This window comes from Pedobacter sp. KBS0701, assembly GCF_005938645.2.
Taxonomy (GTDB): Bacteria; Bacteroidota; Bacteroidia; order Sphingobacteriales; family Sphingobacteriaceae; genus Pedobacter.
The window spans coordinates 1038085-1095755 of sequence record NZ_CP042171.1 but is presented as its reverse complement, the minus strand read 5'-3'; the positions used below and the strand labels follow the sequence as shown (position 1 = coordinate 1095755).

47 protein-coding genes and 2 tRNA genes (2 of these 49 only partly in view) are annotated in these 57671 nt (G+C 37.0%); 15 read left to right on the top strand and 34 right to left on the bottom strand.

Annotation, left to right across the window (positions count from 1 at the left end; genetic code table 11):
• The 3 genes from FFJ24_RS04270 to FFJ24_RS04260 form a co-directional block, all read right to left on the bottom strand.
• Positions 1–172, bottom strand: partial view of an HAD family hydrolase gene (locus FFJ24_RS04270; protein WP_138822870.1) — the beginning only. The gene continues 437 nt to the left of window position 1, outside the view; only the first 172 of its 609 coding nucleotides appear in the window; its start codon is at positions 170–172; the stop codon falls past the left edge of the window.
• 1 nt (position 173) lies between these two features.
• Positions 174–653 carry a hypothetical protein gene (locus FFJ24_RS04265; RefSeq protein ID WP_138822868.1) on the bottom strand — a complete coding sequence of 160 codons (480 nt, stop codon included), beginning with the start codon at positions 651–653 and terminating at the stop codon, positions 174–176.
• 73 nt (positions 654–726) lie between these two features.
• The gene (locus FFJ24_RS04260; protein ID WP_138822866.1) at positions 727–1377 is read right to left on the bottom strand and encodes an ABC transporter ATP-binding protein; all 651 of its coding nucleotides are present in this window, start codon (positions 1375–1377) and stop codon (positions 727–729) included.
• A 352-nt stretch (positions 1378–1729) separates the two neighbouring features.
• Here FFJ24_RS04260 and FFJ24_RS04255 point away from each other — a divergent pair, with 352 nt between their 5' ends.
• The 6 genes from FFJ24_RS04255 to sucC all read left to right on the top strand — a co-directional run bounded on the left by FFJ24_RS04255 (position 1730) and on the right by sucC (position 7540).
• The gene (locus FFJ24_RS04255) at positions 1730–2365 is read left to right on the top strand and encodes a hypothetical protein (protein ID WP_138822864.1); all 636 of its coding nucleotides are present in this window, start codon (positions 1730–1732) and stop codon (positions 2363–2365) included.
• Between the two features lie 2 nt (positions 2366–2367).
• Entirely contained in the window at positions 2368–2664 is a 297-nt protein-coding gene (locus FFJ24_RS04250) for a transcriptional regulator (RefSeq protein ID WP_138822862.1), read from the top strand.
• A gap of 351 nt (positions 2665–3015) precedes the next feature.
• Complete coding sequence (locus tag FFJ24_RS04245; protein ID WP_138822860.1) at positions 3016–4575, top strand: DUF4173 domain-containing protein; 1560 nt, start codon at positions 3016–3018, stop codon at positions 4573–4575.
• A gap of 138 nt (positions 4576–4713) precedes the next feature.
• Complete coding sequence (locus FFJ24_RS04240; protein ID WP_138822858.1) at positions 4714–5487, top strand: ferritin-like domain-containing protein; 774 nt, start codon at positions 4714–4716, stop codon at positions 5485–5487.
• Between the two features lie 118 nt (positions 5488–5605).
• Positions 5606–5914 carry a hypothetical protein gene (locus FFJ24_RS04235; protein ID WP_138822856.1) on the top strand — a complete coding sequence of 103 codons (309 nt, stop codon included), beginning with the start codon at positions 5606–5608 and terminating at the stop codon, positions 5912–5914.
• A gap of 426 nt (positions 5915–6340) precedes the next feature.
• Positions 6341–7540: an ADP-forming succinate--CoA ligase subunit beta gene (gene sucC, locus FFJ24_RS04230; RefSeq protein ID WP_138822854.1), complete on the top strand. Its 1200-nt coding sequence runs from the start codon at positions 6341–6343 to the stop codon at positions 7538–7540.
• 385 nt (positions 7541–7925) lie between these two features.
• On the opposite strand, the gene FFJ24_RS04225 is transcribed toward sucC, so the two are convergent.
• From FFJ24_RS04225 to FFJ24_RS04210, 4 genes are read right to left on the bottom strand one after another with little or no spacing between them, the layout of a single operon-like run.
• Positions 7926–8132, bottom strand: coding sequence for a helix-turn-helix transcriptional regulator (locus tag FFJ24_RS04225; protein ID WP_138822852.1), 207 nt, complete (start codon positions 8130–8132; stop codon positions 7926–7928).
• A 42-nt stretch (positions 8133–8174) separates the two neighbouring features.
• The gene (locus FFJ24_RS04220; protein ID WP_138822851.1) at positions 8175–8765 is read right to left on the bottom strand and encodes a hypothetical protein; all 591 of its coding nucleotides are present in this window, start codon (positions 8763–8765) and stop codon (positions 8175–8177) included.
• Between the two features lies 1 nt (position 8766).
• Positions 8767–9360, bottom strand: a complete 594-nt coding sequence (locus FFJ24_RS04215; protein ID WP_138822849.1) for a hypothetical protein — start codon at positions 9358–9360, stop codon at positions 8767–8769.
• A gap of 2 nt (positions 9361–9362) precedes the next feature.
• Entirely contained in the window at positions 9363–9950 is a 588-nt protein-coding gene (locus FFJ24_RS04210; RefSeq protein WP_138822847.1) for a hypothetical protein, read from the bottom strand.
• A gap of 391 nt (positions 9951–10341) precedes the next feature.
• Here FFJ24_RS04210 and FFJ24_RS04205 point away from each other — a divergent pair, with 391 nt between their 5' ends.
• Positions 10342–11202, top strand: a complete 861-nt coding sequence (locus tag FFJ24_RS04205; RefSeq protein WP_010601359.1) for an RNA polymerase sigma factor RpoD/SigA — start codon at positions 10342–10344, stop codon at positions 11200–11202.
• Between the two features lie 462 nt (positions 11203–11664).
• Entirely contained in the window at positions 11665–12324 is a 660-nt protein-coding gene (locus FFJ24_RS04200) for an ATP-binding cassette domain-containing protein (protein WP_138822845.1), read from the top strand.
• A 455-nt stretch (positions 12325–12779) separates the two neighbouring features.
• Here FFJ24_RS04200 and FFJ24_RS04195 read toward each other — a convergent pair whose 3' ends face one another.
• The 13 genes from FFJ24_RS04195 to FFJ24_RS04135 form a co-directional block, all read right to left on the bottom strand.
• The gene (locus FFJ24_RS04195) at positions 12780–13643 is read right to left on the bottom strand and encodes an AMP nucleosidase (RefSeq protein ID WP_210419455.1); all 864 of its coding nucleotides are present in this window, start codon (positions 13641–13643) and stop codon (positions 12780–12782) included.
• A 93-nt stretch (positions 13644–13736) separates the two neighbouring features.
• Complete coding sequence (gene clpX, locus FFJ24_RS04190) at positions 13737–15005, bottom strand: ATP-dependent Clp protease ATP-binding subunit ClpX (protein WP_371716948.1); 1269 nt, start codon at positions 15003–15005, stop codon at positions 13737–13739.
• The gene (gene clpP / locus FFJ24_RS04185) at positions 14959–15666 is read right to left on the bottom strand and encodes an ATP-dependent Clp endopeptidase proteolytic subunit ClpP (protein WP_138822840.1); all 708 of its coding nucleotides are present in this window, start codon (positions 15664–15666) and stop codon (positions 14959–14961) included. The genes clpX and clpP overlap by 47 nt, the downstream gene beginning before the upstream one ends.
• Before the next feature lie 155 nt (positions 15667–15821).
• A complete protein-coding gene (locus FFJ24_RS04180; protein WP_138822838.1) occupies positions 15822–16178 on the bottom strand; it encodes a four helix bundle protein in 357 nt (118 codons plus the stop codon).
• A 51-nt stretch (positions 16179–16229) separates the two neighbouring features.
• Positions 16230–17585 (bottom strand): trigger factor, encoded by a 1356-nt coding sequence (gene tig, locus FFJ24_RS04175; protein WP_138822836.1) that lies wholly within the window; start codon positions 17583–17585, stop codon positions 16230–16232.
• Positions 17586–17746: 161 nt separating this feature from the next.
• Positions 17747–17828, bottom strand: a tRNA-Leu gene (locus FFJ24_RS04170).
• Positions 17829–18447: 619 nt separating this feature from the next.
• Positions 18448–18529, bottom strand: a tRNA-Leu gene (locus tag FFJ24_RS04165).
• Positions 18530–18676: 147 nt separating this feature from the next.
• Positions 18677–18979, bottom strand: coding sequence for a hypothetical protein (locus FFJ24_RS04160; RefSeq protein ID WP_138822834.1), 303 nt, complete (start codon positions 18977–18979; stop codon positions 18677–18679).
• Positions 18980–19040: 61 nt separating this feature from the next.
• Positions 19041–19838: an ABC transporter substrate-binding protein gene (locus tag FFJ24_RS04155; RefSeq protein WP_138822832.1), complete on the bottom strand. Its 798-nt coding sequence runs from the start codon at positions 19836–19838 to the stop codon at positions 19041–19043.
• 54 nt (positions 19839–19892) lie between these two features.
• A complete protein-coding gene (locus FFJ24_RS04150) occupies positions 19893–20570 on the bottom strand; it encodes a response regulator transcription factor (RefSeq protein WP_246862735.1) in 678 nt (225 codons plus the stop codon).
• Complete coding sequence (locus FFJ24_RS04145; protein WP_138822830.1) at positions 20567–21331, bottom strand: sensor histidine kinase; 765 nt, start codon at positions 21329–21331, stop codon at positions 20567–20569. Before FFJ24_RS04145 ends, FFJ24_RS04150 begins: the two co-directional genes overlap by 4 nt.
• Positions 21292–21741: a hypothetical protein gene (locus tag FFJ24_RS04140; RefSeq protein WP_138822828.1), complete on the bottom strand. Its 450-nt coding sequence runs from the start codon at positions 21739–21741 to the stop codon at positions 21292–21294. The genes FFJ24_RS04145 and FFJ24_RS04140 overlap by 40 nt, the downstream gene beginning before the upstream one ends.
• Before the next feature lie 205 nt (positions 21742–21946).
• On the bottom strand, positions 21947–22408 hold the full coding sequence (locus FFJ24_RS04135; RefSeq protein WP_138822826.1) for a hypothetical protein: 462 nt from the start codon (positions 22406–22408) through the stop codon (positions 21947–21949).
• Positions 22409–22606: 198 nt separating this feature from the next.
• On the opposite strand from FFJ24_RS04135, the gene FFJ24_RS04130 reads away from it, so the two are divergent.
• The 4 genes from FFJ24_RS04130 (at position 22607) to FFJ24_RS04120 (ending at position 25347) form a co-directional block, all read left to right on the top strand.
• The gene (locus FFJ24_RS04130) at positions 22607–23047 is read left to right on the top strand and encodes a hypothetical protein (protein WP_138822824.1); all 441 of its coding nucleotides are present in this window, start codon (positions 22607–22609) and stop codon (positions 23045–23047) included.
• Positions 23048–23242: 195 nt separating this feature from the next.
• Positions 23243–23698, top strand: coding sequence for a hypothetical protein (locus tag FFJ24_RS04125; protein WP_138822822.1), 456 nt, complete (start codon positions 23243–23245; stop codon positions 23696–23698).
• Positions 23699–23783: 85 nt separating this feature from the next.
• Complete coding sequence (locus tag FFJ24_RS25965; RefSeq protein WP_168202384.1) at positions 23784–24374, top strand: hypothetical protein; 591 nt, start codon at positions 23784–23786, stop codon at positions 24372–24374.
• A complete protein-coding gene (locus FFJ24_RS04120) occupies positions 24349–25347 on the top strand; it encodes an HTTM domain-containing protein (RefSeq protein WP_168202383.1) in 999 nt (332 codons plus the stop codon). Before FFJ24_RS25965 ends, FFJ24_RS04120 begins: the two co-directional genes overlap by 26 nt.
• A 65-nt stretch (positions 25348–25412) precedes the next feature.
• On the opposite strand, the gene FFJ24_RS04115 is transcribed toward FFJ24_RS04120, so the two are convergent.
• From FFJ24_RS04115 to FFJ24_RS04065, 11 genes are all read right to left on the bottom strand, one after another.
• Complete coding sequence (locus FFJ24_RS04115) at positions 25413–26093, bottom strand: ABC transporter ATP-binding protein (RefSeq protein WP_138822818.1); 681 nt, start codon at positions 26091–26093, stop codon at positions 25413–25415.
• An 87-nt stretch (positions 26094–26180) separates the two neighbouring features.
• Complete coding sequence (locus tag FFJ24_RS04110; protein WP_138822816.1) at positions 26181–28550, bottom strand: ABC transporter permease; 2370 nt, start codon at positions 28548–28550, stop codon at positions 26181–26183.
• Between the two features lie 72 nt (positions 28551–28622).
• Positions 28623–31019 (bottom strand): ABC transporter permease, encoded by a 2397-nt coding sequence (locus FFJ24_RS04105; protein WP_138822814.1) that lies wholly within the window; start codon positions 31017–31019, stop codon positions 28623–28625.
• 81 nt (positions 31020–31100) lie between these two features.
• The gene (locus FFJ24_RS04100) at positions 31101–33476 is read right to left on the bottom strand and encodes an ABC transporter permease (RefSeq protein WP_138822812.1); all 2376 of its coding nucleotides are present in this window, start codon (positions 33474–33476) and stop codon (positions 31101–31103) included.
• Positions 33477–33578: 102 nt separating this feature from the next.
• Entirely contained in the window at positions 33579–35960 is a 2382-nt protein-coding gene (locus FFJ24_RS04095; protein WP_138822810.1) for an ABC transporter permease, read from the bottom strand.
• A 76-nt stretch (positions 35961–36036) separates the two neighbouring features.
• A complete protein-coding gene (locus tag FFJ24_RS04090; RefSeq protein ID WP_138822808.1) occupies positions 36037–38409 on the bottom strand; it encodes an ABC transporter permease in 2373 nt (790 codons plus the stop codon).
• A 76-nt stretch (positions 38410–38485) separates the two neighbouring features.
• Entirely contained in the window at positions 38486–40858 is a 2373-nt protein-coding gene (locus FFJ24_RS04085) for an ABC transporter permease (RefSeq protein WP_138822806.1), read from the bottom strand.
• Positions 40859–40932: 74 nt separating this feature from the next.
• Positions 40933–43302, bottom strand: a complete 2370-nt coding sequence (locus FFJ24_RS04080; RefSeq protein ID WP_138822805.1) for an ABC transporter permease — start codon at positions 43300–43302, stop codon at positions 40933–40935.
• 76 nt (positions 43303–43378) lie between these two features.
• Positions 43379–45751, bottom strand: coding sequence for an ABC transporter permease (locus tag FFJ24_RS04075; protein WP_138822804.1), 2373 nt, complete (start codon positions 45749–45751; stop codon positions 43379–43381).
• A 233-nt stretch (positions 45752–45984) separates the two neighbouring features.
• The gene (locus FFJ24_RS04070) at positions 45985–46683 is read right to left on the bottom strand and encodes an ABC transporter ATP-binding protein (protein ID WP_113951873.1); all 699 of its coding nucleotides are present in this window, start codon (positions 46681–46683) and stop codon (positions 45985–45987) included.
• Positions 46684–46927: 244 nt separating this feature from the next.
• Positions 46928–48172: an efflux RND transporter periplasmic adaptor subunit gene (locus tag FFJ24_RS04065; RefSeq protein WP_138822803.1), complete on the bottom strand. Its 1245-nt coding sequence runs from the start codon at positions 48170–48172 to the stop codon at positions 46928–46930.
• Between the two features lie 179 nt (positions 48173–48351).
• Between FFJ24_RS04065 and FFJ24_RS04060 the strand changes: the two genes are divergently transcribed.
• The 3 genes from FFJ24_RS04060 to FFJ24_RS04050 all read left to right on the top strand — a co-directional run bounded on the left by FFJ24_RS04060 (position 48352) and on the right by FFJ24_RS04050 (position 53449).
• A complete protein-coding gene (locus tag FFJ24_RS04060) occupies positions 48352–49722 on the top strand; it encodes a sigma-54 dependent transcriptional regulator (protein ID WP_138822802.1) in 1371 nt (456 codons plus the stop codon).
• Positions 49723–49819: 97 nt separating this feature from the next.
• Positions 49820–51175: a PAS domain-containing sensor histidine kinase gene (locus FFJ24_RS04055; RefSeq protein ID WP_138822801.1), complete on the top strand. Its 1356-nt coding sequence runs from the start codon at positions 49820–49822 to the stop codon at positions 51173–51175.
• Between the two features lie 84 nt (positions 51176–51259).
• Positions 51260–53449 (top strand): bifunctional alpha,alpha-trehalose-phosphate synthase (UDP-forming)/trehalose-phosphatase, encoded by a 2190-nt coding sequence (locus tag FFJ24_RS04050; RefSeq protein ID WP_168202382.1) that lies wholly within the window; start codon positions 51260–51262, stop codon positions 53447–53449.
• A 428-nt stretch (positions 53450–53877) separates the two neighbouring features.
• Here the strand turns inward: FFJ24_RS04050 and FFJ24_RS04045 are convergent, their stop codons facing one another.
• From FFJ24_RS04045 to FFJ24_RS04035, 3 genes are all read right to left on the bottom strand, one after another.
• Positions 53878–55662, bottom strand: a complete 1785-nt coding sequence (locus FFJ24_RS04045; RefSeq protein ID WP_138822798.1) for a glycoside hydrolase family 15 protein — start codon at positions 55660–55662, stop codon at positions 53878–53880.
• A gap of 566 nt (positions 55663–56228) precedes the next feature.
• The gene (locus tag FFJ24_RS04040; protein WP_138822796.1) at positions 56229–57497 is read right to left on the bottom strand and encodes a glucose-1-phosphate adenylyltransferase; all 1269 of its coding nucleotides are present in this window, start codon (positions 57495–57497) and stop codon (positions 56229–56231) included.
• Between the two features lie 8 nt (positions 57498–57505).
• On the bottom strand, positions 57506–57671 hold the end of the coding sequence (locus FFJ24_RS04035; protein ID WP_138822794.1) for a glycogen synthase. 1247 nt of this gene lie beyond the right edge of the window; only the last 166 of its 1413 coding nucleotides appear in the window; its start codon lies off the right edge, out of view; its stop codon occupies positions 57506–57508.

The following is a 57671-nucleotide window of genomic DNA, read 5'->3' as shown; positions in this document are numbered from 1 at the left end:
ATTCAGCCTGCATAAAATTGATGATGGGCTGCGCATTTTTTTGTTCCGTATATTCTATAAACTGTGCAAAAAGGTAATAAACCTGTAATAAATAGTCTTTTTCAGGAAAAAGTACATTATCTAACTCAAAAATGACAGCTTGTTTGTCTGTAACATATTGATATACATCCATATTAAATTGTAAAAAGTTTTAGGTCATTAGTATGGTTATAGCTAAAAACGCCATTCAGGTTTGAAGATCCATTTTTAGGAACAAAATGCTCTTCGGTTGAAAAAATCCGTTCGCCATGAACAAACACGGCAAAATTTTGACGAGTAACCTTTTCTGTAGTCAAATAGTCAGCAATTACATCAGCATCGGGCAAAAGCACCTGGATTCCATACTCCCCAAAAAGCACTGCAGATTTAGCCAGAGGCACAACTTCATACTCGTGCAGAGGAATGATACAATCTATGGCTTCTGTGATGCAAAAATTTAATAGCATATGAGCAATACTATCTTTATTGAGCAGCCCCAGCGATGAAAAGGCATAGCTTTCAGTAACTATCGCCGGCACATCACCATAATCGGCCAACAGCACAAAATGGCTGGGGAATGCTTTCATCAGCTTCAAAGCTTTGGCATTGTTCCCTCCTGTTATCAGTATTTTCAAGGTATAATGATTGAATGAGTAAATTAGTAATTAATGAGTGATTAAGTGAGTGAATTAGGGAATGATCATGACCTTAGACAATTAAACCGTCTTTCATGCTCACTACACGGTCGCTGGTTTTTGCAAGGTGTTCGTTGTGCGTAACAATTACAAATGTTTGCTGGAAATTATCGCGCAAAGTCACAAACAGCTGGTGTAATCCTGCTGCATTTTCGGAGTCCAAATTCCCTGAAGGCTCATCTGCCAATATAATCGAAGGATTATTGATCAGTGCTCTGGCAATGGCCACCCTTTGTTGTTCACCCCCAGACAGCTGATTGGGCTTATGCTGCCCCCTATCTTTAAGCCCAAACAGATCTAGTAGCTCAAGCGCCCTATTTTCAGCCTGTTTTTTATTGGTTTTGGCAATAAATGCAGGAATGCAGATATTTTCAATGGCACTAAATTCTGGCAACAAATGGTGAAACTGAAATACAAAACCGATGTTCTGATTTCGGAAAATACTCAACAAATCGCCATTCAATTTATTTATAACTGTACCTTTTAATTCTACAAATCCTTCATCAGGTTTATCTAATGTTCCTAAAATATGTAATAAAGTACTTTTACCTGCACCAGATGGTCCAATAATACTTACAATCTCCCCTTTTTGTACTTCAAAATTTACCCCTTTTAAAATTTGTAGATTTCCGTACGATTTTCTTATTCCAGTGGCTTTTAGCATGGTTCAAATTTAGCAAAATGGTTTGTTAGTTCAATAGTTCATTGGCCAATGGTTATTGGTTCATAGTTGATGGTTTATTAGTTCATGATTACTGATGCAATAGTTTTATCGTTTATTGATTCATAAATAATCGCCTAATAGTTGATTAGCTTAAACCGGCAATAATTTTACACATATAACTCATTGATTATCATATAATTATTAATAAATATATCTCTTGAATATTCAGACTATTAACCATGAACTTTTTGGCCATTAACCAACTACCAACCTCACATTAACCAATAAAAAATAAAAAAGATTTGCAATTATCATTTTCTTATTTAACTTTGAAAAACAAAGCACTTTTAAAATGAATAGTCCGGAAGAACAATTGAATACCCTAAAAGATATCAGACAGATAATGGACAGATCATCAAGATTTATTTCTTTGAGCGGATTATCTGGTGTTTTTGCAGGCGTGATTGCTTTAATCGGGGCTTATTTTGCAAACGATGAAATTAACAAATTCATTAATAAACGGGGTTATGGCTATGGTATAGATGGAGAAATGGACCTGGAGTTTAACCTGATAAAACTGGGCATCTTTGTTTTAGTGATTGCCTTAGCCGGCGGCCTTCTATTTACCTACAGGAAAAGTCAGAAAAACAATCTTCCCATCTGGGACAAGACCTCTAAATCACTTTTAATTAACTTATTTATTCCATTGGTTGCAGGAGGTTTGTTCATTATTGCTTTATTGATTAACCATCCTAACACCTATACCATTATTGCCCCGAGTTGTTTAATTTTTTATGGTTTAGCACTTATTAATGCCAGTAAATATACTTATAGCGACATTCGCTACCTGGGACTTTGCGAGGTAATACTTGGATTGATATGTATGTTTTACGTGGGTTACGGGTTAATTTTTTGGGCTTTTGGCTTTGGGATACTACACATTGTTTATGGTCTTTTAATGTATTTTAAATATGAGAGAGGTCAGTAAGGATGAAAAACCCGATAGCAGATTTAAATAAAATATTCGATAGCCGGATCAGGTTAGGCGTCATGTCTGTCCTGGTGGTAAACAACGAAATTGGTTTTAACGACCTGAAACAAATGCTTGAGCTGACTGATGGCAACCTGGCCTCCCACCTGAATACTTTGGAACAGGCTGATTTTATTAAAGTACACAAAGGTTTTATTGGTCGCAAAACCAGCACCACCTACTCCATTACCGCTTTGGGCAAACAAGCTTTTAAGGCACATTTAGATGCACTTGAAAAAATGATTAAAAAGCTATAACTATTTTTTTTGACCATACACTTTGAAATACAAAGCACTTTTAAAGAATGAAATCACTAGAATTTTTAATTATTAAAATTGGAAAGAAAACCACACTGGTTTCTTTTATTGGGGGAACTGCCCTATTTATTAGCTTTTGTATTTTCAGGACCCAATTTCTGATTTCTTTTGGCATGATATACATTTCTATTGCCATTTTGATTAATCTATTTGTAATGCTTGCCCTGATTATTTCATGTTTCCTCTACACATCAAACAGGACATCCTCCATATCGACCATATTACTTCAACTTATTAATATTCCTATTGCCATTATGTACTTTTTAATTATAACCACAATCACATTGTAAAATGAAAAATAAATCCAACCTCTTGCTGCTATCTGTCCTACTAGGCGGCCTGTTATTTACTTTTCTCTTTTGGAAAGAACGCTTAGCTGTTAATTTACTCATCTATAGCATTTATCTTTTGATTATTACTTTTATCAACCCAGACGTAGTAAAAAGCACCAAATTTAAAATTTATGGCTTAGCACATTTACTGGCCGCAGTGCTGGTGGTAATCAACAACTCCGATTTATCAGTAGCAACTTATTACATCAGTCTTTTACTGTTTATTGGTTTTAGTCATAATCAACAGATCAGAACAATTTTCACTGCTTTTCTTGCAGCAATTTTACAGATGGTAACCGTTCCTTTCAATGCAATTCAAAATTTAAGTAAAATCAGCATCGGTAATTTTAAACTGAAGCCTGTTTTCACCTTAATCAAATACATTTTTATCCCGGTAATCATTGTAACCATTTTTGCCTGCTTATATGCCGCAGCCAGCAATGTTTTTGCTCATTATGCAGAGGCGCTGCTCACCAGCATTGGTAATTTCTTCGAAAATATGCTTCATTTCTTTTTCAAGGATTTAAGTATCGGACGCATTATGCACTTCTTTTTTGGCCTGATTTTAACCAGTGGTTTATTGCTGGCATTTTTTAATAAAAGCCTGGAGAAAGCAGAACTGAAATGTAAAGAGCAATTGGTACGGATCAGAAGAAGCTTAGCTCAGAAAACAATATGGTACAATATTGTACAAACGTTTACCGGCAACCTGTTAACGCGAAAAATGGCACTAAAAACGGAATACATCGTAGGCATTATTTCTTTCGCCGCACTTAACCTGTTGTTGCTAATGTTAAATGCTATTGATATTACTACACTTTGGTTTGGCTATGAACCTTCAGGCAATTTTTCGGGAGAATTACACCAGGGCACAAATTCATTAATCTTCAGCATTGTAATGGCCATGGCAATAATTCTCTATTATTTTAGGGGGAACTTAAACTTTTACCACAAAAGCAGAACATTAAGGTTATTAGCCTATACCTGGATGGTTCAGAATTTTATCCTGATCATATCAGTATTTATCCGTGATGGCTATTATATTGAATTTCATGGCTTAACGCATAAACGGATAGGCGTACTGGTATTTGCCACCCTTTGTATCATTGGCCTGGCAACGGTTTATTTTAAAGTAGCCAAACAGAAAACCATATTCTATCTTTTCAAGGTAAATGGAAATATCTGGTTTGCGCTGTTGTTGACTTTTACCTTTATTAACTGGGATGTTTTAATTGTGAAGTATAACCTAAACCATGTTGATGTCGTTTCTATCGACCCTTACTATTTAACCTCCTTATCAGAAAAAACACTTCCATTTTTGGATAAAAACCGTTCAAAAATCCATCCTTCAACTAATAACGATTCGGAAGTTGCCAAAGTAGGTCAACCAGAAGAAGTACTGATGAGAAAATTAGACCAAAGGATTGGTTACTTTAAAGCGCGTTACGAAAAATCGAGCTGGTTATCGTGGAATTTACAGGACTGGAATACGGCAGAATATTTTGGTTTGAACAAATAAAAACAAAATGGATAGAAGATATAAAATAATGGCCATGGCTTCGGCATTAATGGCATTAGCGTGGTTCGTTTTGAACCGTACTGTTCACCAAATTTTCAGCCTACAACCGACGAAGAATAAAAATTAATCAGCAATATCATGAAAATACATATCTCAGCATATTGGACGAATCATTTCTCAAATAACACCAAAATTAATAGGATAGATTGGACACTAAAACCGGAAATTTTGGATTCAGAAAAACAAAATATTCTAAAGTCGCTGCAGGCCTGGCAGCTTGGTGAAACGTCAGAAGGCAAACATTTGATCAACGCTTCAAAAAAATATGCGAAAACTATAAATGATGAAGAATACCTGGAGGCTGTTAAACTTTTCATTAAAGAAGAGCAAAAACATGGCAACAACTTAGGTAAATACCTCGATTTAATTGGAGAACAGAGAATTACGAAAGATTGGGGCGATACCTTATTCAGGAAAATAAGGTATTTCAACACCAACATGGAGCTTTGGACAATCGCTGTAATTACCGTAGAAAGCGCTGCACAAATATTTTACCAGGCACTTAAAGATGCCTCAAACTGCACATTGCTCAAACAGATCTGTACCGATATCCTGATTGATGAGGCGACTCACATTACTTTTCAAAGAGAACGCCTCTACATTATTTTCAGCCAAAAAAATGCCGTTTCAAAGTGGATTGCTTACCATGCCTATTCGTGCTTCTTTCTCTGTACAAGTTTAGTGGTTTGGCTGGCACATAAAACATTATTTAAAGCAGGTAAGCTTAACTTTTATCGCTATTTCAACAAGATGAAATATAAATTAGGTAAGGTTGCGGGTAAATCTGTCCTTTATGAAAAAGAAGAGCAACTGACACTTTCATTTAAAGAATTAAATCAAAATCTTTTGTAATTAACCTCTCGCCTTTGCTGAACTTTTGTTGGATTTAGTTTTCCCGGTGCAATTTCGCACCGGGAAGCAAAGGTTTAATTATTAACGATTTAAATCAGATATTACAATTATAAAAATCATGAAAAATCAAGAAACACTTAGCTCAGGCAAACTAAGAATGATCATCTTTTTAAGCGTAATGGCATGCATATTGGCCATTCCACTAGTTGCTATGCAATTTACAAATGAAGTGAATTGGACGCTATCTGATTTTGTAACCGCAGGAATTTTATTGCTCAGCACGTGTTTGACTATAGAACTGGTGATCAGAAACTTAAAAACCGGCAAGTTAAGAACAATAACTCTTGTTGTCATTTTGCTGGCGCTATTTCTCATCTGGGCAGAATTGGCGGTTGGTATCTTTGGAACACCGTTTGCCGGAAGTTAAAGAACACTATTAACCATTTGTTTCTGCAAATTCAAGATGATTAGCGCAGAGGAAATATTCTTTTTTGCATTTACAGGAACCAACTTTGTTTTTAAGCCTGATTGCAGCGATAAGCCCGGAGCGTAGTGAGGACTTATAGCGAAAAGCAGGGCCACTAGCCGCCACGAAGAACCAGGCCCTCACTTTCAAATGAAAAATCTCTGCGAAATCAGCCGGACACCATAAACTACTGCACATTACCGGCACTAATTTCCCGATTAACATAAAACGTTCATTTTCTTAAAAAATCGGCAATTGCTATTTGTTTAAAGGGTTTGAAATTGTAGCTTTGGGCAAATTTTGTAGCAAATGAACCCGATACTATTAAAATAATTATTTCAATAGTAATAGGCTCCATCTGACAGATAAAGACAAAAATATAAACAGATGAATATTCACGAATACCAGGGTAAACAGATATTAAAAAGTTTCGGTGTTAACGTTCAAGAAGGAATTGTTGCCGATACTCCTGAGCAAGCTGTTGAGGCTGCTAAACAACTGAAAGTAGATTACAATTCTGACTGGGTTGTAATTAAAGCGCAAATCCACGCTGGTGGTCGCGGTAAAGGTGGTGGTGTAAAATTAGCCAAAAACCTTGATGAAGTTAAACAACGTGCAACCGACATTATCGGCATGCAGTTGATTACTCCTCAAACCGGTCCTGAAGGTAAAAAAGTGAACAAAATTTTAGTGGCTCAGGATGTTTATTATCCAGGTGCTTCTGAAACCAAAGAATTCTACATTTCTGTATTGTTAGATCGTGCAAAAGGTCGCAATATCATCATGTACAGCACCGAAGGTGGTATGGATATCGAAGAAGTTGCAGAGCATACGCCACACTTAATTTTTAAAGAAGAAATTGATCCTAAAGTTGGTTTACAAGGTTTCCAGGCACGTAAAATTGCTTTCAACTTAGGTGTTAGCGGTAACGCTTTCAAAGAAATGGTAAAATTCGTTACTGCTTTATACAAAGCTTACGAAGCAACCGATTCTTCAATGTTCGAAATTAACCCGGTATTAAAAACTTCTGATGATAAAGTAATTGCTGTTGATGCTAAAGTGAATTTAGATGAAAACGCATTATTCCGTCACCCTGATTATGCAGCAATGCGCGACGTTACGGAAGAAGATCCAATGGAAGTTGAAGCAAGTGCCTCGAACCTAAACTTCGTTAACCTTGATGGTAACGTAGGTTGTATGGTTAACGGTGCTGGTTTAGCAATGGCTACCATGGATATCATCAAACTGGCTGGTGGTGAGCCTGCTAACTTTTTAGATGTTGGTGGAACTGCAAATGCGCAAACGGTTAAAGCGGCTTTCAACATTATTTTGAAAGACCCTAACGTTAAAGCAATTTTGATCAATATTTTCGGCGGTATCGTTCGTTGCGACCGTGTTGCTCAAGGTGTAATCGATGCTTATAAAGAAATCGGTAATATCCCTGTGCCAATTATCTGCCGTTTACAAGGTACAAATGCTGAAGAAGCTAAAAAATTAATCGATGAGTCTGGCTTACAGGTTTATTCAGCAATCGCTTTAAAAGAAGCTGCTGATTTAGTAACTAAAGTATTGGCTGAACAAGCGTAATAAGCTTAAAGCATTATCATATCGTATAAACCTTTCAGTGAAAACTGGAAGGTTTTTTTATTCCCCTCTTTTAGAGGGGTGTCCGCAGGATGGAGTGTTCTTTAAACTATCATGACCAGAAACCCCCGGTAGATCTAAATCTAATAGCAATTTGACCTAAATGTACTAAGATGCCTTAGGTGGTCAATTTTTCTGGAAATTTAAGGTTCAGTGTTAATGGCAGACGATAGTCCTGCTATCTCTTCAAGTCCTCACTCATGCTTCGCTCCGGGCTTTCCGTTCTATCAGGTTTATTTAACTTGGGTTCGTCGTACTTCGCCAAAAAAAAATCATCGCTAAACTTACGAAGTCCTTCCCAGGCTTCAGCCTTTTTAGACTTCGTAAGTTACTCTCCCCGAAACTCCAAAATATCGCCCGGCTGGCACTCTAAAACTGCACAGATAGACTCCAAAGTCTCCAAACGGATCGCCTTCGCCTTACCGGTTTTTAATATCGATAAATTAGACATCGTAATCCCTACCCGCTCACTCAATTCGGTAAGCGACATTTTGCGACGGGCAAGCATTACATCTAAGTTGATTATTATTGGCATTGTAAGATCCGTAAAATTAGGAATGTTTAAGCTGAAATCTACTTATATCGTCAAATCATTTTCTTCCTGAAGTTTACTTACTTGTATTAAAAGTTGAAAAACTGCATTTCCTAATATCAAAAGGCCCAATAAAGTTAAATTTGAGAAACATCCTCTGTCATAATAGGTAAATGTATTATGAGTAATCCCCTTAACATAAAACCTTAAAAAGATGGCAAAAGCAAACTGACAGCTTATGTACAATAATATACCCGAAGCAATGTAGTTATAGATATTTTTCTGAGTTATCTCCCCTAACAAATTTTGGCTTTTATTAGAAATAACCAAAAGAAATATTCCAGATAGCAAATAAAAAAAAGCAGTTGCACCAGAATCTTTAAAAATTTCATTTTCTAAAATAATAGCCTGTTCAAACGTAGGCTTAATCTCAATGCATCCGAAATTGAAGTTCTTAAATTTCATGCTGTTTATCACTGAATCTTTTTCGACTGAAACACGGTCCTCTACGGCCACAAACAATTTACCCTGCTTATAATCTCGAAACGCAAAAATAAAATGAAAGACAAATGAGATCAGAACAGATGTGACCAACACAAATCCTGAAATTTTAATTAATCTAGATATTTTCCACATATTATATGGTTAAATCATTTTCTTGTTTTAGCTTTCTAGAATAAGAAAGCAGTTCATAAATGATGGTGAGTATAGCTATCAATGAGAGCATACTGAAATTAATGGATTCCTGATGAAAACGTGGGATACCAAATTGGTTACCGGTTAAGTGCAATACATATTTATCAATTAACAGCAACACAGCACCTTTTAAAACCATGAACAAAATACCTCCTGCACATACAAATTGCCATAATGTACTTTCAGTTAACTTTTCAATAGAATTTGGCCAGGTGTATGCAATAATTAAGATCGTAACTCCAAGAATTAAATAAAATACAATACCAGCGCCAATATTGCTAACAGCATTATCTGACAAAAGGATAGCCTGCACAAAAGTGGGTTTAAATTGATAGGTACCCACATACTTATTTGTAAATTTTGCTCCACCAATAATCTTGGCTTCCGGCTTCACATTTTTCTCTACTACATTAAAAGATATCGCTCCATCTTTATAATCACTGTACGCTGAAAATAAATGGCTAATAATAGATACTAATGCAATAAAAACGAGGCTAAAACCTGCATATCTAAAAACTTTTAAAATTTTATTCATCGCTATATCGTTAAATCATTTTCTCGTTTAAGTTTTTTCGTATATCGAATAAGGCCATAAATAGCATTAAAAATGACAGTACCAAGAACGGCAAAACCCAGATAAGCCCGCAAATTATCATCATGCTTAAATTGCCCCATGGTTAAGGAATCAACATATTCATTAAGAAGTATTCTGATCAAAAAATAGAGTGCAAAGAAGAGTCCTGCTGCTACCCATACAATTTTGACGATGTTCTTTTCCGTTAAACTTTCTAAAGTAATTACCTTATTTTTAATTTTTTTAAGCACTATAAGGCATGAAATCAGGTAAAAAAACATGGCGGCGCCTCCGTCATTGAACATACCATCCTCAAGTATTATAGCCTGGATTATTGTGGGTTTAATTTCCAGCTCACCAATTTGTTTATTTTTGAATTTTAAACCATTAAAATTTTCGACCTGAACTTCTGCAGTTTTCTTTACATGGAAACTGAGCGACTGGTTATTATAATCTATAAAAGCATATACAAAATGTACCGTTGCTGTAATTATACAAAGTGCAATTAAGGTAATAGCAGAATTCCTGATGGTCAAAGTAAGCGTATTCATTGATAATTCTTAAAATAATTTCTCTTTTGATTTTAATTTTTTTGCCTGAAAAAACTACCAGGACATTATGGCTTTTGTTATCTGCACTAAATAACTGAATTTAATGAAACGTCATATTTATTTAATTATTTACAGGGCAAACATAAAAATTTAATTATTATAAATCAAAATATATTTATTGATTTACAATAAATAATAATCGAAAAGCAGCTACAAGCCTTGGTATAGGTGAAAATATGTCAAAAACTTTCTTGGAATGATTTTTGTTGTAAGTAAAAGTATAAAAAACATGTGCAAACAGTAACATTTTCAGCATTTTATCCTTTCGGATTGCCATACAATTTCGTAACTTTGCACACTTCAATAATTAAAGAGCACACAAAACGTATAAATGAGACAACTCAAGATAACGCAATCCATAACCAACCGTGAAAGTCAGTCATTAGATAAATACCTACACGAAATTGGTAAAGTAGATTTAATAACAGCAGAAGAGGAAGTAATTTTAGCAAGGAAGATTCGTGAGGGCGATCAGGCTGCATTAGAGCGCTTAACTAAAACCAACTTACGTTTCGTTGTGTCTGTTGCAAAACAATATCAAAATCAGGGTTTAACTTTAGGAGACTTGATTAATGAGGGGAACTTAGGTTTAATTAAAGCGGCAAAACGTTTTGATGAAACCAAAGGTTTCAAGTTCATTTCTTATGCAGTTTGGTGGATCCGTCAATCTATTTTACAGGCAATTGCCGAGCAAAGCCGTATTGTGCGTTTGCCTTTAAACCAGGTTGGTTCCTTAAGTAAAATCAGTAAAGCTTTTTCTAAGCTAGAGCAGGAATACGAGCGTGAGCCTTCTCCGGAAGAATTAGCAGATATCTTAGAGACAACTGTAGATAAAATCTCAGATACTTTAAGCAACTCTGGCCGTCACGTATCCATGGATGCTCCTTTCGTTCAAGGTGAAGAAAACACATTATTGGATGTATTGGAAAACCATGAACCAAATACGGATAGTTCATTGATCAACGAATCATTGTCAGAAGAGATTAAACGTTCTTTATCTACTCTAACTGAAAGAGAAAGAGAAATTATTGTTTTATTCTTCGGCTTAGGTTCTAACCACCCACTTTCGTTAGAGGAGATTGGTGAGAAATTTAATTTAACACGCGAGCGCGTTCGTCAGATTAAAGATAAAGCATTACAACGCTTACGTCATACTTCAAGAAGCAAAATCTTAAAATCTTATTTAGGATAAGAGATTAGATGTATATCAATATTAAAAGATCGGCTAAGGCTGGTCTTTTTTTGTTTATTACATTTCTCCGATACGGTAGAAATGACGATTACACGCTAGCTATCTTTTTTATTTACAGACAACTAAATTTATCGTTATGATTTTATATCTTTAAATCATGTCGATTGGTTTACTCAAAAAATCCTTAACTATATACAAGCCCATTTTTTTATGGAATGTATTGGTTAGCTTACTCACATCGGTATTTTTCATTTTAAATGGTTTTAAGGAGCCAGGGATTTACACCTTTGCGCTATTTATCAAATTTATCGGCTGGTTATTTTCTATAGCCATATACTTCATGTTTTATCAATCTACTGCATATTATTTCAAAAATCAGGGCATAGGATTTAGAAAAATTATGATAAACCTGGTTTTATATGATTTAATAGTTTTTGTCGGAATTTTAATTTTATCATCAATATGCAGGAACTTTCTATCGACAGTGTTAACCAATCTTTTGCAGACCGCGAAGTATTAAGCAGTGTTTACCTAAACTGTAAAACTGGCGAAGTAGTTGGTTTATTGGGCAGGAATGGATCAGGTAAATCAACCTTATTAAAAATCATTTTTGGAAGCGTAAAAGCGAACTTCAAGTACCTTAATATAAATAATAAAGTATATAAAAAAGGTTACCTATCTAAGAACCTGTCCTATTTGCCTCAAGATAATTTCATCCCAGGCAAGATCACTGTTTTGCAGGCCATCGATACCTTTTGCAAAAAACAGCGTGCTGAATTACAACAATTCGAATTTGTAAAAAAATATTTAAACACTAAATTCTATAACCTATCTGGTGGAGAACGCAGGTTTATCGAATGTTTATTAATAATTTACAGCGACGCGCAATATATACTTCTTGATGAGCCATTCTCGCAATTATCACCTTTATGGATAGAAGAGTTAAAAAAGCATATTAATAAATCAAAAGCAGATAAAGGCTTTATTATTACTGATCATTACTACAAGTCTATTTTAGATGTTTCTGACCGCATTGTACTGCTGCATAACAGATGCAACTATACCATCCATAATCAAGATGACCTGGTGACCTATGGTTACCTCCCAGGCTCTACAGCTTAAATTTAAAGACTACGTCATGCTGATCTGATGGTTATCGGATTTATTTCAGCATCTATTTTTCTTTTAACAACTCAGATTAAAAGATCCTGAAACAAGTTCAGGATGACGATCGCCCGAACCTAATGCGTGATACTGATCCGATGGTTATCGGACTTATTTCAGCATCTATTCTTCTTTTAACAACTCAGATTAAAAGATCCTGAAACAAGTTCAGGATAACGATCGCCCGAACCTAATGCGTGATACTGATCTGATGGCTATCGGATTTATTCAGCATCTATCTTTTTCCAACAACCCAAATTAAAAGATCTGAAACAAGTTCAGGATGACGACCGCCCTAACCCAATGCGTGATGCTGAACCGATGGATATCGGATTTGTCCAGCATCTATCTTTTCTTTCAACAGCTTAAATTAAAAGATCCTGAAACAAGTTCAGGACAACGATTTTATCATCCTAAAACAACAAGTGTTTAACTGTTAATCCATTATTGATTAACTGTTTTAAAGAATCAATGCCAATACGCAAATGTGTTTCTACATATTTTTCGGTAACAGTGCTATCGCTCTCTGCCGTTTTAACCCCTTCAGGGATCATCGGTTGATCGGAGACCAAAAGTAATGCGCCAGCTGGGATTTTATTGGCAAAGGCCGTGGTGAAAATTGTCGCTGTTTCCATATCTACCGCCATTGCCCTCAAAGTTTTCAAGTATTTTTTGAACTCTTTGTCGTGTTCCCAAACCCTACGGTTGGTGGTGTAACAGGTTCCGGTCCAGTAATCCCTACCATGATCGCGAATGGTGGTAGAAATCGCTTTCTGCAAGGCGAAGGCAGGCAATGCAGGTACTTCTGCCGGCAGGTAATCATTTGAGGTACCTTCTCCCCTAATGGCCGCAATTGGCAGGATTAAATCACCTAATTGGTTTTTCTTTTTTAAACCGCCACATTTACCCAAAAACAAAACTGCTTTAGGCTTAATCGCCGTTAATAAATCCATCATGGTGGCTGCCAGTGGACTTCCCATACCAAAGTTGATAATCGTAATACCATTAGCGGTAACGCTCTGCATAGGTTTATCTAAACCCATAATCGGCGCATTATCGTTCCATTCCGAAAACATGCTTACATATTTACTGAAATTGGTTAACAGGATGTAATCACCAAATTGATCTAAAGGGCGGCCGGTATAACGCGGTAGCCAGTTTTTAACAATTTCATCTTTGGATTTTAATCCAGATTTAACGGGACTTTCTACTTCTTTTACTTTTTTAGATTTTTCTACTATTTCTTGGGCTTTTTTTATGTCTTTTTCTTCGTTCATACTTTTTGGTTTAGAGCCTGGCGCATGGCGCATAGCGTTAACAATACTATATTACAAAAAATCCCTCCCGAATTACGGGAAGGATTTGATTTTTTAAGCGGCCTGCAACTTTTTAAAATCGGCCTTTTCAAATTTCTCTATCGCGTAATCGAGATTGATGTGCAACTCCTTGACATCCGTCTGCGTTGGTGTATCAAACATCGCATCCAACATAATCGCTTCGCAGATTGATCTTAAACCACGTGCACCAAGTTTGTATTCCATTGCTTTATCTACAATAAAATTTAAAACATCCTCATCAAAAACAAGCTTCACGTCTTCGTAAGCAAAAAGCTTAACATACTGCTTGATCAATGAATTTTTAGGTGCGGTTAAAATGTTTCTTAAAGATTCTTTATCTAATGGATTTAAGTGAGAAAGAACTGGTATACGGCCAATTAATTCCGGAATTAACCCGAATGATTTCAGATCCTGAGGTGTAATATACTTATAAAGATTTTTAAGATCCAATACAGTCTCATCTTTCTTTACTTTATATCCTACAGCCTGGGTACGTAAACGGTTGGCAATTTTGCGTTCGATACCATCAAAAGCTCCACCGCAAATAAATAAGATGTTATTTGTATTTACCGGGATCATTTTCTGATCGGGATGCTTACGTCCGCCCTGGGGTGGAACGTTAACAACCGTACCTTCTAAAATCTTCAATAAGGCCTGTTGAACACCTTCACCTGATACATCACGGGTAATGGATGGATTATCGCTTTTACGTGCCACTTTATCTACCTCATCGATATATACAATACCACGTTCTGCAGCCGTTACATCATAATCTGCAGCCTGAAGCAAACGTGTTAAGATACTCTCCACATCTTCACCTACATAACCTGCTTCTGTTAAAACAGTTGCATCGCAAATACAGAAAGGCACGTGCAGAATTTTCGCAATGGTTTTAGCCAAAAGCGTTTTACCCGTTCCGGTTTCGCCCACCAACATGATATTCGATTTTTCAATCTCAATCTCGTCTTTATCAATTTTTTGATTTAAGCGCTTGTAGTGATTGTAAACGGCAACAGAAAGCACCTTTTTAGCATCATCCTGACCAATTACATATTGATCAAGGTGTTGTTTAATTTCAAGAGGCTTTAATAAGTTTATCGCCTCCTGAATATTTTTTGTCCCTTTGGTTCCTAATTCCTGCGCAAGCAACTGATTGGCCTGGGTAACACATTTATCACAGATAAATGCATCCATGCCTTCAATCAGCATTAAAGTTTCATGCTTGCCAGAATGGCAGAATGAGCAACGGGATTCTTTATTTTGTTTCGCCATCTTTCTTTGCGTTTCTCGATAATACTTCATCAACCATACCAAAACCTTTTGCCTCATCGGCAGTCATCCAGTAATCGCGATCTGAAGCTTTCTCTACCCAATCATAAGTTTGACCAGAGTGCTCTGAAATAATATCGTATAATTCTTTTTTTAATTTCAACATTTCTCTCAGGTTGATCTCCATATCAGATGCCACACCTTGTGCACCACCTGATGGCTGGTGGATCATTACTCTTGAGTGAGGCAATGCAGCACGTTTTCCTTTTGCTCCTGCCACTAATAAAACGGCACCCATTGATGCTGCCATACCGGTACAAATTGTAGCTACATCAGGCTGGATATACTGCATGGTATCGTAAATACCTAAACCTGCATAAACCGAACCACCTGGCGAGTTAATATAGATCTGAATGTCTCTATCGGCATCTGCAGATTGTAAAAACAACAACTGCGCCTGGATAATGTTGGCATTCTGATCGTAAATGGCATCACCTAAAAAGATAATACGGTCCATCATTAATCTTGAGAAAACATCCATCTGTGCTACATTCAACTGGCGTTCTTCAATAATGTATGGCGTCATGCTCTTAGGATTCAAATTAGCCTGAGCAATAAATTTATCTACGTGTAAACCGCCAATTCCCTGATGTTTAACGGCAAATTTCCTGAATTCTTGTGAATCTATGTTCATGAGTTATGAGTTTTTAGCAGAGGGCATAGAGTTTTGAGCTCCTGTTCCCCATCGTTTCGTGAATAATAAAAAACCAAAATATAAATAATATTTTAATTATGTTGGTTTAGACAAAGAGTATACCACATCGAAATCTATGACAATATAGCACTCCGTTACTTCAAACTTTTAGAAAAGCTGGAAACCATTCTCGCTAAAATATCTAAATCTTCCAATAAATCTGCCAAATCCTTGTCAGAAACTAGTAATCTTAAATTTAACACCAAAAGAATATTCGCATTTTCGAAAATAGACCGATGTGCATAGTTTAAAAAACGTTTGAAATCGGCAGCGGAATTGGAACCAGACCCTTCTGCTATATTATTAGATACGCTAAGAGCAGCTCCTCGAAGCTGCTCTGCGTATCTAAACTTTTTTATTTCTTCTAATTTTTCAGAAATATCAATTAATTTATTGCCTACTATAATAGCTCTCTGCCAAATTAGCAAGTCTTGAAATCTAAATTTTGCCATATAGCAAAATAAGATTTTATATATAATATTTAAAGCTCCTGGCGCTATGCCCTATGCTTTTTTCTCCACGAGCGCCACAAACTTATCGTAATCAATATCTTTTTGCTCTAAAGTGACAACAGATTTGATTTGTTCGAAAGTTTTTAATGCTTTTACCTCTTCGAAAACACGGTTTGCATTTTCTTTTTCCTGTAAAAACTGAACAGCATATTGAGCCAGTTGATCTTCAGGAAGCGGGCTTGGGCTGTACATCCTGAACTGCGCATCTAATTTAGCTTTAGCCGCCTGAACTACATCCTCATATTTAATTTCAATGCTGTTATCTTTAATGATTTTATTTTCGATTAAAGTCCATTTAAGGTTTTTAGCGAAATCATCATAACCTTCAGCTAATTCTTCGTCAGTTAATTTTTCGTTTGTAGCTTTCAACCAACGACGTAAAAATTCATCAGGCAATTCAAAAGTGTGTTTAGCTAAAAGTGCTTCATAAATATCGTTTGATAATTTACGTTCAGCATCCTGTTTAAACATACCTTCTACTTCTTCGGTAATTCTAGCTTTGAAACCAGCTTCGTCGGTTACTGTACCCTCACCAAATAATTTATCAAAAAACTCCTGGTTTAAGTCAGATTCTTCTAAACGGTTAACGTTTTTAACGTGAAGTTTGAAGTTTGCCTTTAAAGCAGCTGCTTCTTCTTCTGAAATATTTAAAGCTTTTGCAATTACGGCAGCATCTTCAAATGCTTTCTGGATGTCGATGGTTACTTCGTCATCTTTCTTTAAACCAATTAGTGATTTAAGAATCTTTTTATCTTTAATTTGATCTAAACGAACACTTGCAGTACTGGTAATACCACCTTCAACAGCAGTACCATCTTCAGTTACCTGGTTTAATTCGGCGTAAAGTACATCATCATCAGCCGAAACCTCTGGATTAGTCATTTTACCATAACTACGGCGGATATTTTTGATACGGCTTTCTAAAGTTTCCTGATCCGCTTTAATTACGTATTCAGTAAATTTATCTTTAGATGAAAGATTTACATCAAAAGCCGGCGCTAAACCTAACTCATAATCAAATTCGAAATCATCTGTATTGTCCCATTTAAATTCGCGTTCATCGTCCATTTTAGGAAGCGGTTGACCTAAAATTTCTATTTTTTGCTCAGCGATATAGTTAGATAAGGTATCGTTTAACAAGTTGTTAACCTCTTCTACCAGGATACTTTTGCCATACATTTTTTTAATGTGGGCAGCAGGAACCATTCCTTTACGGAAACCAGGTAATTGTGCTTTTTTAGCTTGATCTTTAATGGCTTTCTCTACTTTTCCAGTGTAATCAGCAGGTGCGATCTTGATTTTTACAACAGCATTTAAGTTGCCGGTTTTTTCCTGTGTAATATTCATTTTTCTGAGATATATTAAGATGTGCTTTAGATCGGAGAATTGAGATATGAGATAAACCATATATCGACACAACCGAAACAGTACATCAATTTTTATTAATCAATGTTTTTTAAAAACAAAACCGTTCCGATGTTTAAATCGGAACGGCCTTTATCTTGTTGTGCGGAAGAAGGGACTCGAACCCCCACGCCGTGAAGCGCCAGATCCTAAGTCTGGTGCGGCTACCAATTACGCCACTTCCGCAGTTAGGATGTTGTAAGGACTGCAAAGATAGAAACAAGATTGAATAATCAAAAGGCATTAAAGATATTTTGTTGATTATTTTAATCAAAAAGGGCTAACTAATTAGTTTTTAAGGAGAAAAAAATTATTCAATAGATTTACTAAACACTTTCGCGATGGTCTGTGGAGACACAGACCATGGGGACTTGTAATTTAAAGCAGGGCTATTGCTGAAATAAAATATTGGTATTGTTTAAAGTCTTTATTCTTTTTGGAAAGCAGGTTTAGTGGCAGTTAGGATAGTGTAGCCCTGCTCTCCGTTCTTTCCGATGAAAAATCGGAACCACTTTGATCAGGTCTAGTTGGCAAGGGTAGGTGAAGTATTAATGTTTAAAACACCTAATACCCCTACCAAACGAAAAACGCAAATTGGCGAATTGGCTTTCCGATGGGACGTGTGGGATTTTTTCTATTTTTTTTACAGCGTGTAAAAAAGTCAACCTGTTACAAATTGATGGATATCTAACAAATACACCATCTGTGGTTAAAAATAGCTCGGGTAATAATGATTACAAAAATTGATGGGCTGTGCCGTAAAAAAACCGCTCTGATTTTTAAATCGGAACGGTTGATCTTATCGTGCGGAAGAAGGGACTCGAACCCCCACGCCGTGAAGCGCCAGATCCTAAGTCTGGTGCGGCTACCAATTACGCCACTTCCGCAGTTAGGATACTTTAAGGATTGCAAAGATAGAAACTAAATCGAAAAATCAAATTTTTATGAATTATAAAAATTTGATTAGTGATGGTTTGTGAGACACATACTATGGAGTGAACTCACTCGTTATCCGTCTTACATTTCCATCTGACCTAAAATTTTACCAGTGTTACATCAACCAGCTCAGGTCCGCCATCAATCGGATAGCCTTTAACTTTTCTTCCTTTTATGGTCACTTTTCTATCTAAATAAGTATCAAGATTGATAGAGCCACTTTTTATAGCGTAAGTTTTATTGTCGGCTTTTAACAGGTGTGTGCCATATTGAAAGGTTGTCATTCCTAGTTTTTGGATAGTTCCGCTTGCGGTAACAGAACTGGTATGGTTTGCATCTTTCAAAGGGCTACAGCCCGAAATCACAGCAACAAACAGAGATAATATTAAGATTTTTTTCATGGTGGTGTAAACGGGGTAATTTTATTTTATGCTACAATTTACAAAAATTAAAACGGTATGATTAATAAACTTGTTTTTGGAATTCGAAAAAATACTGAACGGCTTTAACCAACCTGCTTCCATACCAACTGAACATTTCGCCATCAACCAGCATAATTTTAGCACCGGGTATGGCCGCCTGTATTTCTTCGATATGTTTTTCTCCAAAAGGATAAGGCTCTGATGAAAGTAAAATCAGTTCACAATTTGTCGTTTTCAATTTTTCCAACGTTACTGTAGGATAACGCTCCTCTTTAATCACATTCGTCATACCGTTAATCAGCAGAACATCATCAATAAATGTATTTTTTCCTGCGGCCATATATGGCTTTCGCCAGATAAGGTAAGCCACTTTTTTATCGATATGATGTTGTAATGCGAGTGTTTTCAGATCGTTAAATCCGGCAGAAATCAGGTGGTTCAGGTAACTGGCTTCAGGTTCACGATCTACCAGCGCCCCTATTGCGGCAATGGTTTTCGTGGCATCATCAAGGGTAAAAATATCGCTCATCCAAACAGGAAAATATTCTGCAAGTTCTTCTATATCACCCTGAGTATTTTCTTCTTTGTTGCCGATAATCAGATCTGGTTTTAAATCTTTAATTAAATCGATATTAAGCTTTTTCGTCCCTCCTACTTTGGTTCGCGTTGCAAACTTTTCTATCGGATGGATGCAAAACTTGGTTAATCCGATAATTTCCTGATCAAGCCCCAGATCAAACAGCAGCTCTGTTTGGGAAGGAACAACAGAAATAATCCGTTTGGGTGGAAAATTAATTTTAATTTCTCTTCCGAGCTGATCGGTAAAGTTTTTTTGCATTTATTTTTATTTGTGAAACACAAATTTAATGAAAACATCCTGTCAAATGCTTTTTCACCCATTTTCTTCTATGCCACTGATGATTCCCAGCTGAAAAGCATGAATGGCCAGCCCAATTGAATTTTTAACCTGCATTTTTTCCAATAATTTAGCCCGGTATCCTTCAACTGTCCTGACACTAAGATAAAGCTGGTCGGCAATTTTTTTGTTAGTAAATTCCTTGCAGATAAGCTTAATGATTTCAATTTCACGTTCAGAAAAATTAGCATCACTGGGCCTGTTATCCTTTTTTGCCCTGCTTTTGGCAATCACGGTAGCCAATTTGGCAGAGGTGGTTTTGCAATAAAAATTATTGCCTGTTGCTACTGCAGTAATGGCATCGTAAATATCATTTTTATCGGCATTTTTAAGCAGGTATCCTCTTGCGCCTGCTTCTAACATTTCTACAATCAGATCTTCTTCATCAAACATGGAAAGTGCAATAATACCCGGATCCGGATTAAGTTTAACCATTTGTTTTACAGCCTCAATGCCATCCATAACCGGCATTTTGATATCGGTTATTACGACATGGGGTTTCAGATTTATGGCCAGTTTTACCAATTGCTCACCGTTACCGGCAGCTCCTACGAGTTCTATGTTATCTTTATTGCTGAGCACCATGGCCAGTCCTTCCCTGAAAACCACATGATCATCGGCAATAATAATTCTGATTTTTTCTTCATTCATCATTTTTTATCAGCTTTAACCGGAATTTCAAAAGTGTACGTTACTCCTTTCCCATTATTTGGTGAAGGTATTCTAACCGTACCTTTCATTACCTCTATACGACTTTGCAGGTTGAGCAGACCAAGTCCGGAATTCTGCTTTATAATTTCCTGAAAATCAAAACCGATACCATCGTCGGTTGTCTGCAAACGTAGTACCTCATCATTTTCTTCCAAAACAATCATCAGTAGATTTGCTTTTGCATGTTTGATGGTATTGTGCAAAATTTCCTGTACAATGCGGTACACGTTCAGTTCTATATCGGCTGTTAAACGTTTATTGAGGTGATGTTTAAACACAATCTTAAGGGCTCCGTTCTGTTGCACACGGTTAATAAAATCCTGAATGGCCCATACCAACCCCTTTCTTTCCAACATATAGGGCATTAAATTGGTCGAAATTTCGCGCATCCGTTGAATAATGGTATCAATATGCTTTCCTGATGAGCGGATCAAATGTTGCATTTCATCAGTATCTGCATCCAGATGGGCGATCTGGAATTTAACAGTAGAGAGCAATGGTCCTATTTCATCATGCAGATCAGATGCAATCCTCCGCCTTTCGTTTTCCAGTGTTTTGATTTCTGCCAATATCCTGTCTTTTGATAACCGCCGGCTTTTTCGGTGCTGCATAATCATGGATACAATAAAATAAAGCATAATGAATCCAATAATTGCAGCAGCAATTAATACGGCATTATAAAATTCTTTTTCTTCGGTATCCATAACACGGCTAAAGCAAAAACCAGATTGGCAAAAACATTGATAACCCGCTTAATATCAAATACATTTTCCTTAAAGATAATACTAGAACTCGAATTAAAATAAATGATTTCGATAAAAATATTAAAGGTAAAAAATACGATCAGGGCTACGCAGATCAAAAATCTCGAGTCTTTTAGGATATTCCCATCAACCAGGGTGATCAATTTATTTAAGCAGGTGATAGACAGCATTACTAATATAAACGAGTACACGATACGGAAAAAGCCACTGTTATCCGACAGCTGGTGGAGGATAAAATAATCTACTCCCCAAACAATCAAAAGGATAATGGCTAATCCCTGCAATATCTTTGATTTTTTGCTAACGATAAACCAGTTGCCAAATTGCCACAGCAGCAATAAAGCAGACAAAAGCAGGTAAATATTAATTATTAAGCAAGGATTAATGTGCTTCACAATCAAAACAAATACGGTAATTTCAGTAAGGCAATCTAAAAAACAATAAAACAGAAAAGGCCTAAAGGTAGTGCCAATATTGTTCCACCTGAACAGACCTATTACACAGGCCAGCAGAATAGACTGGGATAATATAAAATTCTGGACTTGCTGCATTTACTTATATGGATACAACTGGCCAGGGTGGTACACGCTGAGAATCATCTAAACTATAAGTATCCAAATTATCTTCATTGCCGTGATGGGTATTGGCAGATAAGACCATTAATTTAAGTTCCTTCTTACCAGGTCCGGAAACCGGGCCTACAATATCATTCCCAAAACCATCAACGGCTCTTAACACCAGTACAACCTGCGAATGATCGTTGAGTCCAAAATGTATCCTGAGCCCTTCGCAACCCCTCCTACTTAACAACTTTGAAACGCTTTTGATGTTAAAGGTTTCTGAAAATGGCAAAATGGCTACCCTTCTGTCTTCTTCCTCCAAATTTTTAGGAATAAGTGCGGTGCGGTTTTTATGAAAATTCTCAATGTACCGGTTTGCCGTTTCGAGCGGGATAAAATGTGTGCGGCTCCGGAGGTCTTCGGCCACAAATTCTTTTGCATAACGCTTTCTTTCCATTTTTTATTTGATTTAGGGTGCTGATTTCATGCTAAGTTAACAGGCAGGGCGAGTTGAGGCAATAGGTATAAATACTGTTTATTACAGGTAATTATACCTCATCCTTCGCGTAATAACACATTGAATAATATCAAAAGAGCCATTATAATTTTGATTTCAATTCTAGAAAATTTATTCACCAATTAATTTTAAATCAAAATGAAAACATTAATTCAGTTCAGTTTATGGTGCAGCCTTATTGTTGGCGCGCAAGTTTCGAAAGCACAGGTCAGCATTAAAGAGAATGGGATCTCCATTGCTCCGGGAACAAAAATATCAGCCCGGGATAAGGAGGCAGTAAACAATATTTTAAAACATTACGATGCATCGCTTTACCAGATCAGAAGCTACGATGCAGGCGGAAAAATGATCAGTAAAAAAGGCAATCTGGCCAGAATCCAAATTACGGATAAAATATCATCCGACCTGGTTAACGGAAAAGCGAACATGGTTGCGGCCGACATGACCGTACAGGCTATACTCGACAATACTACCGATCCTACCAGAGTTATCAAGGATATCAATTCGATGCCAGTTACGGAAAAAACCAGGCAACGTTTAATCTCTCAATTGAAAGCTGTGCTCTCCAAGTATCAATAATGGTCATTTTTCCTAAACAATAAGCAGCAGCTTTACCAGAATCAACAGGTATAAATACGGTTAAGAAAAGTAGTTCCACGCAATTAAATGCGTAATAATACACTAAAAGCCGGAACAGTTACCTCCATAACTTTGGTATCTGATTCTAGAACAATCTAATAAACAATTTAATTTTTCACCTAAATCTTAATCAAAATGAAAACTTCTTTAAAAATTATCGCATTATTCGCATTCATCTTTTGCGCACAGCTTTCACAAGCTCAGGTAGCCATTGAAAAAAATGGAATTTCTATTGCTCCGGGTACAAAAATCTCTTCCAGAGATAAAAGAGCCATGAACAACATTTTAAAACAGTATGATTCATCATTGTACAATGTAAAAAGTTATGGTTCACGCGGAACGGTTCTTGCCTCTACCGGTAAGCTCACCAACATTCAAACATCAGGAAAATTAACCGCCGCAGTAATTTCTGGCAGGGCCGGTAAAGCCAGTATGGTAGCAGCCGATTGTACTTTACAGATTTCTGTTTGTCATGGTGATAATGGTTCTGTTGCAACACAGGGAAGTGTGGCTACAAAAACCAATCAAGCAGGTGCTATAAATCAGAGATTAATTGCCCAACTCAGCACCGTACTTTCGAAGTACCAGTAAGTTATTCAGTTTCTGGCTTATTTGATTCTAGATAATGATAAGCCAGAAACTTCTTCAATTTTCAGCTTTTAATCATAAAACCGCCATGAAAACACCTGTAAAAATTATTCTGGTCGCTGGAATGCTGATACATTACCTGCTGCTTTCTTTTGTCAATATAGACACTACGCTTGATTGCATTGTGAATAATAAGGGTATTTTATTGGTTGAAATGGAACAATCTACCTATCAGCCAATCAAAAAGAAACTCGATTTTGTATTGGGAAAAACGGATTACAAATTTAACGATTACCTTAATTACTACCTCGCCTATACCGGCACAGAAACAGGGTACGGTTTTTTTGCTCCAAATGTACCAACGAGTTACAAACTCGTTTTTGAATACACGCTTAAAAACAAACAGAAAATAACCATGATACCGCAGATAAACAGCCATGAACTTGGGCTCAGGCTTTGCAATTATTATGAAACCATTGGCAAAACTGATGTGGAGCTCCTGAGAAATTCGCTGATCAGGTTTATGATGCAAGAGCAGATGACGGGGCTGGAAAATGTGGTTTCTGCCAAAGCTATTTTCGGGCTGGTACTTACCCCTTCATTACGCAATTACACCCAATCAAAAAATACTGTTTATCAATTTATGTATGCTTATGAATATCATATCGAAAACAAATAAGATTTTAGATCATTTCTTATTTAAACCTATACAAACCAATGTCTTTGCTTTTTTCAGGATAGCTGTTAGCATACATTGCATTATTTTTATACTGAGTATTTATGCTGAAATGCATCAGTTTTTCGGGTTATCGGGTTTTTCGAACCGCGAGGTTACTGAAACTTTTATCCGGTTGAAATTTATTCCACGGCTGAGTTGGTTTAACGATATTTTGGGCGGTTTGTTTAGTTCTGATAACCAAATGCTTCATTTCATTTTATTGATCCACCTGCTTTTTATCATCACGATGTTGTTTGGCCTCTTCACCAGGCTTTCTGCCCTTATCACTTTATTTATCCACCTCTGTATCATACAATCGAATACGTTCTTTTTATATGGAATGGACTATTTTACTACCATTTCCCTGTTCTTCTGCACCTTTATGCCGGTTACTGATTTTTCTTTGGACGAATTTCTGCTCAAGCTTAAAACTGCCTCTCCGGAGTTCAGAAGATTCTGCTTACGTTTTATACAGATCCAGATGTGTTTTATTTATTTTTTTGGCGGCTTTCATAAAGCCATCGGCATAAACTGGTGGAATGGCGAAAGCATGTGGAAAGCTTTAACCCGTCCGCCATTTAATAATTTTGACTTTTCATTTATGGCACAATACCCAAAAATATTTATGTTGATGGGCTGGGCTACAGTAGTGCACGAAATCCTTTATCCTTTTATGGCCTTTACCAGGTTTTTCAGAAAATACTGGATACTGGCCATTATCACCATGCATCTCTGTATTGGTATTTTTATGGGGCTTTACCTATTTGCATCGATCATGATCATTTTAAACATTACTGCATTTTTAAGCAAGGAACTTGATGCAGTTTCGAGCAGCTCAAAGCTATTCACGGCAAGCGTATTCCATAAAGTAAAGCAACTGCATTATCCACACTTTAAATTCGCATTGCGGATATTTAAACATATCAAAAATTGATTAGCACGGTTTATCAGGTAAATAACTGTGGTAATATTTACCTGATAAACCAATTTTATGCCAATTTAACTGACCTGTACATCTTCTTTTACAAGGCCATCAGCAATGTGTAATATCCGGCTACCATACTGCGCATTTTTTTCTGAATGGGTAACCTGGATAATGGTAATGCCATCTTCTTCATTGAGCTTTTTAAAAAGGCCCATAATTTCTTCGGCCTGTGCAGATTGCAGATTTCCTGTTGGCTCATCGGCCAAAATAATAGAAGGTTGTGCAGCTAGTGCCCGGGCAATACCCACCAATTGTTGCTGACCTCCTGATAATTGGTTCGGGAATAAATCTTTTTTGGCTACGATATTAAAGCGGTCTAAAAGATCTGCAATCCTACTGGCTCGTTCAGAACTACCAATTTTTTTGTACAATAAAGGAGCTTCAATGTTTTCGTACACCGTCATCTCATCAATTAAATGGTAAGCCTGAAATACAAAACCGATGTGATTGCGGTAAAGTTCAATGCGTTTGCGTTCGTTAAGCGAGGTTACATTTTCTCCCAAAAATTCGTAAGTACCGTAGGTTGGTTCTTCGAGCATGCCAATAATGTTGAGCAAGGTAGATTTTCCGGCTCCTGATGGTCCCATAATGGAAACAAATTCTCCTTGTTTAATGGTTGTGGTTACCAAACGGAGTACATAATTTTTAACGCCTTTGTTTGCGTAGTATTTTTCGATGTTGGTTAATTGTATCATATTTTTAAGGTTGAGGGTCGAAAGGTTAAGGGTTGGAAGGTTTGGGCGCTTTAGCCTTCAACCTTAAAACCCTCGGCCTTCCCGCCTTTATTCGTATTTTAAAGCATCAACTGCATTTGTTTTTGCGGCGCGATAGGTTTGCCAGGTAATTGTTAAAATTGAAATTAACAGTGTAAGTGTTGCTGTTGCCATAAACACCCACAAATTTAAGCTTGTTCTGAGTTCGAAATGCATTAACCAGTTATTCATAATATAATAGGCAACTGGCAGTGCAATTACGACTGCAATAAATATTAATTTCAAAAAACTTGAAGAAAGCAAAGTCATCAACTCCGTAATTGAAGCGCCTAAGATTTTTCGGATACTTACTTCCTTGATTCTTTGTGCAGTACTAAAAGATGAAAGGCCGAACAAACCTAAACAAGATATGAAAACGGCCAAACATCCAAATAGATTTGCCAAGGTGCCCAAAATCTTTTCATTTTTAAGTTTAATTTCGTTTAAACCATCAATAAATTTGATTTCGACAGGAAAATTTGGGTTTACTTCTTTTAACAACTTATTAATAATACTGATGCTTTCACTTAAGCTTTTGTCGGGATTTAAGCGCATGGTAATTACATCACTGATATCTGCATAAGCAATAACCATAGGTGCGGCAACTTTACTTGGGTCGCCCCAGACAATATTATCAAAAACCCCTACCACATTCCTTTTTATTCCCTGGTATACAATGCTGGTACCAACCGGACTTTTCAGGTGCATTACTTCAATCGCTTTTTTGCTCAAAAGTATTGCCGCTGTATCTGAAGCAAATTTCCGATCAAAATCCCTCCCGGCCAACAACCTGACGTTTACCGTTTTAGTAAAATCATAAGTGGTGTAGATCTGATCAAAATCGATCATTTTATCACTTTCGGACATCCCAACCCAGCCCAGACCTCTTATACTGCTGTTTTTGTTAGAAATACTGCCAGATGATTGTGTTACGCCTACAACAGCGCCACTGGAGAGTAATCTTGTTTTTAACAGGTTGAATTTTTCATAAAGCAATCCTTCGTGAGCTACTTCCAGCAGTCCATTTGATCTGTAACCTAAAGGTATGTTTTTAATAAACTGGATTTGTTTATAAATGGTTATGGTTGCTGCAATCAATATTACCGAAAAGCCAAATTGTATGACAACCAAAACCTGCCTGAAAGTTAAGGCATATCCTTTTTTAAAATTTAAGGATTTTTTGAGTGATTGTATCACGTTAAAACCAGAAAGGTAAAATGAAGGATAGCTCCCTGCTATGAAGCCGGTTATAACCAAAACACTAAGCATCAATATCCAGTTGGTTGGATTGAGGTAATCAAACACAATTTCAATCCCTAATAACCGGTTAAACATTGGCAAACTGAATTCGAGTAGCATAATGCTTAATAATATGCTTATCAGGGTTAAAATAAATGATTCCAGCATAAACTGAAAAACAAGATCTGTCCTGGATGCACCCATTGTTTTTTTAACGCCAATTTCTTTTGCCCTGCCTTGTGTGCTGGCGGTTGCCAAATTCATAAAATTAATACAGGCAATAAATAGAATGCCTATCGACAAACCAACAAACAGTTGCACCTGCCTAATATTGCCCCCAGTGCTTTTACCATTTAAAAATGCTCCGTATAAGTGTAATTTTGTTAAAGGATAAATAAATACATCTTCTTTAGCTGCAGAAAAGTGTTTGCCTACAAAACCTTTTAATTTTACATTAAAGGCTTCTATATCTATATTTTCATTTAATTTTACTAAGGTGTAATAATCATGACTACCCCAATTTGGCTTTTTTGGCCACTGGTTTAAATTTTCATATAAGGTAAATGTAGTTAAGGACTCGAAACCATAGGTAACATTGGCAGGAAGGTCTTTTATTACCGCTGTAACTTTTATATCAACCTGATTTTCGAATCTTACTTTTCGATTAAGCACATCTGTTGTACCGAATATCCTTTTTGCTGCTGTTTCAGTTAAAACGATAGAATTAGGATCATTTAATGCCTTTGTAGGATTTCCACTGATAAAATGATAATCAAATAATTTTAAAAAATCCGGATCAACGTACCTGCTATCTAATTTTAAACTTTCTTCTCCATTGGCCACCAATCTTTTATAAACATCAGTAATCCTGGCGCCATATAATACATCAGGAAATTCTTCTTTAAGCGCAGCCAACATCACATTCTGCGATTGGTTTATTGTTCTGATCACCTCTCCTTTCTGATCATTTAAATTGATCATGACCTGATAGATATGAGGTGAGTTTTTAAACTGTTTATCATAGCCCCACTCATAACCGGCATATAATAACAGTAATAAGCAAGAGGTTAAGCCAATAGCCAAGCCACCAATGTTTATAGCTGCATAAACTTTGTTTTTAAATAAGTTTCGCAGTGCGATTTTGAGGTTGAGTTTGAACATTTTTTAGTATCAAGTATTTAGTATCAGGTATCAAGACATAAGTTTTAACCTTTGGTCTTTTAGCTTTCGGCTTTATTCATATTTAAGTGCATCAATAGTATTTGCATTCGCGGCTTTATAAGATCGAAAGCTTACTGTTATTAACGTTATTGCCATTGATATTACCATAGCCAAAGCGAACGGCCAGATGCTGATGTCAATCCGATAGGCAAAACCTGAAAGCCATTTATTCACAAAAACATAGGCTAATGGCCATGCCACTACATTTGCAATAAACACCATCAATAAAAACGAGCCGTTCAGCATTTTAACCAGCTGTAAGGTAGATGCACCCAAAACTTTCCGGATGGCTACTTCCCTGGTGCGTTGCATGGCCACAAATGAAATCAGGCCGAACAAACCTATAAACGAGATGAAAATAATTACGCTGGCAAACACCTTAAATAATACCCCCATGATGTGTTCACTTTCATAATAGCCCTTTATCCGGTCATCAACAAAATCTGCATGATAAATATTATTCGGGAATGTACTGTTCCATAAGGTTTCTACCTGGTTCATGGAAGATACGAGCTGTTTGCCCTCTAACTTTATTGCAGCTTGCCAATATTGATTTTTATCGGCAGAAATAGCCAGACCGGATATTTTCTCTTTTAATGATTTATCATTGTAGTCCTTTACCACTCCTACAATCGGGATATTAATACCCGTGGCATTGATCATTTTACCAAGGGCATTTTCGGGCTTTGTTATGCCTACTTTTTTCAAAAATGTTTCGTTAACCACATAACCATTGGCCGTATCGCTCTTCATAAAAACTTTGCCGGCAATAATCTTTAAATCGAAAAGTTTAAAATAATTTTCATCGACCTTACAGGTCCTTACCTCGAAATCTTTATTTTTAACTCCATTAAAAGTAAAATTGGTCGAATTTATATCCTGGGATAAGGGGGGCGACTGGCAATAGCTCAACAATTGTACACCAGGTATTTTTAAAATCCTTTCTTTAAAAACACTCCGTTTCTCCTTACTCACCTGATCTCCTGGCATCCCCACCATTACCACTGTGGATGAATTAAAACCCAACGGTTTCTGCTGCAGGTAGTCCATTTGATTTACAATTACAATGGTACCGATAATGAGTATAACAGTAATTGCAAACTGCACCACCACCAAAATTTTACGCAGGCTTAAACCGTTGTTGTTAAGGGTAACTTTATTTTTTATAGCCAACGCCGGATTAAAACCTGATATGACCATAGCCGGATAAAAGCCGGCCATAAAGCCAACAAATACAACCAGTAAAATCATAAACACAAAAATAACCGGGTGCCCGAACAAACTAAAGCTGATCTGATTTTTAAATAGGTTCTGCATAGCGGGTATAGCCAACTCACTGATGATACAGGCAATTAAAAGTGCAATTAAGACCAGTACAATGGTTTCGGTTAAAAACTGTACAATAAGTTGCCTGCGCTTGCCCCCCATTACTTTACGCACGCCAACTTCTTTTGACCTGTTAACAGCCTGTGCCGTATTTAAATTGATAAAGTTGATACATGCAGTACAGATCAAAAACAATCCGATAATAACAAGGCCGAAAATCTGGCTCCTGGCAATTGTTGCATTTGCAAAATTATCGTAACGTTGATCAAAATGAATCTCTTTTAACGGCTGAAGCCTGTTTACCTGGTTCCCTTCAATCTTTTTGTCTGCATAATATTTCTTATTGAATTTGGCCATAGCCCAATCTAAGTCAGATTTGTTCAGTCCTTCTTTAAGCAACACATAACTACTTAAACTCGAATTGATACAATCCCAACAGTCGCGGTTACCGTAATAATTGTATAAATTTTGGTAAGCGATCACTATTTTTAAAGGAAAGCTGCTGTTCTGCGGCATATCCTGAAATACCCCAGTAACGCTTAGCTGTGTTTTGGTACCCATGGTAATACTTTTACCAATGGCATTTTGTATGCTGCCAAAATACTTAACGGCCATCGCCTCGGATAGGGCAACGTTATTAGGGGCTTTTAAAGCTTCTGCCGGTTTGCCGTACTTCCAGTTGATATGAATTACATCAAAAAAATCGGGTTCAGCAAAATACACGTTTTCCTGACTTTTTAAAATTTCCCTGCCTGTATTATCCTTAATATGTATAATATCATCTAATTTGGCAATTGCACCTATCTTTTCTACTCCAGCGATCTCATTTCTGGCTGCTGCTGTAAAAGGTATGGGTACTCCTGCAGAAAAATCATCGAAAGCATTGTACCTCCAATCCGTAACTACCCTATAAATCCGATCTGCATTTTTATAACCTTCATCAAAACTGAGCTGAAAACGGATAAAAATAAAGATCAAAATACAGCTTGCCATCCCGATTGACAGTCCAAGAATATTAATAAAAGTATAACCTTTGTTTTTCCAGAGGTTTCGCCAGGCGATTTTGAGGTTAAGTTTGAACATTTTTGTAGTATCAAGTATTTAGTATCAGATATCAAGACACCAGCAAGTTACCTCAGTCTTTGATCTTTAAGTTTTCAGCTATTATTCGTATTTCAACGCATCAACAGGATTAGCTTTAACAGCTTTTTTCGCCTGAATGCTTACGGTTATTACAGCTAATAAAATGGTAATTGTTGCACTGCTAACAAAGGGTAGCACAGGTAAATCAATTCGGTAGGCAAAAGTTTCGAGCCATTTTTTAGTAAGGATATAAGCTACCGGCCAGGAAATTACGTTAGCGACGAGGACCATGATAAAAAATGAACTATTAATTAATTTGAAGATTTGAATATCACTTGCACCCAAAATTTTGCGCACTGCAATCTCTTTGATGCGTCCATTGGTGATGTATTTTGCAAAGGCAAACAAACCTAAAATAGCAATGAAGATGGTGAGCAATGCCGCTGCGAAAAACACGGATTGTAACTGTTCCTGTTTTTTGAAAAGTTTGCCGTAAAGTTCATCTAAAAATTCATATCGAAAGTCCTCGCCGTCCTGAGGATTTATTTGAGGCCATTGTGCTTTCAAAGCAGCCAAAGCATCAGCCATTTTATTTTCCTCAATTTTCACCATAATTTGCGTTTTTGAATTTCCGCAAGGATTTTTAATTGCATAAATAGTAGGCTGAACGGCACTTTCAAATCCTTGTGCTTTAAAATCTTTTGCTACCCCTACAATCTTATAATCTATATTACAGCCTCTTATTGTTTGTCCGACTGGATTTTTAATTCCATATTTCGCAACAGCACTTTCATTTATCACAACAGAATTCGCAGTATCGGTACTGAATGACTTTGAGAAAAACCGTCCCTCTTTTAATTTAATATCAAGTGTTTCAAAGTAATCAAAATCCACATCGACAAAATCAATGCTTTTCTGCACACCATTTACGGTATAACCGTTACCTCCATTTTCGCTCCCATCAGGAACACCAGTAGCTACAGTTACTGATTTTACTCCCTGGATTTTTAAGATTTTATCTCTAACCGGAGCAAATTTTTCAGGTTTATTGAAAAGACTTATGTTTTTAATGTAAACAACCTGATTTGCTGTAAAACCCAGATCCTGAGTCCGCATATATTTCAATTGTGCGTTGATGATGAACAAACCGATTATAAAAATCACCGCAATGCTAAACTGAAAAATCAACAGGCCATTTCGCAGCCATGAACTTTGTTTACTTGTAGAAAAATTACCTTTTAGTACTAAAGCAGGTTTGAAACCTGATAAAACCAAAGCTGGATAAGTGCCCGCAACAAATGTAATCAGGCATAAAATTAAGGGTAATTGCCAGAATAAGTTATTTTCAATATTCCAGATGGATAAATTAACCTGAAAAAGGTTGTTGAAATATGGCAGGGCTAATTCTGCTATTGTTAAGGCAAGAATTGTAGCAACAAAACATTGAATAAATATTTCGGTAAGAAATTGTGTGGTAAGCTGGAAACGATAAGCACCCATTACTTTTTTTACGCCAACTTCTTTAGCCCTTTTTGTGGCCTGAGCAATGCTTAGATTGGTGAAATTGATACAGGCAATAACCAAGATCAGAATTCCAAGTACAGAAAGGGCGATTAGTATTTTATAAGGCGCATCATTACCGGCCTTTGGCCTGAGGTGCAAGTTTGCAAGCGGGTCTAAAAATGTGGAAACACCCTTTATTTCTTCTATTGTTTTTTGGTCAGTTTCGCCTTTTAATAATTCTTTTCGGTATAAGTCTGTAATTTTTTGTTCCAGGTTTGCAACGTCAGTTCCGGGTTTTACCTGAATATAGGTCGTGTAATTGTTATATCCATAATTCTCTCCCTGTCCAATTTCGTTACCGATTGAAATCCCGTCGAAAGTAATATTTGAATGCAAATTATTTGTAATTGAACCATTGATTTTACTGGTAATGCCCGAATTGCTTGCTCCCATTCCTACCATTTCAGGCTTGTTATCTGTTTTATTTGGAAAAAGCACTTTCATGCTTTCCTCACTCAGGTAAGAAAGTCTGTCAGCTTCACCTGCGGGTTTTTCTAAGCCTCCTGTAGGTTTCAAATCAAGAATTTTAGCGGCATTGTAATCAGCCTGCATAAAGTTTTTGGCAAATAATGTGTTCTTGCCATTCTTTATGGTAAATTCAAAAAAACCACGTTTGGTAATTCCCGCATTTTCTACCTCCGGGAAATTCTGTTTAATTGCTTTTGCAAATGGTGGCGAAGTGTAGTTTGTTTTAAAATCAGGATAAATCCGTCCAACTACATAAATATTGTTGTAGTTTGGATTGGTTTTATCAAAGCTGGTTTCGTAAGTAAAATAAAGCACAACTAAAATAAAAGCAGCCAAAGCAATGGCTAAACCACCAACATTAATTGAAGTAATACCTCTATTTCTCCAAAGGTTTCGCAATGCGATTTTTAAGTTTAATTTGAACATATTTTAGTATCAAGTATTTAGTATCGGGTATCAAGACTCTAGGTATTTAGTATCGGGTATCAAGACTCTAGCAATTTGCTTTAGTCTTTTATCTTTCAGCTTTTATTCATATTTAAGTGCATCAACAGCATTTGCTTTGGCCACTTTAAAGGTTTGCAGGCTCACTGTTAAAATGGCAATAATTACCGAGGTTAAAAGCGCAAGCAAAAAAGGCCATGGATTAATCGTAATCTTATAATCATATTTTTCCAGCCATTTGGCAACAAGAATATAGGCTACCGGGATAGCGATCACATTGGATATGATTACCAGTTTCATAAAATCTTTGTTTAAAAGGACCAGGATATCAGAAAGATTGGCGCCTAATACTTTACGGATACTGATTTCTTTACTGCGCTGCTCGGCAGTGTATAACGCTAAACCCAATAAACCCAAGCAGGAAATAAAAATGGCAAATCCTCCAAAAATATTGGAAAGTACACTGAGTAACCTTTCACTCCGGAGTTTTTCGGCCATGCCCTGACTAACCATTTTCACTTCAATTGGATAAGCAGGATTTAAATGTTGACTTATCGATTTTATCGCTTCGATTGAATTAGAAAGCGATTGCTTAGGATTGAGCTTAATCAGCAAAACCCGGCTCGTTTTAACATTGTAATAATAAACTGTAGGCTGTATTTTAGAAGCAAGCGATTCGCTGGAATAATCTTGAACAACGCCCACCACTTTAAGTGGCGGGTTATTGCCCCAATGGATAACTGTACCGACAGGATTTTTTAACCCCATTATTTTAACAGCACTTTGATTGAGGAGCAGAGATGTAGAGGTATCTGCTGAAAATTTAGACTCAAAATCTCTCCCTGCAAGAATCTTTACACCAGTTGTTTTGGCAAAATCAAAACCTGTACTTCTATAGTTGATAATAGAGACATCATTTTTAGGCTTGCCGGGCCATTGAATATCGCTGGTAATAGAACCGCTACTGGTAAAAGAGTTGGCATATTCAGTCGCGGAAACAATGGCTCCTTCTCTTTCCAGTTCGTTTTTAAAGGTTTTGAGTTTTTCGGGTTTTGTCCATTCCCCTTCCAGGTCGATCTGTGCCAATGCCGTCTCATCAAAACCCAAAGGTTTATTTTTAAGGTGCTGGATCTGGCTGTAAATTACAATAGCCGAAATAATCATACAGATAGAAAGACTAAACTGTACCACCACCAAGGTTTTGCGGATGGATAATGAACCTGTTGAGCCTTTAAATCCCTTAAGTACTTTTACCGGAATAAAAGAGGAGAGGTAAAATGCAGGATAACTGCCGGCAAGCAGACCGGTAATCAAAACCATAGCAAGTAAGACCGCCCAAAAGCCGGTTGCGCCATAATTGATTTTGATTGAAATATCGAGCAGGTTGTTAAAGTAAGGCAGTGAAACCTCGAGTAGCGTAAAAGCAATTAACATGGCTAAAAACGACAACAGTAATGATTCTACCATAAATTGCCCCATAATGGTGTTGCGGGTAGATCCTAAAGCTTTCCGCACCCCTACTTCTCTCGCCCGTTTTTCAGATTTAGCGGTAGAAAGGTTCATATAATTGATGCAGGCAATAAACAGTACGCAGATAGCCAGAAAAACAAATAACCTTAACTGGTCAATTTTACCACCGACTACTTTTCCGTTATCAAAATCATCATACAGGTGAAGTTTGCTCAAAGGAAAAAGAAAAGGTTCATAAGTCATCTCTTTTAAATCAGGTTCTTTATCTACAATAAAATGTTTTAGAGCCGCATTTGTTGCCTCCAGGGAAGCATTATCCTTAAGCTGAAATAAGGTTAGACAGGTAATGGCGCCCCAACTATTTTCTTTTTCAGAAGGATTTTCCTGTTCAAAAAAAGCCCATGGCTGCAACACATCGTATTGCATACTCTGGTTTTTGGGAAGGTCTTCTATAACAGCAGTCACTTTTAAACTGATCCTGTTATCATATTTAATGCTTTGTCCGATCGGGTTCTCCACGCCAAATAGTTTTTTGGAAGTAGATTGACTAATCAATACATTATTCGGTTCGCTTAAAGCCGTATTTGGATCTCCATAGATGAATTTGTGATCAAGGATCTTTAAAAAATCCGGATCAACATTCATCCCTGAAAGTTTAAAATTGTGCAGATTATGGCTGAACAGCTTCTCCCCGTTATTCATCGACATGCGCGCTGCACTTTTAATGCCCGGCAGTTCTGAAGCGCCAGCTTTGGCTAGTTTATTCGGAACCGCCATGGTAGTAGCTAGTTTGCCGTTAAACTTTAGATTTAATGCAGCAATATATACCTTATCGGCATTTTTATACTGTTTATCGAAGCTCCATTCGTAATAAACGTACAATAGCAACATCAAGCAACAGACCATGCCAATTGCCAATCCACCAACATTGATTAAAGTAAAGCCTTTGTTCTTCCAAAGGTTACGCAAGGCTATTTTAAAGTTGAGTCTAAACATATTTTTGAGGTTTAGCGTAAAGCGTTTGGGGGTTAGCGGTAAATCCACGCTGATCGCCAGACGCTAAGCGCATGGTTTATTCGTATTTAAGTGCATCAACAGGGTTTGCATGAGCTGTTTTATAAGCTTGGAAACTTACCGTAATCAATGCCATTAGTAAAGTACCAAACCCGGCTATCGGCATAATCCACCATGATATTTCGGTGTGAAATTCGAATTTCATCAACCATTTATTCATTAAATAATAACTCAAAGGAATAGCGATAACGATCGCAACTACAATCATTTTTACAAAAGAAAATGACAGTAATTGCATTAAATGAAGTAAAGATGCACCTAGCACCTTACGTACCCCAAATTCTTTTGTTCTTTGCTCGGCGCTATAGGCTACCAAACCAAATAATCCCAAACAGGAAACAAAGATCGCAAGTCCACCGAAAAGGTTAGACAGGATGCCCAAAGTTTTTTCGGCATTGTATTTTTCAGCGTACACGTTATTTAAAAAATTAATCTCCAGTGGATAGGCTGGATTTAAAGCCTTTGTAATTCTGCTGATGGTTTCAACATTACTTTGAAGACTATTATCTTCATTTAGACGCATCGTGATGTTTCCCGTTTGTTTCTTATCAAAAAACACCACCATCGGGTTATTCGATTTATAAGGCGAATCCCAAACATAATCGTCGAAAACACCTATGATGTTAAATTTGTCACCAAAAATGGTAATTGTTTTGCCTACCGGATTTTTATAGTCAAAAATTTTAACTGCAGAAGCACTTACCATCACAGCGCTTGTATCTGAAGCGAAGTTTTCTGAAAAATCTCTCCCTTTAGTTAATTTGATGCCATTGGTTTTGATAAAATCGTAAGTGGTAATTACCTGGTTAAACATTTGATTGTTTGTCGCTTTCAACATTCCTTCCCATTCGATACCTGCAAAATTCCGACCATGATGCGATAAGCTAACTGATGACTGGAACATGGAGGTAACCGCCCCAGATTTTAGCAGCTCAGTACGCAGCAGTTCATATTTTGTTTTCAGTTCCCCATCCTGTGGCATTTCTGCCAAAGCGTTCATATCAAAGCCTACCGGCCTGTTTTTAATATATTGGATCTGTTTGTAGATAACCAAAGTAGAAATAATGAGGATAATAGCGAAGCAAAATTGCCCCACCACCAATACCTGCCTTAAACTCACTGAAAAGAAACTTTTCGATTTAATTTTTCTTTTTAAGGTTTGTATGGGGTTAAAAGACGAAAGGTAAAATGCAGGGTAACTACCTGCAATTAATCCTGTAGTTAAAACAATCCCAAGAATGCCCATCCAACTGGTGCTGTTAAAATAAGATATATTCAATTTTCTATTCAACAGGTTGTTAAAGGTGGGCAAAAAAATCTCGAGGATAGTAATAGAAAAAATTACCGCAATAAAAGTTAGCATCATCGATTCGGTTAAAAACTGTACAATTAGCGAACTGCGGTTGGCGCCAATAGTCTTTTTTATGCCTACTTCTTTTGCACGTTTTTCTGATTTGGCTGTAGCCATGTTCATAAAATTAATGCAGGCAATTAAAAGAATTCCGAAAGCGAGTCCAACAAACAGATAAATTTGTTCTATTGCTCCACCAATGCTTTTGCCATCTTCGAACTTGCCATATAGATGTAACCTGGCCAATGGGAACAATACCTGCGATTGCTGATTATTTATATTATTTTTTTTCTCTATCTGATTGATTTTTTGGTTAACCAAATCTAAGTTTGCGCCATTTTTTAACATCACCAGTGTCACAAAACTAAAATTGCTCCAGTTTAAATCTTTAGCGCCTTGATCAATTGTTTCATAAAAAGCCCAGGGCATTAAATAATCAAATTTGTTTGAGCTGTTGTCGGCCTGGTCTTTAATTACTCCGGTAATATTCAAATCGAATTGATCTTTAAAACGCACCGATTTATTCAGCACATCAGCTGTTCCAAACAATACTTTAGCTGTAGATTCAGTTAAAATAACAGAATGTGGATTACTTAACGCTGTACTGGCATTGCCATAAATAAATTCGTAATCGTACATTTTTAAGATATCAGGTTCGGCGAATTTAGATTGACGCTTAAAGGCGTTCTGTCCGTTGGCAATTAAATTTTTACTTCCGTAGTCCATTCTCGCCATATACTTCAGTTCAGGCAAACTTTGTTTAATTACCGGACCGAAAGCAGTAGTTGAGCCTTCAAAAGTTACTGAAATTTTACCGTTATCACCCGGAATATTGGTCATTGTGGTATAAACATAGGCTGAGTTTTTAGCGTGTTTATCAAAATTCCATTCGTAGGTAACGTATAGCAGCAAAGTTAAACAAGCCGCCAAACCGATAGCCAGGCCTATCACATTGATGAAAGAGCTTACCTTGTTTCGCCAAAGGTTACGCAGTGCAATTTTTAAGTTAAGTTTAAACATATTTTTGAGGGTTGGCGTAAAGTGTTTGGCGGTTAGCGGTAAATCCACGCTGATCGCCAAAAACTAAGCGCATAACTTATTCATATTTTAGTGCATCTATCGGGTTTGCTTTCGCCACTTTAACCGATTGCACACTTACGGTAAGTATTGCTATAATCACCGATAGGCTTATGGCCACAATAAATGGTAGTGTAGAAACCGAAATGCGGTATTCGTAGCCCGAAAGCCATTTATTGATAATAATATAAGCCAACGGAAATGCGATCAGGTTTGCAATGGCAACCAGTTTTATAAAATCTTTGTTTAAAAGTGTAAGGATATTTGCTGTGCTTGCGCCTAAAACTTTACGGACGCTGATTTCTTTCTTACGTTGTTCTGCCATGAAAAGAGCTAGTCCCAATAAGCCTAAGCAAGAAATGAAAATGGCAAAACCACCGAACCAGTTGGAGAGTGTGCCCAAAAGTTTTTCGTTCTGAAATTTTTCTTCAAAAGAATCGCTGACAAATTTCCTGTCTATGGGATAATCTGGGTTTATAGCTTTTACAAGCGCATCGATTTGTGCCAGCGAAGTGCTGATGTTTTGTGTCTCGTTTAGCCGAATTAAAATTACTCCTCCTTCATCTTTATAAATTCGATTAAAAATCATTGGGGCAACTTTTTGATACGGAGATTCTGCAACAAAATCTTTCATCACACCAATAATCGTAGATTTGGATTCACCATAATCAATTATTGTACCCACCGGATTTTTAAGTCCCATTATTTTAACAGCAGCTTCATTTATCAAAACCTTGTTAGAATCACCTGGAAATTCAGCACTAAATTCTCTTCCTGCTATCATTTTTGTACCAGTAGTGGCTATAAAATCGTATCCTATCCCTCTTTGGTTAAACAATACTTTTTCATTAGGATTTTTGCCATTCCAATTAATAGCAGATGTATTGTTCCCACCTTCATCAATATTCATACTGAGTAACGAAACATTTTGGGCGGCACCTGATTTGATTAGCTGCGTTTTTAATAAGTCGATTTTTTTTGAACTCGTTAAATTACCCATAGCTGCCATTTGTATCAGGTTACCTTGATTATAACCTATTGGTTTATTTTTAATGTAATTTAATTGCTGATAGATAACGACAGTGCAAACAATTAAACTTGCTGCAAATACAAATTGGGATACTACCAGTACTTTTCTTATTGAGATAGCTGAGCCAGCTCTAAAACTGAAGCCCTTAAGCACTTTTACAGGTTCAAAAGACGATAGGTAAAATGCAGGATAACTACCAGCCAGTAATCCAGTAAATAAAATTAATCCAATTAATACTGCCCAGTACCTCCAGTCATTGTATTGAATAATCAGATTAATATTTAACAAGTTGTTAAAGTAAGGCAGACTAATTTCAACCAGAGTAAAGGCAACAACAGTTCCAATTAAAGCGAGTAAAGTACTTTCGAAGATAAACTGAGCTATTAATGATTTTCTACTGGATCCAATCGCTTTGCGAACGCCAACTTCTTTTGCTCTTTTCTCTGATCGGGCGGTAGAAAGATTCATAAAGTTTACACAAGCAATGAGGAGAATACAAATAGCCAGCATAAAGAAAATCTTCAGCTGTCCTATTTTTCCACCTACAGTTACACCATTTTCAAATTCATCGTACAAGTGCCATTTCGATAAAGGATGTAAAAACAATTCGTTAGTATTCGATTTATTATCATGGGTTTTATAAATATTTTTAACCTCGGCATTTACCTTATCCAATAAATTACTATTTTGAAGTTGAACGAGGGTTAAACAGAAATTACTCCCCCATCCTTGTTTCGTTACCCATCCGTTCAATTTTTCATTTAATTTCCAAGGCATTATATAATCGAATCTGATGCTGCTATTCGCAGGTAAATCAGCAATTACTGCTTCCACTTTTAATCCGTCTTTATTATCCAGCTTTACAATTTTACCTACAGGATTTTCGTTTGCAAATAATTTTCTGGATAATGATTGAGTTAAAATAACGCTGTTAATATCTTTAAGTGATGATGCAGCATTACCACTTAAAAATTTATAATCCAATATTTTAAGGAAAGAGGGATCGGCAAACAATCCTCTGTTTTTGATCTTTATATCTTTATAGCTGATTAACTGCTCAAATGGGTAAGTAGATCTGGCTGCGTTTACAATACCTGCATATTTTTCTTTAAGCTCTGGCGCCAGTAAGCCAGGGGTCCAGGCCCAGCTGTGCACTTTACTATTGGCTTTCATATTGGTATGGGCAACATAGGTTGTGCTGTAATTCTTGAATTGCTTGTCAAATCCAAACTCGTAGGATATATATAATAATAGAAGCATACAACTGGCTAACCCTAAAGCCAAGCCACCAATATTTATTAAGGAAAATCCCTTGTTTCTCCAAAGGTTCCGCAAAGCGATTTTTAAGTTTAATCTGAACATTTTTTTTTTGTTTAGTGTAGAGCATTTAGCGTTCGGCGGTTTAAACGCTTTACGCCAGACGCTATACGCATGTCTTATTCATATTTTAATGCATCTACCGGGTTTGCTTTCGCTACTTTAACCGATTGCACACTTACGGTAAGTATTGCTATAATCACTGATAGACTTATGGCCACAATAAATGGCAAAGCAGAAACCGAAATGCGGTATTCGTAGCCCGAAAGCCATTTATTGATAATAATATAAGCTAACGGAAATGCGATCAGGTTTGCAATGGCAACCAGTTTGATAAAATCTTTGTTCAATAACGTGAGAATATTTGCCGTGCTTGCGCCTAAAACTTTACGGATGCTGATTTCTTTTTTGCGTTGCTCGGCCATGAAAAGCGCTAATCCCAACAAGCCTAAGCAAGAAATGAAAATGGCAAAACCACCGAACCAGTTGGAGAGTGTACCCAAAAGTTTTTCATTTTTGAACTTTTCTTCAAAAGATTCATCAACAAACTTTCTGTCGACAGGAAAATTAGGTTCAATGCGTTTAACTAAGTTATCTATATCAGAAAGTGATGAACTAATATTTTTTGTGGTGTTTAATCTAACCAGAATCATTTCTAATCCATCTTTACTACCAGCATAGAAAATCATTGGTGCTACTTTCTGATACGCTGATTCTACGACAAAATCTTTTACCACTCCAACTATAGTATTATCAGTTGTACCCCATTTAACTATTTTTCCAACAGGATCTTTAAACCCCATCATTTTTACTGCAGCTTCATTAAGCAACACACTATTTGTATCATTAGGGAATTGGGCAGAAAATTCTCTACCGGCTATCAATTCCGTTCCAATGGTTTTAATAAAATCAGTTCCTATAGCCCTAAAATTAAACAGGGCATTTTCTTTTGGATTTTTACCTTGCCAGTTAATATCTGATGTATTATTTCCTCCCTCACTAATGTCCATGCTAAACGTAGAGACACTTGCTGCAGCTCCGGATTTTAGTAACTGTTCTTTAAGCAATGCTGCTTTTTTGGGGTCTTTTAAATTTCCTTGTACAGCTATCTGTATAAGGTTTCCTTTATCGTATCCGATTGGCTTATTTTTAATATAGCTTAATTGTTGATAAATGACTATGGTGCAAATAATCAGGCATACAGCAAAAACAAACTGAGAAACAACCAATATTTTACGGATAGAAACAGATGAGCCCGATTTTACACTAAACCCTTTAATTACTTTTACCGGTTCAAAAGATGATAGATAAATTGCGGGGTAGCTGCCAGCCAATAATCCCGTAAAAGCAATTAACACCAAAAGCCCAAACCAAAACTTCCAGTTCTGGTATTCTATAACCAGATTTATACGTAATAAATTGTTAAAATAAGGTAAGCTTATTTCAGCAAGTACAAATGCAAGTATGGTACCTACCAACGTAAGCAACACCGACTCGAGCATAAACTGGCCAATTAATGATTTTCTGGATGAGCCGATCGCTTTGCGCACACCTACTTCCTTTGCTCTTTTCTCTGAACGTGCAGTTGACAGGTTCATAAAATTTACACAGGCGATCAATAAGATACAAAATGCCAGCATTAAGAATATTTTTAACTGATCTATCTTCCCGCCTATCGATTTACCATTTTCAAATTCCCCATATAAATGCCATTTAGCCAAAGGATGCAACAGTGCCACATTGGTTACATCTTTATCATTTTGTTGATAAATATATTTTATGGCGGCATTGGCTTCAGCTAATTGGTCCGGGTTCTGTAATTGTACCAGGGTTAAACAAATGTTATTTCCAAAAGGAGAATTTTTCACCCAGGGTTCTCTTTTTTCGTACAAAGCCCATGACATTAAATAATCAAATTTGACACTGCTGTTTGCCGGGACATCTTCAATTACCGCTTCTACTCTTAAAAGATCTTTATTATTTAGCTTTAGCATTTTATTTACAGGATCTTCTTTGCCAAATAATTTTTCTGCCAGTGTTTTAGTCAAAATAACAGTATTGAGTCCTTCTAAAGGGTGTTTAGGTTGGCCACTTATAAATTTATAGTCAAGAATTTTCAGAAAATCGGCACCTACAAAAACACCCTTAGCCTTTAGCTTCGTGGCATCATGTTCAAGTAATAGTGGATGAGGATAACTTGATTGCGCAGCATAAACAACTCCAGGTATTTTCTCTTTCGCTTGCTCAGCCATTTTTCCTGGTGTCCAGGCCCAACTAAAAGTTTTACCATTTGCAATCGAGTTATTATAAACAACATAAGTTTTATCATAATCTGTAAATTGTTTATCGTAACCATATTCATAAGCTACATACAACAACAAAACCATGCAGCTGGCCAGGCCAATGGCCAATCCACCCAGATTAATCAGGGTAAATCCTTTATTCCTCCAGAGGTTGCGTAATGCAATTTTTAGGTTGAGTTTAAACATATTTGTGAGGTTTAGCGTAAAGCGTTTTGCGGTTAGCGATAAATCCACGCTGATCGCCAAACGCTACACGTATTAGTTATTCGTATTTCAAAGCATCAATCGGGTTAGCCTTGGCCACTTTAACAGATTGCAAACTGACTGTTAAAACTGCAATTATAACGGAAATCAGGATAGCCAGCAGAAAGGGTAAAAATGAGATGGAAACACGGTACTCAAAAGCCGAAAGCCATTTATTGATAATAATATAGGCTAAAGGAAATGCAATCATATTTGCAATGGCCACCAACTTTATAAAATCTTTATTCAGCAACATGAGGATATTACCAGTGCTGGCACCTAAAACCTTACGGATACTGATTTCTTTTTTGCGTTGCTCTGCCATAAAAAGCGCCAGACCTAATAATCCTAAGCAAGAAATGAAAATTGCGAAACCGCCAAACCAGTTTGAAAGTGAGCCTAAGAGTTTTTCATTTTTAAATTTCACTTCAAAAGATTCATTCACAAATTTGCGGTTAACAGGATAATTAGGTTCCATCTGTTTTACCAAATCATCAATTTTAGCCAGCGATGAACTGATGTTTTGATTTGGATTTAAACGCGCAATGATAACCCTCGCATCGTACTTTCCATTTGCCCTAAAAATCATTGGGGCCACTCTTTGGTAAACACTTTCTACCACAAAATCTTTTACAACACCAACTATAGTTAGCTTTTTATCACCCCAGAAAGTAATTACTTTGCCTATCGGATTTTTTAATTGCATCATTCGCACAGCCGCCTCATTTAATAATACGCTAGCGGTATCGTTAGGAAATTTCGCAGAAAACTCCCTGCCACTAATCATTTTAGTGCCAATAGTTTCAACAAAATCATATCCTATTGCCCTATGGTTAAAAGAAATTTTCTCATTCGGATCTTTACCTTCCCATTCTACACCCGTTGTATTATCTCCTCCTTCAGTAAAATCTGTACTAAAAGAAGTAACATGAGTTGTTGCACCAGCTGCTATTAGTTGTGTTTTAAGTAATTCCAACTTAGCTGCATCATTCATTTTGCCAACTACTGCTATCTGAATTAAATTGGATTGATCATAACCAATAGGCTTGTTTTTAACATAATTAAGTTGCTGATAAATTACTGCTGTGCAGATAATTAAACTTGCAGCAAAAACGAATTGGCCAACCACTAATACTTTCCTCACCGAAGTGGATGAATCTGATTTAAGGGTGAAACCTTTTAACACTTTTATCGGCTCGAAAGAAGATAAATAGAGCGCCGGATAACTACCCGCAATTAATCCGGTTAAAATCATTAGCCCCACTAGTGTTAACCAAAACAGACCGTTATGATAATCAATTGTTAATTTGATATCCAATAAACTATTAAAATATGGCAAACTCACCTCAATTAAGATAAAAGCTAAAACTGTGGCAATAAATGTGATAAGCAGGGATTCTAAAAAAAACTGGTTAATTAAAGATTTACGTGTTGATCCGATTGCTTTACGAACGCCAACTTCTTTTGCCCTGCGCTCTGAGCGTGCTGTAGATAAATTCATAAAATTTACACAGGCAATCAGCAAGATGCAAAAGGCCAGCAATAAGAATATTTTAAGCTGATCTATTTTTCCACCTACCGATTTACCGTTTGCAAACTCATCGTACAAATGCCATTTGTTTAAAGGATGTAATAAAGCTAATGATGTATTATCTTTTTGATTTCGCTTGTAAATACCATGCATCAAATCATTTGCAGTAGTGAAAAAGTTATTATCTTTTAACTGAACAAGTGTTAAACACATGTTGTTGCCCCAATTGCCTTCCTTCACCCAGGTTTCACGTTTTTCGAACAATGCCCAGGGCATTATGCACTCAAAAGTTAAGCTACTATTTGCAGGAGCATCTTCTATTACAGCTTCTACTTTTAATACTTCCTCGTTTTCAAGCTTTACAGTCTTATTAATAGGATCTTCATTTCCAAATAATTTAGTTGCAAAAGATTTGGTGAGGATGATGGTATTTACATCTTTTAAAACCTGCGCTGAATTACCTTCAAGAAATTTATAGTCCAATATTTTAATAAAATTTTGGTCGGCAAATATGGCACTGCTATTTATCTTGTTATCGCCAACGGTAATGAGTTGTTTTCTCGGATAAGTAGTGTGAGAGGCATATTTAACGCCAGGGATTTTTTCCTGCACCTCTTTAGCCATCACATTTGGTGTCCACGCCCAGCTAAAAGTTTTACCACTTGCCTCCATGTTTTGATAAACTACATAAGTTTTATCATGATTGGAGAACTGTTTATCATAACTCCACTCATAAGCAACATATAGTAATAAAACCATGCAACTGGCCAGGCCAATGGCCAATCCACCAATGTTGATTAGTGAGAAACCCTTGTTTTTCCAAAGGTTACGTAAAGCTATTTTAAGGTTTAATTTGAACATATTATTGAGGTTGAGGGTTGGAAGGTTAAAAGGTTGAAGGTTCTAGCGCATTAGCCCTATAGTTTAAAACTTTCACCTTACCAGCGCCGATCCAAAATCTCCCCATCCGGGGAAGATTGTTGGCGGCTATTATTAACTAAACTAAAATCTATTTTGGGTTTGAAGGTAGGAAGGTGGAGGGTTAAAGATTGATACAACTCTAACTTCTACCTTAAAACTTCTGCCTTCACCCCTTATATCAGCTCTTCGTTACGGCTTTTGTTTATTTTTTCGGAGATCACATGACCATCTTTCAGGTTAATAATCCGGTTGGAGAAACTGGCATCGTGACTAGAGTGGGTAACCATTACAATGGTAGTACCGGTTTCATTCAGTTCGCAAAGCAACTCCATTACTTCGTTACCATGCGAGCTATCCAGGTTTCCTGTTGGCTCATCGGCCAGAACCAGTTTTGGTTTAGTTACCAAAGCCCTCGCCACGGCTACACGCTGCTGCTGTCCACCCGATAATTGTTGAGGAAAATGGCCGCTACGGTTTACGATGTTCATCCTTTCGATGATTTCATTTACCAGTTTTTTACGTTCGCCAGCTGCAATTTTATTGTAGATCAATGGTAGTTCGATGTTTTCGAAAACTGTTAACTCATCGATCAAATTAAAATTCTGGAAAACGAATCCCATATTTCTTTTACGGAAATTTGAACGTTCTCTATCATTAAGTGTTAAAAGCTCCGTATCGATAAACTTATAACTTCCGCTTTCAGGCTTATCCAATAAACCCATCACATTTAACAGGGTAGATTTTCCGCAGCCTGATGGTCCCATGATGGAAACAAATTCACCTGCAGCAACATGAAGGTTTATTCCGTTTAGGGCCGTTGTTTCTACTTCTTCAGTTTTGTAAACTTTTTCCAGATTTTCTATTTTAATCATCGTATCAAGTGTTGTTCTAGTATCAGGTATTTAGTATCAAGTATTTAGTTTCAGGTATTTAGTTTCAGGTATTTAGTTTCAGGTATCAAGACTTGTACAAGTAATGAGTATGAAGTATCAAGACCGGAGTATATTATCAGTTAACTTTATTCTCTATTTTAAAAATCGTAAATTGGTTATTGATTATTTTTAATTTATTGATCATTAATTATTGCATATCGTTAACCGCCAAACGCCATCCGCTTTACTTATTAATCTCCACCTGATCATATTGGTTAAACTGATCGTAAGATGAGGTAATTACTTCGTCGCCTTTTTGCAAACCGTCTAATATTTCGTAGTAGAGGTAATTTTTTCTGCCAATTTTTACGTTTTTCTTAAGTGCCTTGCCATTATTTACCACAAAAACCCAAGAGCCACCAGTACTTTGAAAAAACTGTCCCTGTGCCAAAAGCAACGATTTGCTGTTATCCGATAAGGTCAATTTGGTCTGTAACGATAAACCACGGCGTAAACCTTCAGGTGCAGCGCCTTTAAAAACCATTTCTACCTGAAATTGACCCGCAGTAACCTCCGGAATTACTTTGCTCACCGTTAAGTTATAGGTTTTGCCGTTAAATTCGCAATTGGCTGTTTGTCCCTCTTTAACCCTGTTGATGTAATATTCATCAACTCCTGCCTGAAGCTTATAACCCTGTAAAACATCAATTTTACCAATCATTTCGTTAGAATTATATGATTTACCAATTACCGGATCGTACGATGATAGTTTACCAGATACCGGGGCTTTGATGGTCATATTTTCAATATTTTTTCGGATCATTTCTAAGCTTTCGTTCATCTGCCCCATCGATTGATCGATTTGTGCCAGCTGCATTTTTCTACTCTGGTTTTCCTGTTTAACTGCCTGACGCACAATTTTCAGTTTGCCCTGGTAATATTCAAAATCCTGACTTGATTTGTTAAATTCCTGTAGCGTAATTACTTTTTTGGCGAAAAGTGAACTGTCTAATCTATATTGACGTGTTGCTGTTCTCAAGCTATTTTCTACATCCAAAACATCCTGGTTTAATACCCTTTGATTTTGCTCCAGATCCAATCTCGATTTGCGCAACTGATTAATCTGTTCTGTAGCAGCAGTTTGACTAGAGGTATAACTCAACATCGCATTTGAATTGGAGATTCTTAACAATGGCGTTCCTTTCACAACTGAAGCCCCGTTTTCGGTAAAAATTTCGGCTACCGTACCACCTTCTGATGAACTTACAATTACCGAAGTTAATGGAACTACACTGGCATTTAATAGCACCACATCTTCAAAATCGCCATATTCTACTTTACTGATGGTTAATTTATCGGCATCGGCACTGTAAACTTTTTTGAGGGACAAAGTATAGCCATAAATTACTACTGCTACAAAAGCAATTGCTCCACCTATTATTAACAGGCTTTTAGTGCTAAATCTTTTTTTCTCTATTTTCTTATCCATCTGTTCGGTTGTACTGTTCGATTTCCCTTATGCCAAGCTTGTGCCAAAAGCCAAAATCATAATTAAGACACTATAAATCAGTTAATTAATAAATTTCATTATTTTTACCTGTTCATTATCGCACAGTTGATGTGCGGGAGCGGACAGTTTTGTTACTTTAGCACATCAAATTTAAATTTATGTTAGACGCCACAGTTTTAATTATCGATGACGACGACGATATCCTTCTTAGTGCCCGTTTGTTTTTAAAACAGCAGGTTAAGCAGGTAATTACCTGTAAATCGCCTAAAGAAATTAATGTTTTACTAAGTAAAAATGAAGTAGATATCATCCTGCTTGATATGAACTATCAAAAAGGTGCAAGTGATGGCCGTGAGGGATTATACTGGCTTGAACACATTTTATCGATCGATAAAGATTATGTAGTCATTTTAATGACAGCCTTTGGAAATGTGGAATTGGCGGTTAAAGCAATTAAAAAGGGTGCAACAGATTTCATTTTAAAACCATGGGAAAATGAAAAACTTTTCGCCACCATTTCTGCGGCCTCAAAACTCCGCGAATCGACCAGAAAAGTTAAAAAACTCGAGAAAATACATTCTTCCCTACAAAAAGACCTTACCCGTGGTTTTGAGAATATCGTTGGTCAGGCTGATGGTATAAAACACTTACAGGCCACTTTGGTTAAAGTTGCACCTACAGATGCAAATGTGTTAATTTTAGGAGAAAATGGTACCGGAAAACAGGTTTTCGCTTATGAAATCCACGGAAACTCGCAGCGCAAAAACCAGGTTTTTATGCATGTTGATTTAGGTTCGTTGAACGAAAACTTATTCGAAAGTGAGCTTTTTGGTTATGCAAAAGGTGCTTTTACAGATGCAAAAGAGGATAAACCCGGACGTTTCGAACTGGCAGATGGAGGAACGATTTTTTTAGATGAGATTGGAAATTTAACGCTACCACTTCAGGCCAAATTATTAAGCGTTTTACAGAACCGTACGGTTACCCGTTTGGGCGAAAGCAAAGAACGTAAAGTAAATGTGCGCTTAATCAGTGCGACCAATATGCCCTTAAACGAAATGGTAGCAAAAAACACGTTTCGGCAGGATTTACTTTTTCGTATCAATACTGTTGAACTCCTATTACCACCACTACGCAAACGCGGAACCGACATTTTATTGCTGGCGAATCATTTTATGCAGGTTTTCAGTTCAAAATATCACAAAGAAATTCGTAAATTAAGTCATAAAGCAGAAGATGTGCTTTTAAATTATAAATGGCCCGGCAATGTGCGCGAATTGCAGCATGTTTTAGAACGTGCGGTGATTATGAGCGACGGAAACGAAATTTTGGAAGATGATTTACAGTTGAGTCCGCAGCGTTTTGCACAGAACAATTCAATGCCCGACGAAATGGCGCTCGAGGATATGGAAAAAATGATGGTGCAAAAAGCCATAGACAAACATAAAGGAAACATATCAAAAGCCGCTGCCGAACTGGGTTTAACCCGTGCAGCACTTTATAGAAGAATTGAGAAATTTGGAATCTGAGAAAGGTCGAAGGCAGGAAGGTTGAAGGCGGAAGATTAAATTCCAGCTTAAACCTTAGTCCCTATACCTTATAACCCTCTACCTTCAACCTTAAAACATGTTCTACCAACGCTTTACCTTCCGTTTAATATTCCGCCTGCTGATCATCAATCTGCTGGGCTACCTCCTGTTTTACCTCATCAAAAATACTCAGCTCTGGTTCACTATTATCGGTGTTGCATTGATTTTATCGGGTTCTATTATTTCGCTTTACTATTACATCAATCAAATCCGGTCGGATATTAACCGTTTCATTTTGGCAGTAAAAACCCGCGATCATACTTTAAATTTCAAAAACAAGGTAACTAAAGGCAGTTTTCCTGAATTATATGAATCGTTTAGTGATATTTTACAGGTGCATAAACAGATTAGGTTAGAACAGGAAGCCATGTTTCAGCTGATCAAAACCATTTTAGAACAGGTTCCGGTTGGTGTAATCGTGGTGAACAATACAAAGGAGAAGAAAGATGAGGAAATTGCGTTTTTCAACCAGGCTGCGTCAAACCTTTTGGGTGTACCCGCTTACAAGTACTGGCATCGGTTAAAACAACATCTTCCGGCATTTGGAACAGAAATAGAACAGATCTTAACGGGCGGAAAGCGGTTTCTGGAGTTAAAAATCCAGGATAAACTGATTCAGTTATCGACAGAGGTAATTCCCTTAAACCTTTACGGAAAAAACTATACCATCATCAGTTTCCAGAACATTAAAGATGAAATTGAGCAAAAAGAAACTGAAGCGTGGAACAGATTAATCGGTGTTATTTCGCATGAAATTTTAAATTCCATCACCCCTATCAGCTCATTATCGGATACGATCAATAAAATGGTAACCGATAAAAAGGACTTGACTGAGGATGAAATGGACGACCTTAAAACAGCGCTACAGACCATCCAAAGGCGTTCCTCAGGTTTATTGGATTTCGTAAAAGATTACCGCTTAATTGCCGAACTGCCTACTCCAAACCTCGAATCGCACACCATTGGTGAAATATTAAAGCACATTAAAGTTTTAATGCAGCCATTTGCAAAAGTTAAAAATGTGGTGCTGGATGTAGAACAAACTTCTTCAAAAATCACCGTTCAGCTGGATCTGAAATTAGTAGAGCAAGTATTGATCAACCTGATTACCAACAGCATTTATGCGGTCGAAAATAAGGAAATGCCCTATATTAATGTAAATTACCGTTTAGAAAATACTAAACTGTATATCGATGTTACCGATAACGGAAAAGGAATTGATGCGGGAGATTTAGAGAAAATTTTCGTTCCGTTTTACACCACCAGGAAAAATGGATCGGGCATTGGATTAACAATCAGTCGCAACATTATGAAGATGCACAGAGGCAGTATTGAAGTAATTTCTACTCCTGAAAGTGGTACCACTTTTTCATTGGTATTTAACTACGTTTAATCATTTGAATGTTTTTTTGACCTAAAATTTCAAACAAAACCAATTTGATATGCTTTTAAAGATATAGATACATCAAATACAAGCATGAAGACAGTTATAATATCGAACAGACTACCCGTTAAAATCATCGAAGAGAACGACGAATACACGTTTATTCCCAGCGAGGGCGGTCTTGCTACCGGCCTTGGCGACGTGTACAAATCAGGCAATTCCATCTGGATAGGATGGCCAGGAATAGAGGTTCCAGAAGAACGTCAGGAAGAAGTTACACAAAAACTCGCTGCATTAAACCTCTATCCGGTTTTCCTCACCCAAAACGAAATCAATTTATATTACGAAGGCTTTTCAAATGAAGTATTGTGGCCAGTATTTCATTATCTGGTTACATACGCACATTACGAACAAAGTTATTGGGATTGTTACCGATCTGTTAATGAGAAATTTGCAAAAAGTGCCATGCAGGTATTGGGCAGAAGAGATAAAATCTGGATTCAAGACTACCAATTGCTCCTTCTACCGGGTATTTTAAGAGAAAAACTCCCTAATGCTACCATCGGTTTTTTTCAACATATCCCCTTTCCTTCTTACGAAATATTCAGGTTAATCCCCTGGCGGGAAGAACTTTTAAATGGACTTATAGGCGCTGATTTAATCGGTTTCCATACTTTTGATGACGTACGCCATTTCATCAGCACGGCAACACGCCTACTCCCCGTAAATTCATCATCAAACGTACTTAATAGTAACGAAAGACAGATTGTGGTAGAAGCTTTCCCTATGGGAATTGATTATGATAAATTTTCAGACTTAACTGCTACCGAAAAGGTAAAAAAAGAAATTGATTATTTCAGGACCGGAAAAGAAGAGATGAAAGTAATCCTTTCTATCGACCGCCTGGATTATAGCAAAGGTATTTTGGAAAGGTTAAAGGCTTTAGAACTTTTGCTTCAGGTCCATCCGGAGTATATAGGAAAAATAGAACTTTTTATGATTGTCGTACCCTCTCGCGATACGGTACCACAATATAGTGAGCTAAGGGATCAGATTGATCAGTTTGTAGGTAATTTAAATGCGCGTTACCGCTCTATTAACTGGATTCCTGTAAATTATTTTTACCGTTCTTTCCCTATTGAGGTGTTATCGGCACTTTATGCCTCAGCCGACATCTGTTTGGTTACACCTATGCGTGATGGCATGAACCTGGTTAGCAAGGAATACATTGCCAGCAGGAATAATAATGATGGCGTGCTCATATTAAGCGAAATGGCCGGTGCTTCTAAAGAATTAACCGATGCCGTAATAGTTAATCCGAACAACCTTGGCGACATTATGGAAGCCATTGTAACTGCATTAAAAATGCCCTTGGATGAGCAACAGCAACGTATGACAGCCATGCGGGCAATTGTAGAAAAATTCAATGTGAAACATTGGGTAAACAATTTTATTTTAAGATTAAACGAAGTGAAAGATTCTCAAAAATCGTTACTAACGAAACATGCGGTAAATACCATTAATGAAGTAATTGCTGCAAAATATGCCAAAACAACCGATCGGGTACTGTTTTTGGATTATGATGGTACCCTGGTAGATTTTACCGGAAATATTGATGATGCCTCTCCAGATGATGAACTTTATGATTTAATAGAAAACCTGACCATTGATAACGCCAATAAAGTGGTAATTATCAGCGGAAGAAGACATGAAACTTTAGAACAGTGGTTTGGACATTTAAAGGTAGACCTGATTGCAGAGCATGGAGCCTGGCAAAAATCGTACGGAGATAAATGGAACAGCCTGCCACTACTCACCGATCAATGGAAACAGGAAATAAAAACCTTGTTAGATACTTATACCGACCGCACTCCAGGATCGTTTATTGAAGAAAAAAGCTACTCCTTAGTTTGGCACTACCGAAAAGCAGAAGAAGGATTAGGCGATTTAAGGGCCAATGAAATTATCAGCCACATGAAGATACTTGCTGCAGATAAAGGCTTACAATTGATGCCGGGCAATAAGGTAATTGAGTTTAAAAACATGGAGGTTAACAAAGGCAAAGCGGCCTTAAATTGGCTTTACGATAAGAAACCAGATTTTATTTTGGCGCTTGGCGATGACCATACTGATGAAGATATTTTTAGGGTATTGCCAGATAATGCTTTTACCATCAAAGTTGGCAATAACATTTCGGAAGCAAAGTACTACCTAAATGATTTTAGAGAGGTAAGAAAGCTGCTTTGGAGTTTGGTGAAGGAAGAGTTTGTAGGACGGGATTAATAGCTTTGACAACCTTAATATGCCTTGTGCGTGTCAAAGTTGTCAAAGCTTTTTTTACGAAATAAATAATCATTTCTACCAAAGTGCAACGTAGTCGGGAAATCTATATGGAGAAATCTTTCTATCCACTGTGTTCCAGTCGAGATGACGAAATTTTTATTGAAAATCCAAACCCAAGGTCTTTGTTCCCAGAAACCTATTTTTTATAATAGCTTTGACAACTTTAATATGCCTTTTGCGTGTCAAAGTTGTCAAAGCTTTTTTACGAAATAAATAATCATTTCTAACAAGTGCAACGTAGTCGGGAAATCTATATGGAGAAATCTTTCCAGATAGATCTCTCCATTCCACTGCGTTCCAGTCGGGATGACGACTTTTTTATCGGAAAAGCAAGGCCTGTGTTTCCACAGCGCTTTTAATCTACGATCTTACAAAAATATCGGTCTATCCAATTTAATCGCAATACGGTAAGCCGCATTCATTAAACCCACATGGCTATAAGCTTGCGGAAAATTCCCCCACTGGCTCCCTGTTTTAGCATCAACATCTTCGCTAAATAACAGCAGATGGTTGCAATACTTAATAATGTTTTCAAATTCTTTTATTGCTTCATCAGTACGTCCTACGCAGGCTAAAGCCTCTACATACCAAAAAGCACAGATTAAAAATGTGGTTTTTGGTTTGCCGAAATCATCAGCATGCAGGTAGCGGTAAAAAAGACCATCTTCGGTTTTCAATTCTTTTTCTAATGCAATTAAATGGTCCTTTGCCCGATCAGAAGCCGGATCCAGATAATTCATCATAATCAATTGTAAAGTACTCGCATCTAGATGCGGACTTCCAACGGCATTGGTATAAACTTTTCTTTCCGGATCATAACAAGCTTCAATGTGTGCCGCAGCTTTGTCGATTAAAATCTTTGCCCGCTTTTCAAAATCTTCATTACCAATAGTTTTAGCCATTTTTAAAGCCGCCTGCGCTCCTGCCCATTGAAATAAGTTACTGTAACAATGTACATTGGCAATATTCCTGAATTCCCAAATTCCGGCATCCTTTTCGTCAATAGTGCGTTCAATTTTAGAAAGTACACTTTCGATCCACTTTACCGAATCGCTGCGTTCAGAAAAAACAAAACGGTGATCGGTATAAAGCGGCAACATTGAAATTAAAACCTGTCCATAAATATCATTTTGAATATGTTCGTAAGCCTGGTTTCCTATCCTTATGGGTTGCTCGCCTTTGTAGCCTTTTAAATGACTTAGCGTATGTTCGGTAATTTGCCTTTCTCCTGCAATACCGTATAAAGGTTGGTAGCGTGTATCTTCCGCGTGAGAAATATCAGAAAGGTAATTGAAATACTTCTCCATTTCTTCAAAATGACCGATATGGTTAAGTGAAGTTAATACATAATGTGAATCTCTTAACCAGCAATAGCGGTAATCCCAGTTTCGGGTACTGCTTGGTGATTCTGGTAAACTGGTGGTGCTGGCGGCAATTATCGCTCCGGTGTCTTCATACTGATGGATTTTTAAAACCAAAGCCGAGCGGATTACAAAAGGTTGGTAAAAACCAGCAATAGAGGAATGTTTAATCCATAAGCGCCAATAAGCAATGGTTTCCCGTAAAAAATTTTCGGCTGTACTCACTAAAGGGGCCTCTAAATTTTGGCCATAAGTCATCACAAGATATTTAGCCTCATTCAGTACAAATGCTTTTTCATCGATAATATAGGTAAGCGACACATTGGTGCTTAAACGGATATTTTCATCACAGCCTAAATAATCGATGTGGTTACTGCCCCGGCTCGATTTCATTTTACCTTTTCCGTAGTCACAAACCGGCTCGCATTTAATGGTAATCCGTGGATTACCCTCCAGAGGTTCGATCTTTCTGATCAACATTAGTGGTTTAAAATAGCGATCGTATAGGCGAAAACGTGGCGCAAAATCGGTAATGCGGTATTTTCCATCTTCAGCTGTGATTTCTGTTCGTAAAACATTGGTATTTTCGATGTAATATTGGTTAGATGTAAATTCACCTTGTGGTAAAATAGAAAACTCCCCTCCTTTTTTCTCGTCTAATAAACTCCCAAAAACAAACGGACTATCGAAACGTGGCCAGCAGAGCCATGAGATATCAGTATTTTTATTTACGTGTGCAATGAAAGCGCAATTTCCTATAATTCCTGTTTGATAAAGGTGCTGTTCGGCCATAGACTATATTTTTTGTTTATTTACTAACAAGCTTATGGGGAAAATGTTGGGTAGAAAACAAAAAAGACCTCGCAGGCTTTGAAAACCTGCGAGGTCTGGAAAGAAAATTGAGTTTGCTTTTTGAAAATGTAGGGTTCTGTGTTAATGTCGGCCAATAGTCCTGCTATCGCTTCAAGTCCTCACTCGTACCTCGTTCCGGGCTTTCCGCTTTATCAGGTTTATTAACAAAGGTTCTGCCCAAGTTCATCAAAGAATAAATCTATTTGGAAACGGTTTCTCTCTTGCGTTAGGGATTGTAAGGGTTCAGTGCCGATTAAGCATCTGTTTTTTTATTTAATTACGGTATGCTTGCTTGTTTCACAGGTCTTCATCGGTACCGGAGCGAAGCGCAGCCCTGCAAAGCCTGCCCCTTGCGCAGCTTGGGAACGCCCAAATCAGTTCACAATTTTCAGCTGGCAGTTAATCCTAATCTCTTCTTTTAACCACTTCAGAATGACAATCAGGGTAACAAAAAAACCAGTCACGAAAAATCGCGACTGGCTTCTAGTTAATGAATTATAATTATCTTAAATTACCGTACCACTAGGTACGACAGCGCCTTTCTTGATCACAACAATGCCATCTTTAACAGCATAAAGTTCAAAGTCGCCGTCTTCTAAATGGTCGCCACCATTAATCTTAACATCATTTCCAATGCGACAGTTTTTATCAATAATAGCGTTATTAATATGACAGCGATCTCCAATACCAATTAATGAATTACCTTTATTAGTTTCTTCCTGAATTTCTTCAAGCGTTTGGTACCGATCGCTGCCCATAATATAGGCATTGGTAACTATCGTATCCTTTCCAATTCTCGACCTGATCCCTAAAACGGCATGCTCCACTCTGCTGGCCTGAATAATGCAGCCTTCTGCGATAATGGTTTTATCTAAAGTAGTTCCAGAAATTTTTGATGGTGGTAACATCCTTGCTCTGGTAAAAATAGCATGGTTACTATCAAACATATTAAATTTAGGTATTTCATCTGTCAAGCCTAAATTGGCCTCAAAGAAAGATGAAATATTTCCAATATCAGTCCAATAACCTTCGTACTGATAGCTTAAAACCCTGCTTTGAGAAATCGCTCTTGGCAAAATCTCTTTACCAAAATCTTTTTCCTCTTCATTCTCATTTAATATATTAATCAGGTACTCGCGATTGAAGACATAAATCCCCATCGAAGCTAAGAAATTACGACCCTCGTCCTGCATTTCTTTTCCAGTGTCCGAAACCCAGTCCTCTAAACCCGTTTTAGGCTTTTCAATAAAAGAGGTAATCATGTTTTCATCGTCGGCCTTTAGAATACCAAAATCTGTCGCATCTTTTGCCGTTACCGGAATAGTAGCAATGGTAACTTCAGCATTGGCTTCGATGTGTTTTTCAATCATACTTTTAAAGTCCATCTGGTACAATTGATCTCCGGATAAAATTAAAATATAATCGAATTCGTGTGAAACAATATGATGCATGCACTGACGAACGGCATCTGCTGTACCCTGGAACCAACCTGAGTTTTGTACAGTTTGTTCAGCTGCCAAAATATCAACAAAGGCCGTACTAAAATGGCTAAAGTGATAGGTGTTTTTAATGTGTTTGTTTAGCGATGCTGAATTAAACTGGGTTAACACAAACATTCTGTGAATACCAGAATTCAGGCAATTTGAAATCGGAATATCTACCAATCGGTATTTACCAGCAATTGGAACTGCCGGTTTAGAACGTGTTTGTGTTAGTGGCGATAATCTAGAGCCCTGGCCACCGCCAAGGATAACGCCTAAAACTTTGTCAGTCATGTTTAAGCTTATTTTAATATTTGGTATAATTCTATATAATTTAATGCTGCGTTATCCCACGAATGGTCTATCTTCATCATCGTTTTTCTAACTGCTTTAAAAGCTTTTTTATTGTGATATAATTCAACAGCACGGTTAATAGCATGAGTAACATCCCAAATACTTGTTTGATCG

Excerpts from the sequence above, each read along its gene's own strand:
- FFJ24_RS04260 (WP_138822866.1), bottom strand. The coding sequence starts at position 1,377 with ATGCTAAAAGCCACTGGAATAAGAAAATCGTACGGAAATCTACAAATT.
- FFJ24_RS04255 (WP_138822864.1), top strand. The coding sequence starts at position 1,730 with ATGAATAGTCCGGAAGAACAATTGAATACCCTAAAAGATATCAGACAG.
- FFJ24_RS04250 (WP_138822862.1), top strand. The coding sequence starts at position 2,368 with ATGAAAAACCCGATAGCAGATTTAAATAAAATATTCGATAGCCGGATC.
- FFJ24_RS04245 (WP_138822860.1), top strand. The coding sequence starts at position 3,016 with ATGAAAAATAAATCCAACCTCTTGCTGCTATCTGTCCTACTAGGCGGC.
- FFJ24_RS04240 (WP_138822858.1), top strand. The coding sequence starts at position 4,714 with ATGAAAATACATATCTCAGCATATTGGACGAATCATTTCTCAAATAAC.
- FFJ24_RS04235 (WP_138822856.1), top strand. The coding sequence starts at position 5,606 with ATGAAAAATCAAGAAACACTTAGCTCAGGCAAACTAAGAATGATCATC.
- sucC (WP_138822854.1), top strand. The coding sequence starts at position 6,341 with ATGAATATTCACGAATACCAGGGTAAACAGATATTAAAAAGTTTCGGT.
- FFJ24_RS04225 (WP_138822852.1), bottom strand. The coding sequence starts at position 8,132 with ATGCCAATAATAATCAACTTAGATGTAATGCTTGCCCGTCGCAAAATG.
- FFJ24_RS04220 (WP_138822851.1), bottom strand. The coding sequence starts at position 8,765 with ATGTGGAAAATATCTAGATTAATTAAAATTTCAGGATTTGTGTTGGTC.
- FFJ24_RS04215 (WP_138822849.1), bottom strand. The coding sequence starts at position 9,360 with ATGAATAAAATTTTAAAAGTTTTTAGATATGCAGGTTTTAGCCTCGTT.
- FFJ24_RS04210 (WP_138822847.1), bottom strand. The coding sequence starts at position 9,950 with ATGAATACGCTTACTTTGACCATCAGGAATTCTGCTATTACCTTAATT.
- FFJ24_RS04205 (WP_010601359.1), top strand. The coding sequence starts at position 10,342 with ATGAGACAACTCAAGATAACGCAATCCATAACCAACCGTGAAAGTCAG.
- FFJ24_RS04200 (WP_138822845.1), top strand. The coding sequence starts at position 11,665 with ATGCAGGAACTTTCTATCGACAGTGTTAACCAATCTTTTGCAGACCGC.
- FFJ24_RS04195 (WP_210419455.1), bottom strand. The coding sequence starts at position 13,643 with ATGAACGAAGAAAAAGACATAAAAAAAGCCCAAGAAATAGTAGAAAAA.
- clpX (WP_371716948.1), bottom strand. The coding sequence starts at position 15,005 with ATGAAGTATTATCGAGAAACGCAAAGAAAGATGGCGAAACAAAATAAA.
- clpP (WP_138822840.1), bottom strand. The coding sequence starts at position 15,666 with ATGAACATAGATTCACAAGAATTCAGGAAATTTGCCGTTAAACATCAG.
- FFJ24_RS04180 (WP_138822838.1), bottom strand. The coding sequence starts at position 16,178 with ATGGCAAAATTTAGATTTCAAGACTTGCTAATTTGGCAGAGAGCTATT.
- tig (WP_138822836.1), bottom strand. The coding sequence starts at position 17,585 with ATGAATATTACACAGGAAAAAACCGGCAACTTAAATGCTGTTGTAAAA.
- FFJ24_RS04160 (WP_138822834.1), bottom strand. The coding sequence starts at position 18,979 with ATGAAAAAAATCTTAATATTATCTCTGTTTGTTGCTGTGATTTCGGGC.
- FFJ24_RS04155 (WP_138822832.1), bottom strand. The coding sequence starts at position 19,838 with ATGCAAAAAAACTTTACCGATCAGCTCGGAAGAGAAATTAAAATTAAT.
- FFJ24_RS04150 (WP_246862735.1), bottom strand. The coding sequence starts at position 20,570 with ATGATGAATGAAGAAAAAATCAGAATTATTATTGCCGATGATCATGTG.
- FFJ24_RS04145 (WP_138822830.1), bottom strand. The coding sequence starts at position 21,331 with ATGGATACCGAAGAAAAAGAATTTTATAATGCCGTATTAATTGCTGCT.
- FFJ24_RS04135 (WP_138822826.1), bottom strand. The coding sequence starts at position 22,408 with ATGGAAAGAAAGCGTTATGCAAAAGAATTTGTGGCCGAAGACCTCCGG.
- FFJ24_RS04130 (WP_138822824.1), top strand. The coding sequence starts at position 22,607 with ATGAAAACATTAATTCAGTTCAGTTTATGGTGCAGCCTTATTGTTGGC.
- FFJ24_RS04125 (WP_138822822.1), top strand. The coding sequence starts at position 23,243 with ATGAAAACTTCTTTAAAAATTATCGCATTATTCGCATTCATCTTTTGC.
- FFJ24_RS25965 (WP_168202384.1), top strand. The coding sequence starts at position 23,784 with ATGAAAACACCTGTAAAAATTATTCTGGTCGCTGGAATGCTGATACAT.
- FFJ24_RS04120 (WP_168202383.1), top strand. The coding sequence starts at position 24,349 with ATGAATATCATATCGAAAACAAATAAGATTTTAGATCATTTCTTATTT.
- FFJ24_RS04115 (WP_138822818.1), bottom strand. The coding sequence starts at position 26,093 with ATGATACAATTAACCAACATCGAAAAATACTACGCAAACAAAGGCGTT.
- FFJ24_RS04110 (WP_138822816.1), bottom strand. The coding sequence starts at position 28,550 with ATGTTCAAACTCAACCTCAAAATCGCACTGCGAAACTTATTTAAAAAC.
- FFJ24_RS04105 (WP_138822814.1), bottom strand. The coding sequence starts at position 31,019 with ATGTTCAAACTTAACCTCAAAATCGCCTGGCGAAACCTCTGGAAAAAC.
- FFJ24_RS04100 (WP_138822812.1), bottom strand. The coding sequence starts at position 33,476 with ATGTTCAAATTAAACTTAAAAATCGCATTGCGAAACCTTTGGAGAAAT.
- FFJ24_RS04095 (WP_138822810.1), bottom strand. The coding sequence starts at position 35,960 with ATGTTTAGACTCAACTTTAAAATAGCCTTGCGTAACCTTTGGAAGAAC.
- FFJ24_RS04090 (WP_138822808.1), bottom strand. The coding sequence starts at position 38,409 with ATGTTTAAACTTAACTTAAAAATTGCACTGCGTAACCTTTGGCGAAAC.
- FFJ24_RS04085 (WP_138822806.1), bottom strand. The coding sequence starts at position 40,858 with ATGTTCAGATTAAACTTAAAAATCGCTTTGCGGAACCTTTGGAGAAAC.
- FFJ24_RS04080 (WP_138822805.1), bottom strand. The coding sequence starts at position 43,302 with ATGTTTAAACTCAACCTAAAAATTGCATTACGCAACCTCTGGAGGAAT.
- FFJ24_RS04075 (WP_138822804.1), bottom strand. The coding sequence starts at position 45,751 with ATGTTCAAATTAAACCTTAAAATAGCTTTACGTAACCTTTGGAAAAAC.
- FFJ24_RS04070 (WP_113951873.1), bottom strand. The coding sequence starts at position 46,683 with ATGATTAAAATAGAAAATCTGGAAAAAGTTTACAAAACTGAAGAAGTA.
- FFJ24_RS04065 (WP_138822803.1), bottom strand. The coding sequence starts at position 48,172 with ATGGATAAGAAAATAGAGAAAAAAAGATTTAGCACTAAAAGCCTGTTA.
- FFJ24_RS04060 (WP_138822802.1), top strand. The coding sequence starts at position 48,352 with ATGTTAGACGCCACAGTTTTAATTATCGATGACGACGACGATATCCTT.
- FFJ24_RS04055 (WP_138822801.1), top strand. The coding sequence starts at position 49,820 with ATGTTCTACCAACGCTTTACCTTCCGTTTAATATTCCGCCTGCTGATC.
- FFJ24_RS04050 (WP_168202382.1), top strand. The coding sequence starts at position 51,260 with ATGAAGACAGTTATAATATCGAACAGACTACCCGTTAAAATCATCGAA.
- FFJ24_RS04045 (WP_138822798.1), bottom strand. The coding sequence starts at position 55,662 with ATGGCCGAACAGCACCTTTATCAAACAGGAATTATAGGAAATTGCGCT.
- FFJ24_RS04040 (WP_138822796.1), bottom strand. The coding sequence starts at position 57,497 with ATGACTGACAAAGTTTTAGGCGTTATCCTTGGCGGTGGCCAGGGCTCT.